At 45.9% G+C, this 57671-nt stretch carries 54 protein-coding genes and 1 pseudogene (2 of these 55 cut by a window edge); 13 read left to right on the forward strand and 42 right to left on the reverse strand.

From position 1 onward, the window contains the following. Together G9G57_RS17785 and G9G57_RS17790 are read right to left on the reverse strand one after the other, a co-directional pair. On the reverse strand, positions 1-873 hold the 5' portion of the coding sequence (locus G9G57_RS17785; RefSeq protein ID WP_016819341.1) for a PTS transporter subunit EIIC. The gene continues 567 nt to the left of window position 1, outside the view; only the first 873 of its 1440 coding nucleotides appear in the window; its start codon is at positions 871-873; its stop codon lies off the left edge, out of view. A 24-nt stretch (positions 874-897) separates the two neighbouring features. After that, positions 898-3090 (reverse strand): alpha-galactosidase, encoded by a 2193-nt coding sequence (locus tag G9G57_RS17790; RefSeq protein WP_164965344.1) that lies wholly within the window; start codon positions 3088-3090, stop codon positions 898-900. Between the two features lie 174 nt (positions 3091-3264). On the opposite strand from G9G57_RS17790, the gene G9G57_RS17795 reads away from it, so the two are divergent. Then, on the forward strand, positions 3265-4086 hold the full coding sequence (locus G9G57_RS17795) for an AraC family transcriptional regulator (protein ID WP_164965345.1): 822 nt from the start codon (positions 3265-3267) through the stop codon (positions 4084-4086). Positions 4087-4189: 103 nt separating this feature from the next. On the opposite strand, the gene mutY is transcribed toward G9G57_RS17795, so the two are convergent. Beyond that, positions 4190-5440, reverse strand: coding sequence for an A/G-specific adenine glycosylase (mutY, locus tag G9G57_RS17800; protein ID WP_107734922.1), 1251 nt, complete (start codon positions 5438-5440; stop codon positions 4190-4192). Between the two features lie 4 nt (positions 5441-5444). Continuing rightward, entirely contained in the window at positions 5445-5849 is a 405-nt protein-coding gene (acpS, locus tag G9G57_RS17805) for a holo-ACP synthase (protein WP_016819345.1), read from the reverse strand. A 182-nt stretch (positions 5850-6031) separates the two neighbouring features. Here acpS and G9G57_RS17810 point away from each other — a divergent pair, with 182 nt between their 5' ends. Next, on the forward strand, positions 6032-6859 hold the full coding sequence (locus tag G9G57_RS17810; protein WP_016819346.1) for an alpha/beta hydrolase family protein: 828 nt from the start codon (positions 6032-6034) through the stop codon (positions 6857-6859). A 91-nt stretch (positions 6860-6950) separates the two neighbouring features. Here G9G57_RS17810 and nadE read toward each other — a convergent pair whose 3' ends face one another. From nadE to G9G57_RS17825, 3 genes are all read right to left on the reverse strand, one after another. Continuing rightward, the gene (nadE, locus tag G9G57_RS17815) at positions 6951-7760 is read right to left on the reverse strand and encodes an ammonia-dependent NAD(+) synthetase (protein WP_016819347.1); all 810 of its coding nucleotides are present in this window, start codon (positions 7758-7760) and stop codon (positions 6951-6953) included. 102 nt (positions 7761-7862) lie between these two features. Next, the gene (locus G9G57_RS17820; RefSeq protein ID WP_016819348.1) at positions 7863-8297 is read right to left on the reverse strand and encodes a BrxA/BrxB family bacilliredoxin; all 435 of its coding nucleotides are present in this window, start codon (positions 8295-8297) and stop codon (positions 7863-7865) included. A 142-nt stretch (positions 8298-8439) separates the two neighbouring features. After that, on the reverse strand, positions 8440-10179 hold the full coding sequence (locus G9G57_RS17825; RefSeq protein WP_090891318.1) for a two-component system sensor histidine kinase NtrB: 1740 nt from the start codon (positions 10177-10179) through the stop codon (positions 8440-8442). A gap of 295 nt (positions 10180-10474) precedes the next feature. Here G9G57_RS17825 and G9G57_RS17830 point away from each other — a divergent pair, with 295 nt between their 5' ends. Further along, positions 10475-11734 (forward strand): NAD(P)/FAD-dependent oxidoreductase, encoded by a 1260-nt coding sequence (locus tag G9G57_RS17830; RefSeq protein ID WP_107734965.1) that lies wholly within the window; start codon positions 10475-10477, stop codon positions 11732-11734. A 159-nt stretch (positions 11735-11893) separates the two neighbouring features. Here the strand turns inward: G9G57_RS17830 and G9G57_RS17835 are convergent. The 6 genes and pseudogenes from G9G57_RS17835 to G9G57_RS17860 all read right to left on the reverse strand — a co-directional run bounded on the left by G9G57_RS17835 (position 11894) and on the right by G9G57_RS17860 (position 19506). Continuing rightward, positions 11894-13565 (reverse strand): annotated as a pseudogene (locus G9G57_RS17835) (ribonuclease J). 171 nt (positions 13566-13736) lie between these two features. Then, positions 13737-15167 (reverse strand): YfcC family protein, encoded by a 1431-nt coding sequence (locus tag G9G57_RS17840; protein WP_017428446.1) that lies wholly within the window; start codon positions 15165-15167, stop codon positions 13737-13739. A 2-nt stretch (positions 15168-15169) separates the two neighbouring features. After that, positions 15170-16753 carry an amidohydrolase gene (locus G9G57_RS17845; RefSeq protein ID WP_107734923.1) on the reverse strand — a complete coding sequence of 528 codons (1584 nt, stop codon included), beginning with the start codon at positions 16751-16753 and terminating at the stop codon, positions 15170-15172. 134 nt (positions 16754-16887) lie between these two features. Next, positions 16888-17601 carry a GntR family transcriptional regulator gene (locus tag G9G57_RS17850; protein ID WP_016819354.1) on the reverse strand — a complete coding sequence of 238 codons (714 nt, stop codon included), beginning with the start codon at positions 17599-17601 and terminating at the stop codon, positions 16888-16890. Positions 17602-17696: 95 nt separating this feature from the next. Next, on the reverse strand, positions 17697-18509 hold the full coding sequence (locus G9G57_RS17855) for a fructoselysine 6-kinase (protein ID WP_107734924.1): 813 nt from the start codon (positions 18507-18509) through the stop codon (positions 17697-17699). 28 nt (positions 18510-18537) lie between these two features. Beyond that, positions 18538-19506: an SIS domain-containing protein gene (locus G9G57_RS17860; RefSeq protein WP_107734925.1), complete on the reverse strand. Its 969-nt coding sequence runs from the start codon at positions 19504-19506 to the stop codon at positions 18538-18540. A gap of 275 nt (positions 19507-19781) precedes the next feature. Here G9G57_RS17860 and G9G57_RS17865 point away from each other — a divergent pair, with 275 nt between their 5' ends. Further along, a complete protein-coding gene (locus G9G57_RS17865; RefSeq protein WP_025364005.1) occupies positions 19782-20414 on the forward strand; it encodes a LysE family transporter in 633 nt (210 codons plus the stop codon). A gap of 20 nt (positions 20415-20434) precedes the next feature. Here the strand turns inward: G9G57_RS17865 and G9G57_RS17870 are convergent, their stop codons facing one another. From G9G57_RS17870 to G9G57_RS17885, 4 genes are all read right to left on the reverse strand, one after another. Beyond that, complete coding sequence (locus G9G57_RS17870; RefSeq protein WP_164965346.1) at positions 20435-21775, reverse strand: amino acid permease; 1341 nt, start codon at positions 21773-21775, stop codon at positions 20435-20437. A gap of 156 nt (positions 21776-21931) precedes the next feature. Beyond that, positions 21932-22231, reverse strand: coding sequence for a spore coat protein (locus tag G9G57_RS17875; protein ID WP_017428451.1), 300 nt, complete (start codon positions 22229-22231; stop codon positions 21932-21934). A gap of 15 nt (positions 22232-22246) precedes the next feature. After that, positions 22247-22432, reverse strand: a complete 186-nt coding sequence (locus G9G57_RS17880) for a spore coat protein (protein ID WP_017428452.1) — start codon at positions 22430-22432, stop codon at positions 22247-22249. Between the two features lie 195 nt (positions 22433-22627). Beyond that, complete coding sequence (locus G9G57_RS17885; RefSeq protein WP_017428453.1) at positions 22628-23050, reverse strand: hypothetical protein; 423 nt, start codon at positions 23048-23050, stop codon at positions 22628-22630. A 286-nt stretch (positions 23051-23336) separates the two neighbouring features. On the opposite strand from G9G57_RS17885, the gene G9G57_RS17890 reads away from it, so the two are divergent. Then, positions 23337-23801 carry a MarR family winged helix-turn-helix transcriptional regulator gene (locus G9G57_RS17890; RefSeq protein ID WP_013369372.1) on the forward strand — a complete coding sequence of 155 codons (465 nt, stop codon included), beginning with the start codon at positions 23337-23339 and terminating at the stop codon, positions 23799-23801. Positions 23802-23968: 167 nt separating this feature from the next. Here G9G57_RS17890 and G9G57_RS17895 read toward each other — a convergent pair whose 3' ends face one another. From G9G57_RS17895 to G9G57_RS17930, 8 genes are all read right to left on the reverse strand, one after another. After that, positions 23969-25561: a glycoside hydrolase family 32 protein gene (locus G9G57_RS17895; RefSeq protein WP_044787878.1), complete on the reverse strand. Its 1593-nt coding sequence runs from the start codon at positions 25559-25561 to the stop codon at positions 23969-23971. 107 nt (positions 25562-25668) lie between these two features. Beyond that, entirely contained in the window at positions 25669-27168 is a 1500-nt protein-coding gene (locus tag G9G57_RS17900) for a glycoside hydrolase family 68 protein (protein WP_019686126.1), read from the reverse strand. A gap of 612 nt (positions 27169-27780) precedes the next feature. Beyond that, positions 27781-29295, reverse strand: a complete 1515-nt coding sequence (locus G9G57_RS17905) for an MDR family MFS transporter (RefSeq protein ID WP_107734929.1) — start codon at positions 29293-29295, stop codon at positions 27781-27783. 173 nt (positions 29296-29468) lie between these two features. Further along, the gene (locus tag G9G57_RS26300) at positions 29469-31028 is read right to left on the reverse strand and encodes an ABC transporter ATP-binding protein (RefSeq protein WP_164965347.1); all 1560 of its coding nucleotides are present in this window, start codon (positions 31026-31028) and stop codon (positions 29469-29471) included. Positions 31029-31082: 54 nt separating this feature from the next. After that, positions 31083-31670, reverse strand: coding sequence for an ECF transporter S component (locus G9G57_RS17915; RefSeq protein ID WP_107734931.1), 588 nt, complete (start codon positions 31668-31670; stop codon positions 31083-31085). A gap of 158 nt (positions 31671-31828) precedes the next feature. Then, positions 31829-32587, reverse strand: coding sequence for an energy-coupling factor transporter transmembrane component T family protein (locus tag G9G57_RS17920; RefSeq protein ID WP_107734932.1), 759 nt, complete (start codon positions 32585-32587; stop codon positions 31829-31831). Beyond that, the gene (locus G9G57_RS17925; protein ID WP_039276759.1) at positions 32571-33167 is read right to left on the reverse strand and encodes a GNAT family N-acetyltransferase; all 597 of its coding nucleotides are present in this window, start codon (positions 33165-33167) and stop codon (positions 32571-32573) included. The genes G9G57_RS17920 and G9G57_RS17925 overlap by 17 nt, the downstream gene beginning before the upstream one ends. 188 nt (positions 33168-33355) lie before the next feature. Beyond that, positions 33356-33661, reverse strand: coding sequence for a hypothetical protein (locus G9G57_RS17930; protein ID WP_016819370.1), 306 nt, complete (start codon positions 33659-33661; stop codon positions 33356-33358). 349 nt (positions 33662-34010) lie between these two features. Between G9G57_RS17930 and G9G57_RS17935 the strand changes: the two genes are divergently transcribed. Both G9G57_RS17935 and G9G57_RS17940 read left to right on the forward strand, forming a co-directional pair. After that, positions 34011-34490, forward strand: a complete 480-nt coding sequence (locus G9G57_RS17935) for a GAF domain-containing protein (RefSeq protein WP_016819371.1) — start codon at positions 34011-34013, stop codon at positions 34488-34490. Positions 34491-34580: 90 nt separating this feature from the next. Further along, the gene (locus tag G9G57_RS17940; RefSeq protein WP_017425717.1) at positions 34581-35057 is read left to right on the forward strand and encodes a hypothetical protein; all 477 of its coding nucleotides are present in this window, start codon (positions 34581-34583) and stop codon (positions 35055-35057) included. A 97-nt stretch (positions 35058-35154) separates the two neighbouring features. On the opposite strand, the gene G9G57_RS17945 is transcribed toward G9G57_RS17940, so the two are convergent. The 3 genes from G9G57_RS17945 to G9G57_RS17955 all read right to left on the reverse strand — a co-directional run bounded on the left by G9G57_RS17945 (position 35155) and on the right by G9G57_RS17955 (position 37519). After that, positions 35155-35919, reverse strand: coding sequence for a MerR family transcriptional regulator (locus G9G57_RS17945; protein WP_164965348.1), 765 nt, complete (start codon positions 35917-35919; stop codon positions 35155-35157). Positions 35920-36160: 241 nt separating this feature from the next. Continuing rightward, a complete protein-coding gene (locus G9G57_RS17950) occupies positions 36161-36532 on the reverse strand; it encodes a MerR family transcriptional regulator (protein ID WP_013369358.1) in 372 nt (123 codons plus the stop codon). Positions 36533-36646: 114 nt separating this feature from the next. Further along, on the reverse strand, positions 36647-37519 hold the full coding sequence (locus tag G9G57_RS17955) for a transcriptional regulator (protein WP_102999224.1): 873 nt from the start codon (positions 37517-37519) through the stop codon (positions 36647-36649). Between the two features lie 249 nt (positions 37520-37768). On the opposite strand from G9G57_RS17955, the gene G9G57_RS17960 reads away from it, so the two are divergent. Further along, entirely contained in the window at positions 37769-38233 is a 465-nt protein-coding gene (locus G9G57_RS17960; RefSeq protein ID WP_016819375.1) for an AbrB/MazE/SpoVT family DNA-binding domain-containing protein, read from the forward strand. A 407-nt stretch (positions 38234-38640) separates the two neighbouring features. Here G9G57_RS17960 and G9G57_RS17965 read toward each other — a convergent pair whose 3' ends face one another. From G9G57_RS17965 to G9G57_RS17995, 9 genes are all read right to left on the reverse strand, one after another. Further along, positions 38641-39201, reverse strand: coding sequence for an NAD(P)H-dependent oxidoreductase (locus G9G57_RS17965; RefSeq protein WP_117290335.1), 561 nt, complete (start codon positions 39199-39201; stop codon positions 38641-38643). A 351-nt stretch (positions 39202-39552) separates the two neighbouring features. Continuing rightward, positions 39553-40971, reverse strand: a complete 1419-nt coding sequence (locus G9G57_RS17970) for an aldehyde dehydrogenase family protein (protein ID WP_016819377.1) — start codon at positions 40969-40971, stop codon at positions 39553-39555. A gap of 42 nt (positions 40972-41013) precedes the next feature. Further along, positions 41014-41442: a universal stress protein gene (locus tag G9G57_RS17975; protein WP_016819378.1), complete on the reverse strand. Its 429-nt coding sequence runs from the start codon at positions 41440-41442 to the stop codon at positions 41014-41016. A gap of 27 nt (positions 41443-41469) precedes the next feature. After that, positions 41470-42681, reverse strand: a complete 1212-nt coding sequence (locus G9G57_RS17980) for an MFS transporter (RefSeq protein WP_016819379.1) — start codon at positions 42679-42681, stop codon at positions 41470-41472. A 40-nt stretch (positions 42682-42721) separates the two neighbouring features. Next, entirely contained in the window at positions 42722-43177 is a 456-nt protein-coding gene (locus G9G57_RS17985; protein ID WP_016819380.1) for a MerR family transcriptional regulator, read from the reverse strand. A 168-nt stretch (positions 43178-43345) separates the two neighbouring features. Continuing rightward, positions 43346-43468: a hypothetical protein gene (locus G9G57_RS26240; RefSeq protein ID WP_016819381.1), complete on the reverse strand. Its 123-nt coding sequence runs from the start codon at positions 43466-43468 to the stop codon at positions 43346-43348. A gap of 65 nt (positions 43469-43533) precedes the next feature. After that, entirely contained in the window at positions 43534-43635 is a 102-nt protein-coding gene (locus G9G57_RS25970) for a hypothetical protein (protein WP_014599460.1), read from the reverse strand. A gap of 105 nt (positions 43636-43740) precedes the next feature. Beyond that, positions 43741-44325 (reverse strand): TetR/AcrR family transcriptional regulator, encoded by a 585-nt coding sequence (locus tag G9G57_RS17990; RefSeq protein WP_102999262.1) that lies wholly within the window; start codon positions 44323-44325, stop codon positions 43741-43743. Positions 44326-44580: 255 nt separating this feature from the next. After that, a complete protein-coding gene (locus tag G9G57_RS17995; RefSeq protein ID WP_113050182.1) occupies positions 44581-45192 on the reverse strand; it encodes a pyridoxamine 5'-phosphate oxidase family protein in 612 nt (203 codons plus the stop codon). Positions 45193-45307: 115 nt separating this feature from the next. Between G9G57_RS17995 and pdxR the strand changes: the two genes are divergently transcribed. Continuing rightward, a complete protein-coding gene (gene pdxR / locus G9G57_RS18000; RefSeq protein WP_164965349.1) occupies positions 45308-46846 on the forward strand; it encodes a MocR-like pyridoxine biosynthesis transcription factor PdxR in 1539 nt (512 codons plus the stop codon). A gap of 122 nt (positions 46847-46968) precedes the next feature. After that, positions 46969-47397, forward strand: a complete 429-nt coding sequence (locus G9G57_RS18005) for a DUF1259 domain-containing protein (protein WP_164965350.1) — start codon at positions 46969-46971, stop codon at positions 47395-47397. 72 nt (positions 47398-47469) lie between these two features. On the opposite strand, the gene G9G57_RS18010 is transcribed toward G9G57_RS18005, so the two are convergent. Further along, positions 47470-48108 carry a pentapeptide repeat-containing protein gene (locus G9G57_RS18010; RefSeq protein ID WP_025363990.1) on the reverse strand — a complete coding sequence of 213 codons (639 nt, stop codon included), beginning with the start codon at positions 48106-48108 and terminating at the stop codon, positions 47470-47472. 150 nt (positions 48109-48258) lie between these two features. On the opposite strand from G9G57_RS18010, the gene G9G57_RS18015 reads away from it, so the two are divergent. Next, entirely contained in the window at positions 48259-51546 is a 3288-nt protein-coding gene (locus tag G9G57_RS18015; protein WP_238799316.1) for a DUF5695 domain-containing protein, read from the forward strand. A 312-nt stretch (positions 51547-51858) separates the two neighbouring features. Here the strand turns inward: G9G57_RS18015 and G9G57_RS18020 are convergent, their stop codons facing one another. Further along, on the reverse strand, positions 51859-52905 hold the full coding sequence (locus G9G57_RS18020; RefSeq protein ID WP_019686102.1) for a hypothetical protein: 1047 nt from the start codon (positions 52903-52905) through the stop codon (positions 51859-51861). A 217-nt stretch (positions 52906-53122) separates the two neighbouring features. Here G9G57_RS18020 and G9G57_RS18025 point away from each other — a divergent pair, with 217 nt between their 5' ends. Continuing rightward, a complete protein-coding gene (locus tag G9G57_RS18025; RefSeq protein WP_038978263.1) occupies positions 53123-53521 on the forward strand; it encodes a hypothetical protein in 399 nt (132 codons plus the stop codon). A gap of 590 nt (positions 53522-54111) precedes the next feature. Then, on the forward strand, positions 54112-55062 hold the full coding sequence (locus G9G57_RS18030; protein WP_102999228.1) for a glycoside hydrolase family 26 protein: 951 nt from the start codon (positions 54112-54114) through the stop codon (positions 55060-55062). A 272-nt stretch (positions 55063-55334) separates the two neighbouring features. On the opposite strand, the gene G9G57_RS18035 is transcribed toward G9G57_RS18030, so the two are convergent. The 3 genes in view from G9G57_RS18035 to G9G57_RS18045 are tightly spaced (at most 38 nt apart) and all read right to left on the reverse strand, a layout consistent with a single transcriptional unit that may run on beyond the window. After that, positions 55335-56162: a carbohydrate ABC transporter permease gene (locus tag G9G57_RS18035; protein ID WP_017425736.1), complete on the reverse strand. Its 828-nt coding sequence runs from the start codon at positions 56160-56162 to the stop codon at positions 55335-55337. Beyond that, positions 56159-57043, reverse strand: a complete 885-nt coding sequence (locus G9G57_RS18040; RefSeq protein WP_016819393.1) for a carbohydrate ABC transporter permease — start codon at positions 57041-57043, stop codon at positions 56159-56161. Before G9G57_RS18040 ends, G9G57_RS18035 begins: the two co-directional genes overlap by 4 nt. A 38-nt stretch (positions 57044-57081) precedes the next feature. After that, positions 57082-57671, reverse strand: the 3' end of a protein-coding gene (locus G9G57_RS18045; RefSeq protein WP_016819394.1) for an ABC transporter substrate-binding protein. 691 nt of this gene lie beyond the right edge of the window; the window shows 590 of its 1281 coding nt (coding positions 692-1281); its start codon lies off the right edge, out of view — the gene reads right to left on this strand; its stop codon occupies positions 57082-57084.

Below are 57671 nucleotides of genomic sequence, written 5' to 3' on the forward strand. Positions count from 1 at the left end.
GGCCAACTCTCTCCCAAGAGGACCGATAATGGTAAACAGAAGCAGGGAAGAAACAAAGACCGTCAGCAAAGGGGCCAAAAATAGTTTAATCATGTCTGGAACCTTTTTGTTAAAAAACTGATCCAACTTGGCTACCACATATCCCATCATTAGAGCAATAATAATACCGCCCTGAAAGCCAACCAACTGTACGGGAAGCCCGAAAAGACTGATCGATTCCGGATTTTGGCTTCCTTTAGCTACCTCAAAAGCATCCGCCAAGGCCGGATGAAGCATAATCGCACCTAGCACAAGCCCTAGAATTGGACGACCACCGTATCTCTTGGTTGCAGAATACACAACAAGCAGCGGGAGGATGGTGAAAATCCCTGTGGAAACGATCTGAACAAAGCGATTGATCCCTTGGAAAATTGGATACATCTCCACAATCGATTTAGGGCCGAATAGCCCCTTTTGTCCTAGAAGACCGGTTATCCCCATTAACAATGCGGCGGCAAGAATTCCAGGCATGATCTCAATGAAGACATCTGACAGCGATTTAATCGCTTTCTGAAAAGGATTTTGCTTTTGTGCGGACTTCGATTTGACATCACTTAATGACATATCTTCCGTTCCAGTCAGTTTGGAGAACACAGCATAGATATTATTGACCAACCCTGCTCCAAAAATGATCTGCAGTTGATCCCCTGCTATGAAAACACCTTTAACCAGATCAATATCTTCAATCTTCTTTAATTCCGCTTTTTCATTGTCCTCAAGGACAATTCTTAGTCTTGTGGCACAATGGGCCACACCGATAATGTTCTCTTCACCACCGATATATTTTAAAATTTCTTGAGATATTTGCTTATAATGCTTTTCTTTTGCTTCCATCTAGTAAAACCTCCTCTAGCTGAATCAGATGTCCTCTTTAACAAATCTCCAGAACATGCCTAAAAAGTCCTGCTTCACCCTGGCAAGCGTTATGCCAACATGCATTAATTCATCACCACCGAACAGCTCACCCGTTTCTATATTTCTGTAAACGTAGTCTGGATTCAGACCTTTGAATTTTAACGTTTTAATCGCAGCAGCCGGTTGGGATAAAACCTTGAAATAGCTGGCCGCCATTTCCGTTTGATCCTCTGACACAAAGCTCCATGCGGCTTCATTTTCATCAAATGGATTAATAATTCTGTAAAACTTTCCAAACTGAATGATCGATCTCATTTCTTTATACAGAGCTATCTGTTGTTTTACCACTTCTTTTTCTTCAACGGTTAATGCCGTCAGATCCAGCTCATATCCTAAATTCCCGGCCATGGCGACATAACCTCTGGTCTCCAATGGAGTTATTCTGCCCACTTGATGGTTAGGTACCGTGGAGACGTGTGCGCCCATCGTAATCGGAGGGTAGACAAGACTTGTTCCCCATTGAATTTTCAGTCGGCAAATGGCATCCGTATTATCACTTGTCCAGGTCTGAGGCATGTAATAGAGCATACCGGCATCAAAACGGCCTCCTCCACTAGAGCAGCTCTCGAATAAGACATGAGGAAACCTCGATGTAAGCTCTTCCATAACACTGTAGAGCCCCAGAATATAACGATGCGCCGTCTCCCTTTGTCTTTCAGGTGGTAAAGCGGCCGAACCCACATCTGTCATGTGACGATTCATGTCCCATTTCACATAAGTAATTGGAACATCCGATAAAATGTCGGAAACCGACTTAACGATGTACTCACACACTTCCTTCCTCGATAGATCCAACATAAGCTGATTTCTGCCCAACGTATACGGACGATCAGGGACATGGATACACCAATCGGGATGCTTTCTGTATAAATCGCTGTCTATGGATACCATTTCAGGTTCAAACCACAAGCCAAACTCCATACCCAGATTTCGAATGCGGTTGGCAAGATCCGGCAAGCCATCTGGAAGTTTGCGACGATCCACCACCCAATCGCCTAATGAAGTATTGTCATCATCACGCTTTCCAAACCATCCATCATCCAATACAAACAGCTCCACTCCTACACTTTGAGCTTCCTTCGCCAACTGCTCAATCTTGTCGGCATCAAAGTCAAAATAGGTGGCTTCCCAGTTATTAATCAGGATCGGCCGCTCCTTGTCACGAAATGGTCCACGACATAATCTGTTCCTGTATAAATCATGATAAATTCTCGACATACCACCCAAGCCATTTTCGGTGTATACCATGACGACTTCTGGCGTTTGGAAGGATTCCTCTGGTTCAAGCAACCATGTAAAATCAAAAGGATTAATCCCCATCGTAACTCTAGTGTTCCGATAGGAATCAACCTGAGTCTGGGCCGTAAAGTTCCCGCTGTACACCAGATTAAAGGCGTACACTTCGCCCTGTTCTTCATCTGTCCCTTCCCTTACAAGTGCCATAAAGGGTGCTTGTTGAGGGCTGCTGGCTCCGCGGCAGCTGTCTACCATTTGAATCCCGGGTAAAATTTTTCGTCTTGCTATATTTTTTTCATTATTATGCGCACCGTACAAGGTAATGAGTTCGTACTCATCATCACGAAAATCCACACTAGCACTTAATGCTCTAAGCAACTTTAGCTGCTGCTGACCTTCATTATCGAAACGGACTGAACGGGTAATGACATCCCCTTTTTGATATAGGCTATAGGATAGTACAACCCTTACATCAATTAATGGGTCTTCAAGGATGATTTCCAGTGTTTCTACTTCGCCATCATCCTCCGCATACGTAGAAGGAAGCCCTTTCAATTTTGGTTTGCCTTGGTAAACCCGATGTTCTTTATACCGAAAATCTGTCACTGTAGAACCATTCTCCAATTGAAGCTGATACGCAGGAATCCTGAAGTCACTATTTCCAAATGACGGGTATTCCTGTGGGATGGTATCCAGTGAAAAGGCTCGATCCGCCCCATCGGGATTAGGTGAAAATCCTCTATCCATGAAGATGATTTTGTTGCTCCCCCGATAGGTCTGAATTCTCTTCCCCCAATACAGATGAGCTAAATAACCATCACGTATAACCTGCATGACATAACTCGTATTGCTGCCTTGTAAATGGAATAAAAGCTTCTCTTTATCAATGTATATAGCCATAGTAACCCCCTTGTAGCGCCAATAGTAATATTTTCAAAAAATATAAATTATGTTGTTTCCTTGTTTCTTACACCCTAATAATAATTGAATAGTTTTAATAATTATATGGAATAATGTAGACTCTATATGAAACGGTGTGATAATATGCAGAGATGAATTAAGAGGTGAAACCAAATGAGTTCGCATTTTTCCAATCATTCCTATAACAACCTGGATCTTAATTTATACACCTGTGGCAAAGAAAGCTGTACCAGCAAACACTCTTATGGTCCAGCCATTCGAAGCGGGTATATGGTGCATTTTATTTTAAAAGGAAAAGGGATCTTTAAAGTCAATGATAAAATCTATCATTTGGAGAAAAACGATGCTTTCTTTATTGAGCCGAAGGTTTTAATTTACTACGAAGCGGATGAAGTCGACCCGTGGGAATATGCCTGGATCGGTTTTAATGGGGTGCAAGCCAAAGAATATCTAAGCCGAACCTGTATCAATAGGGATAATCCCATTTTCCAGTTCGAAGCCGAGGGCAGCCTTGCCCGCTGTATGGAGAGCATCGTCGTTTCTTCTACGCTGAAATCCAACAAAGACCTGCTGCTTGCATCCAAGTTGTATGAATTTCTATATCTGATGTTTGAACTTTATCCTAATCAGGAAGTCAACAATGAGGTAAGACAGCAGCGGTATATTAAAGAAGCGCTTCTCTTTATTCAGCAAAACTATTCACATTTCATTACCGTAAGTGACATTGCCAAGTACATTTCAATTGACCGTTCATATTTGCACCGTTTATTTAAACAGCAACTCAATAAGTCACCGCAGGAATTTTTATTGCACTTGAGGATTGAAAAATCTTGCTCCCTATTAAAAAATACTTCCCTGAAAATCGGAGATATTGCTCGATCAGTAGGGTATAAAGATGTACTCCTATTCTCCAAGATGTTCAAAACGGTCAACAAATTAACTCCATCCGAATACCGAAAACATCACCAAAAATAACACGCTTTGTTCGTAACTAATTTAGGCATTTTCATTCCAGAAACAAAAAAATAGCAGCAGCATGGAGTAACCTCAAGTCCATACTGCCGCTATTTTATTAACATCAGTTCTCTTTTTGCTTCGTATAATACTCGGTGATCAGATCAAGGAACACCTTGGGAAACGCCAAGGTGGACATATCTGCCTCGCTGATCCAACGGTACCCCGCCGGCAGCGCATTGTGCGCGTGCTCTGCGTGCTCTGCGTGCTCTGCCTGCTCAGCCAGTGCAATCAACGCACCTGGCTTCGCCGCGGTGCTGTAGCTGGCCCGCTGCTCGGCAGCCAGCGGCTGTTCGCCCGCCTTCCCGGCAGGGGCGGCGACCTCTTCACACTGGAACACACGCAGGTTCCAGTGAATGTGGCTGAACGTGTGCTCCGCCTCACGTACAAACCGCACCGGGCGCGCATGCACACCCTCTGCCAACAAATGAGCCGCCAGATGATCCATAGCTGGCTCATCCGGCACCGGGCCGTTGTAGCCCTCCGGCCCGGCAAGCTCATGCGGCAGCTCCCACATGCGGGCCAACAGGCCCTTGGCCGGGCGTTGCCGTACAAGCAGGCGACCTGCGTTCGCGCCGCTGCCCTCGATGAGGGCGACGGAACGCGGCTCCAGGCGCGGCGGCTTCGCTTTTGTTTTGACTGGCAGCGTCTCCTCGCGGCCTGCCAGCCTGCCCGAGCAATGCTCCATGACCGGACAGGTCAGGCAATGGGGCGACTTTGGCGTGCAGACTAGCGCTCCCAGCTCCATCAGCGCCTGATTAAAATCAGAGGCTCTCCCTTCGGGAATCAGCTCCCTGACCAGACTTTCCATATGCGACCGCGTGCTACCCTTCATAATATCCTCTTCAATGAGGAAATAACGTGACAGCACACGCATCACATTCCCGTCTACAGCAGGCTCTGGTCGATTAAAGGCAATGCTCATAATGGCCCCCGTCGTATATGGACCTACACCTTTCAGTGCCGCAACAGCCTGCGTATCATCCGGCACCTGCCCACCGTGAAGCTCAACTACCTGTTTCGCTGCCGTTTGCAAATTCCGGGCCCGTGAATAATACCCCAGCCCTTCCCATAGCTTGAGCACCTCCTCCTCGGGCGCTTCCGCCAGCGCTTCAATCGTCGGAAAACGTGAAATAAAGCGATTAAAATACGGAATGACCGTATCGACACGTGTCTGTTGAAGCATAATTTCCGAAATCCAGATATAAAAAGGATTGCGATGGCGGCGCCACGGCAAGTCGCGTTTGTTACGTGTATACCAATTCAACAGTTCAAAGCTAAAATAACGCTTTTGTTCCAATGTATTTGTAGTCATCCCATCACGTCTCCTTATATTCGACAATCACAAAAGCAGAGGCAATGTTAGGCTGATGTGTAATACTCAAGTGAATGCTGTAATTCGAGTCACCCGTATTCGGCAATCTCAGTCGATCCCACGCAGACGAAGACAAATAAACTACGGGCTTCCCCCCAGGTTCAGGTAAAATATCCATATCACTGAACCCGATGATTTGTCCAATTCCACAGCCGAAGGCTTTCGTTACCGCTTCCTTGGCGGCAAAGCGCCCTGCTACGAACTCCGCTAGCCTCCCCTTGCGTTCCACTGCAAGCTCGCGTTCTGCCGGGGTCAATACCCGATTCAAAAATGCATCTGCATATTTACCTGCCAAAATATGAGCCATACGGCTTATTTCCAGCACATCATGTCCAATTCCGTAGATCATTTGGGTATTCCCCGCCCTTTTTTTACTTTACTGGATCTATTGTAACAGTGCGTCCACACCCTGGCGAGTCGCAAAGGCGTAAAAGCGCCACCAAAATATGTTAAAATGAGAGAGGCAATCAGTGAATGCTTGAAATTCGCGGATATGCCGGTTTAAAAACTCCCGTAGAAAGGAAGGATAGGATGTCAGAAACAATTGTGGTTGAAGCAGGTACCGATGCAGGAACAGATGCGGTGATCCGTGCCTCCTGGTTTCCCGCTAAAAATACGGCCAAAAGCCTGCTCATCATCGCTCATGGCTACAAAGGATTTAAGGATTGGGGTATGTTCCCCTTTATAGCAGAAGCATTGAGTATGGATAACCATGTGGTAACCTTCAACTTTTCACATAATGGCATAGGTGAGGATCTGGAGAATTTTACCGAGCTGGAAAAGTTCGCACGCAACACCTATAGCCGCGAACAAGAAGATCTGGTACTATTGCTGTCCAATCTGAGAGCACGCCATGAATTCAGAGAATTGCCGTTGTTTCTGTTAGGACATAGCCGAGGTGCGGGAAGCTGCTTTGTATATGCTCTAGATCATCCCGGCGAGATTGCTGGCGTCATTTCATGGAATGGCGTAACAGATCTTGATCTGTTTACTTTACCGCAAAAAGAAGAAATGCGTGCCAAGGGACGCAGCTATGTGCAAAACGCCAGAACCGGGCAACAGCTTCCGCTGGATGCTGTCATTCTGGACGACCTGGAGCACAATCGCGAGCGTTTTGCCATTGTAGACAGACTTGCCAACAGCCAGCTCCCAGTTGTGCTTATCCAGGGAACCGAAGACTCCAAACGTCTACGGGAAGGCTCTGCCCAACTCACCTCCGTTCGTCCCGATATCGAGTGGGTACAAATTCAAGGCGGCAATCATACTTTTAACACGGTTCACCCATTCCAGGGAGGCAGTCTTCAACTGGATCAGGCGATTACCGAAACCCGCCGCTTCATTGACTGGATCACCAATTAGGCAATAGCCCCTTCAATACAAACGGCGATCCGCCGGGCGGATCGCCGTTTGTATTTAGTTCAGCATTTTACAATTCCAAAATGATTCATGCTTACACTCCTGGAATGCTTGTCCGCTTATGTGCTGTACGTGTAAAAAAGCTTTCCAGCTTTTCGCGGGCTGCGGGGTCAATTTCCTTGCCTTCCAGATAGTCGCTGTTTGCTTCGTAGGAGATCCCCAGTTCCTTTTCATCCGTCTGGCCTTCCCACAATCCTGCTGTAGGCGCTTTGTCCAAAATAGCCTGCGGAACTCCAAGATAGCTGGCTAACAAACGTACCTGACGTTTGTTGAGCGTACTGAGCGGTGTAATATCGACCGCACCATCACCCCATTTGGTATAAAAGCCTGTAATGGCTTCTGAAGCATGATCTGTACCCACGACGAGCAGGTTCAGTTCATTCGCGAGTGCGTACTGAACCACCATACGTGTTCTTGCCTTTACATTCCCTCTCACTTGCGGAGTGATGGAACGTTCCAGACCCATATCCTTTAATGCATGCTCCACTTCCACGGCAACCTCATCCACGGCTTCCTTAATGTTCGTTTCCCCAGCATATTTCAAATTGAACGCTTTAGCCACTGCGTAGCTATGATCGATATCTTCCTGTTGACCATATGGCTGGAATACACCTAGCGTTTTGTATTCTTGCCCTTGCTCCTGCGTCAACTCATCTGTAGCCTGCTTGCACAAGGCGGCAGCTACGGCACTGTCAATTCCGCCACTAATGGCGATCAACAGCCCTTTGCTTCCTGTTTTTGTTACGTACGACTTGAGGAAATCCACACGCTTGCGGACCTCCGCCTCTACGTTGATCGTAGGCTGTACTCCCAATTCAGCAATAATCTGTTCCTGCAAACTCATCAGATAAGCACCTCTTTTTTAGGAATTTCCTTCACAAGCCAACACGCAAAAGCCCCGGCAAGTTTCGCAGGCGAAAAATGCGGGGGCATAGCTTGAGCAGTCTTACCGGCAAAAACGGTCAAATGCACCGGTCAAATCAGCAGCAATCTGATCTGCCGAACGATCTTCGATCTGATGACGCTCGATGAAGTGAACCAGTTCGCCGTCTTTCAGCAGCGCGATCGAAGGGGAAGATGGCGGATACGGTGCGAAAAATTCGCGAGCCTTCGCCGTTGCTTCCTTATCCTGTCCCGCAAAAACCGTATACAGATGATCCGGCGTAATATCATGCTTCAGCGCTTCAGCTATACCCGGGCGGCATTGGCCTGCGGCACAACCGCATACCGAGTTAACAACCACCAGCACTGTACCTTTAGCATCAGGCAGCTTGGCCTCCACATCTTCAGAAGTACGCAATTCCTGAATCCCAAGATTCGTCAGTTCATCGCGCATAGGCTGAACTGAATCTCTCATATATTGATCGAAAGACATAGACATATTCTTTCACTCCTTTTCATTAAATCATGTATACTACGTTTCTAATTTCATCCTGTGCCGTAGTAAAGGCATGGACATCTAAAGCCCATTATACAATCTTTTTCACGTAATTTGCAAAAAATCCGGTTACATCTTTGCACAATTATTTCTGTATCGAATTTATGACAGGAGGCTCAGAATGCTCCCGATAAGTCGGAATGGTTCTGCGCAGACGGACTTTAAACTGTGTGCCCATTCCCTCCACCGAATCTACGGCAATCGTACCGTGATGACGCTCCACTATACTTTGGCATAAGGCCAGACCCAAACCTGTACCTTTCGTTTTGGTTGTGTAAAAAGGCTGGAACAGCTTTTCAAGCTGTTTTGGCGGAATTCCCGGACCGGTATCCCTCACTTCCAGTTCGACAAAATCCCCTTCCTCATGAGTAGAAATGGTCAGCACGCCCTTTTCCCCCATAGCTTCCATCGCATTACGCGATAAATTAAGCAGCAATTGCTTGATCTCCTTAGGATTCAGATGCAGCATCGTTACATGATCCTCCAGCTTTAACTCAATCGTCTGTCCCCTCAGGTTGGCATCTGCCCACAATAGAGGTGTTAGTTCACGAATGATATCATGCAGATGACACTGCTCCTTCTCGACAATCCGATTCTGGGCCAGGGAAAGAAAATCATTAATAATCCCGTTCGCCCGATCCAGCTCCTCCATTACGATGCGGTAGTAGTGGCCTAGAGAATCAGGGCTTTTCTCGCGCATAAGCTGTAAAAACCCGCGCACAACCGCCATCGGATTACGTATTTCATGAGTAATGCCCGCGGCCATCTGCCCGACCAGACTGAGCCTCTCAAAATTGCCCAGCTCACTGCGGAGCGTCTCCAGCTCTGTAATGTCCTGCAAGGCGATAATGACTCCTGTGGTTTGATTCATATGTTTATCCCGAAAAGGGAGGAAACTTGAAAAGAATACTTTGGGAGATACATTTATAAAATCAGCGCCTGCTTCTCCTTCCAATGCTTTCGCAACTCGTTCGTTAACTACAGGCGAAGCGCTAAAACCGTACAACGAGTTTAAGGGACGGCCTACGACCTCAGGCAGCGTAATATAGGGATCGAAGTCCCGGTAGAGCTCCAGCATCGTTTTGTTCATATGTATAACTCGTTCTTCGCTGTCCAAAGTAACAAGAGATAACGGCATCAAATCCATGACTTGACGCAGCTTATCCACTTCGATTAAATATTTGCTCGTAAACTCAGTTACATCTCGCCGCAGCGTCAGTTTCTCAAAGGAATTATGCATCAGACTTACGACCGCAAAACTTGCCAACACACCTACAGCAACATTCCAAAACGTTGTAAGCAGATCAGGAATGTATACTGAAATGTTCTGTTTGCCCCACAATAGCGGTAATAAAGCCTTAAGCAGCATATCAGCCACAACATATGTGAAAATTACGAGCTTTTTGTCCAACAATGTTCCTCTTTGAAAAAACTTGACATGCAGTAGCATAAAAGGAAAAAGGATAAAAGCAGTGCCCACATACATTGGGGACATTTCTATCGACTGCGCTATAATTAGGACACCCGTCAATGCAGAAGCAGCGAGTACAAAGGAAGTGCGACGTGTACCGTACATGACGCCCACAGTAAGGGGAATAATACCGAGATTGGAAGGTAGGCCATATGGAGGCTGGTATTGAAAGAGCGAACATAGCAATATGGCTGGCAAGCAACACAAATAAAGTATTCCTTGATGAGGTCCGGGAAGCAGATGGCCTGCCCAAACCTTTTTCTTGTCTCCATAATCCGTTAATATAGAGAAAAAACCCGCCGATATAACGGCAAGGAGAACTTGGAGCACACTTTCCTTTAACGCAATTAACAAGGACTTCTCCCCCTCATCATCTTTCCTTGACGCCGTTAGTTGAATTAAAGCACAGGCTACAATATATTACAATATATGTGTTAAAATCCCGGTGTAGAACGACAAATTCTGCTAAATACCGGATATATATAAGAGGATCGTTTTTACGTTTTTTTTACTTACTCCTATAAAATAGAAGATATACACAGCTACTGTGCTCAGAGTCTATCTAAAGAGACGGGATTACGATATGATGGAAAATTTGTTACGCGATTCTGAATTTTTTGAAAATTTGTCGACGAAAAGGAAGAGGTTTATGACTTACGACGTAATTGTGATCGGAGGCGGCTCAGCCGGCTTAATGGCCGCGGCGGCTGCTAGTGGCGAGGGCGCCAAGGTGCTTTTAGTGGAAAAGGGAAATAAACTCGGACGAAAGCTGGGGATCTCCGGTGGAGGTCGCTGCAATGTCACGAATGCAAAAGAGCTGGATGAACTCATTCGCCACATTCCCGGCAATGGCCGTTTTCTGCACAGTGCCCTGGCTGCTTTCGGCAATCGGGATATCATCGCCTTCTTTGAACAACTAGGTATAGCCTTAAAGGAAGAAGACAACGGGCGCATGTTCCCAGTGACGGACAAAGCCAAAACGGTCGTCGACGCTTTGATTAATAAGGTACGCTCTCAAGGAGTCGAAATTCGGACAAGCTGTCCTGTTCAAGAAGTGATTTACAAAGCAGGTCATACGGCTGGCGTGCGGCTGCGTTCCGGTGAAATGCTGCGTAGCCGTAACGTCATAGTCGCTGTCGGTGGCAAGTCCGTCCCTCATACAGGCTCGGAAGGTGACGGCTATGCATGGGCAGAGCAAGCAGGGCATACCATTACGGAACTATATCCAACAGAGGTCCCGCTAACGTCAGGCGAGACATTCATCCAGACAAAAGAGCTTCAGGGACTCTCCTTACGAAACATCAGCCTGACCGTATGGAATGCGAAACAAAAGAAGGTTGTCGTTCATGAAGGAGATATGATTTTCACACATTTTGGTTTATCTGGCCCAACTGCTTTGCGTTGCAGTCAGTTTGTCGTCAAGGGACTGAAAAAAGATAAGGTAAACACGGTGTTATTAACTCTCGATTTACAGCCTCATAAACATGCTGATGAAGTCTACCGTGAGACGCTGGAACTGGCATCGGTTGATGCAAAAAAGGCGATCAAAAACGTACTTAAGTCTTATTTACCGGAACGCATGATTCCGTTACTGCTTCAGCAAGCTGAACTGCGTGAAGATTTGACCTATGATCATATTCCCAAGCAGCAATGGCAAGAACTCGCCCAGCGAATCAAGGCGTTTCCCATTCGTGTGAATGGTACGCTCTCTCTGAAAGAAGCATTTGTTACCGGGGGCGGTGTGAACTTGAAGGAAATTAATCCGAAAACAATGGAATCCAAGCTGATGCCTGGATTGTTTTTCTGCGGTGAGATTCTGGATATTCACGGCTACACTGGAGGCTATAATATTACAGCTGCGTTTACGACAGGGCATACAGCAGGGACGCAAGCGGCCGTAAACACTTAAGACGCTGCGCTGCATACCACCACTGCATCCTCGTTTTTTAGGGGAGATAGGAAAAGGAAATTAAAAAGACTTAAATCAGTTGTATCACTGATTTAAGTCTTTTTTTGATTAATCGCGTAAAGAATACGCTCTATCTTGTTTTGACGTTTACCGCTATTCCTAAACCTCAATAATGATAGGTAAAATCATAGGTCTTCTTTTAGTCTGACTGTAAATAAACTGACCCACATTATCTTTTAACATCTGCTTAATCAGGCCCCACTGACTCATTTCGATTTCTGTTAACTCGTTCACTGTGGTCATAATCGTGTCGCGAATCTGATTCATCAATTCTTCGGAATCCTTAACATATACAAAGCCTCTGGATATAACCTCTGGCGCAGCGAGCATTTGCTTCTCGTTTTTGCTCAGAGTCATCACAATAATCAGCATACCGTCTGAGGAAAGTTTTTTACGGTCCCGCAGTACAATATTACCTACATCACCAGTTACCAGCCCGTCTACCAGGCTATTGCCGGATGGTACTTTGGGACCCAGGGATGCCCTTCCCTCTGCGATTTGAATCGTCTCACCGTTTTGGACGATAAATACATTCTCCATCGGAATCCCTACTGACTCTGCTAGCTGACGATGCTGATGCAGCATTCTGAATTCACCATGTATAGGAATCAAATACTGGGGTTTCATTAGGGTCATCATTAATTTTAACTCTTCTTGGCTGCCATGACCGGATACGTGCATCCCCGTGGCGCTGCCTGATCCATAAATCACGTTGGCGCCCAGTACGTACAGGTTATCGATGACTTGGGAAAGATTTCGTTCATTCCCGGGTATAGCTCCTGCAGCGATGATCACAGTATCACCAGGCAAAATTTCGATTTTGGGATGCAGAGAATTGGCAAGTCGGGACAGTGCAGCCATCGGTTCCCCCTGACTTCCTGTACATAATACTGCAATTTCTTCTGCAGGATACCGCTCCGTTTCTCCAGCCTCAATCAACAAGTCCTCCGGCATATGCAAGAATCCTAGTTCCTTAGCTACGGACACCACATTGATCATACTGCGCCCCAGTAAAACAAGTTTTCTGCCTGTCTCCACAGCCGCATCAATGACCTGTTGGACACGGTTAACATTGGAAGCAAATGTAGAAATGAAAACTTGCTGTTTGGCTCTGGCAAAAGCGTCCAAAATATGCCCGCCAACCAAACGCTCCGAAGGAGTAAAGCCTGGTCTTTCGGCATTTGTACTTTCGGAAAGAAGCACTTTAACTCCTTGTTTTCCAATCTCAGCCATGCGATGAAGGTCAGGGAAAGGTCCGCTGACAGGAGACATGTCGAATTTAAAATCCCCGGTATGAACCACATTACCTTCTGGTGTCTTGAAAAAGACGCCCAAGCAATCAGGGATGCTGTGTACAGTGGTGAAAAAGGATGCCTGAATCGAACCCGCCTGAATGGTTGAATCCGCATCTATAAGATGAAGCTCAGCATCACGTAAAAGGTTATGTTCCTTTAGCTTAATTTTAATCAATTCGATAGTGAGTTTTGTGCCATATACGGGGATATTAATCTGCTTCAGTAAATAAGGAATGCCCCCGATGTGATCCTTCATGGCCATGCGTTACAATGAGCGCTCTGACTTTATCCTGATTCTCCTGTAGATAGGTGACATCTGGTACAATGAGGTCAATACCAGGCAAATTTTCATTAGGAAACTTGGAACCACAATCAATGACGACAATATCCTGATCATATTGGATAAGGTACATATTTTTACCAATCTCATTAACACCGCCTAAAGCAGCAATGAGTAATCTGTTATCAGCAAGCATCAAGTTTATTTCCTCCTTAGGAAAATGCTATCCATATTATTTATTTTCCACGTAAACTTATACACCCTATGGGGAAAGAAATGAGTAGCCTTCCTACATAAGAGAGGACTTGTTTCACCAACACAAAAAGAAACCCTTGTCTCTAACAGACAGGGGCCCTCACTTGATTGATTAGATACCCACCGCAGCCGATATAGCAGCAAAAATAGCAGCAATCAGCCATAGGATCGGGAATAGTTTGAAGATTACCTTCAGCCACTGTCCAAAGCTGATCCGGGCAATGGCCAATCCTGCCAGCAACACTCCGCCTGTTGGTGAAATGAGATTGGTTAACCCGTTACCAAATTGGTACGCTGTGACTACAGCTTCACGATTGATGCCTACAAGATCGCCAAGCGGTGCAAGTACAGGCATGGTTAGTGCAGCTTCCCCTGAAGAAGAGGGAACGAGGAAAGTAATGATATTATGCGCAAGCAGCATAATAGTCGTGAATAAATAACTTGGCAATCCTTCCAGGACGCTTGCAAGTGCATTCAATACGGTATCTATAATCATCCCCTGTTCTGCGATAATCAGAATTCCGCGGGCGAGGCCTATGATCACCGCGGCGTAGATAAATTCACCGCATCCTTTTACAAAATTCTCAGCTATTTCCTTCTGACTCATTTTGGTGACAACCCCAACAAAAATACCAAGGGCAAAGAAAAGGGCGCCGATCTCCGTCATATACCAGCCTTTGACCAAAATCCCCCAAACAATTGCTCCAAGCGTTACAATAAATCCACCTATAATTAATTTGTCCCGAAATGTGAAGACGACGTCCTCATCTGTGCTTTCCTTTATAAACTGCTCGCGGTTTATAATATCACTCTGAAACACGATGGATTTCTCTGGATTTCGCTTAACCCGGTGCGCATACCACATCGTAAAAGCAATAGAAATCGCCGTAAATACAAGCCATTCGATAAATCTCAGCCAGAGCTGAGGATTCCCCTCCACTCCTGCGATCCCCTGGGCAATCAACACCGAAAATGGATTGACCGTCGAACCAACATAGCCAATTTGCGTTCCCAGAAATAAAATAAGAATCGCGGTCATAGAGTCAAAACCCAAGGCAAACATTAACGGAATGAAAATCGCATAAAGTGGGATAATTTCTTCACTCATCCCAAAAGTAGAACCTCCGAGACTGAAGATCACCATAGCAATGGGAATAAGCAAAATCCCCTTATTCTTTAGCCGCCTGGCAAGAGCTGTCAGCGCACGATCAATGGCCCCTGTCTGCAGAATAATACCGAAGGAGCCGCCTACGATAAGAACAAAAGAGACGACATCGGCGGCATTGATAATCCCCTCAATCGGGGCGCTAAGGATTTGGGGGATACCCTGTCTTAAATCACCATTCTCTCCCGTTTTGGGTACAGAGTGATAGGTTCCTGAAACGATTGCCGTTTTGGTCACACCGTTCACTGTCACTTCATGACGCTCAAATTGACCGCTGGGTACAATCCATGTCAACGCGGCGACTGTAATAATAATCAAAAATATTAAGGTATAGCTATGGGGCAAGGATAATTTCCATTTCTTATTCGTGATGTTCATGTTTATCCCTCATTCCAAGAATGGTTATACGTAACCTTCCCTCCCATAATGGTCAATATCACTTGGGCATCCCTGATGTCATCAGCGGATGCATTAAGGAGGTCGCGGTCAAAAACGGCGATGTCAGCATATTTTCCAGCCTCCAGCGTACCTGTCACCTCTTCCATATAACAATGTTTGGCTCCATTAATCGTCCATGCCTTTAAAACTTCGGATGGCGGCATTCCTTGGTCAGGATACCAGCCTCCAGCAGGCGAGCCATCCGGGAATAATCGGTGAGAGGCTGCATACAGCGAATCGGGGACACTGGTGATAAATAAAGGCAAATCAGTACCTATGGTGATCGGCACGTTAGCTTCCAGCATGGACTTATAATTATAAAAGCGGTTTTCATTCTGTTTGCCTGCCACTGCAGACATATAAGCCTCTTCGTAAGAGGGATTGAGCAGCAGAATCTGGGCATAGACCTCGGCAAAAATTTCGTTCTCTCCCATTCTGGTCAGATCATCTGGATGAGGATACTCCAGATCACTGATCGAATGTCTGATAAGGTGATTGCCCTGCTGCAAGCGGCATTTTTCAATCATGGATACTGCTTGGCGAATTGCTGCATCGCCTTCTGCAGTTAGGCAGCATTTGATCCCCTGGCTGTCCGCTTCCAGAACAGAGGCTTCAATCTTCTCATAATCAACTGTCCTCAAATTCGTGACCCCAGGCATATCTGCGTAAGGCTCCAACATGTCCCCTGTATGATCTGCTACAACGCCGTCAAGCATCAGCTTGTAACCTTGGAAACGAATAAGGTCTCCATTGTAAAGTGCTTTATATTTGATACCAATGTTTATATCAAACGGTTCAACAACTGGTTCCAGCGAGAAATGAAATCTCAGTGGCAATTCACCTGTTTCTTTCAATTCTTCTAGAATGGGAAGCAGCTCGCTATGCCGGTCAAAGCCAATATCTTTTATAGAAGTAACTCCTCGTGCAGCCAGCATACGGCAAAATTCCATAAACTCTTGTTGGACAAGGCTACGGTCCTGCATCATAACTTGGAGCAGTAAAGCTCGTGCTTCGGCACTGCATTGATCCGGGGAAAACTGATATCTCTCCTCAGCCAATCGGTTCATCCAGCAGTAGCTTTTATTTTGGTTAATGGCGATGACCGACCGATCGGGAAACAATCCATCCAACAAGCTTGAATCAGGCAGCTTCCCCCATCTGTCCTCGCTCCAACCGAAAGCGGTTACATCTTTTCCTGGCGGAAGGTTGTTTGCCTCTTGTAGCAAGAGTTCCATTGCTTCTTCACTGGAGGCCGTATGCGCCAGATCGACGCCCCGATGCATCGACATGTATCCGGTAAAAAATACATGGTTGTCATGAATTCCCGGCATGATAAAGGCATCGCCCAGATCATAGACAACCGTTTCGGCTCCTATCCAGGCTTGTGCCTCTTCCGGACGCCCCACCGCTGCAATACGTTCTCCTCGGACTGCAACAAACCCGGGCGAAGCTTCATCTTCCAATCCATTAAAAATAGCATGGGAGAGTAAAACTTTGTCTGCTAATGCATCGTTCTTCCCTTGCACAGTTTCACCACCTCACGATTGATCCATCTAACAACATGACGTAATATAACGTTATATTAATGCTTCTGCTTCTCCCTATTGGATGGAAGCAGAAGCCACACTTACCTGAACTACCTTGCATAACAGGCAACGGATTATATGGAGAATTGATAACGATCTCCGATGATGTACTGCTTTCCTACATGAACCGGGCTTCCGTGCTGGTCATAGATCATTGTATGCATGTAAAACAACGCCTGTCCGATCGCCGTCTCCAGCAGCTTGGCCTGATTTTCATCCGCCAAAGCAATTTGTAATATCGTCTCTCCCGGCTGGTTAGGATCGATGCTGTATTTTTGCCGCAGCAGCTCGTATACAGACCCTTCCAACTGCTCGTTCATTAGAAATGCAAAACGGTCATAAGGATAAAAATTGTTTTCCAGCATCAGGGGGCGATCATCCGCATATCTTTTACGCTGGATAAATAACACCTTTTCTCCTGGCGATAGCTGCAATTGATGTGCAATTTCCTCATCTGCTTCTACGATTTCACGTTTTGTGACCACACTATGTGAAGAAAGACCATTGGACTTGCAAGCAGCCGTAAAACTGATGACATGTTCAATCTTCCGTCCAATCTTGGGGATATTGACAAAGGTGCCTTTCCCCTGACGTTTGGTCAAATATCCTTCATGAACTAATTCGGCAATTGCTTTTCTTACGGTAATACGACTTACATTATACATCTCGCTTAACTCTGTTTCAGTCGGTATACGGCTTCCCTGCGTAAATGTTCCATTATGAATAGCGGTTTTGACCGCTTTTTGTAACTGAATATATAATGGCTCCGCTTGGTCTGAATTTAACATCATGTACCCTCACTTGTCATATAACGTTATATCACTCTCACTTAGAGTATCAAAGGTTACATATTCTTACAAGTGAAGATATTCGAAAAGGCTCGTCAATAATGAACGCCGTATCCGAAGGAACCTTCTACCAGACAGCTCTGGGCGGCAAGCCTTGAGCCTTCTGCCATAGCATCCTGAATGTTGTCTTTTTCCAAAAAGCTTAGTAAAAAAGCAGTTATATAAGAGTCGCCTGCCCCCATAGTATCCACAGCGTCAACGGAATCAGGCATTTGAAAATAGAACTTCGTACCATCATAGGCGATGGATCGGTCACCGCCACGTGTGGCGACCAGAATTTGTCCCTCTTTTTTTCGATTGGAGCGGATATAATTCTGTGTCTCTTCATCCGTCATATGGCTGCAAGAGAAAAATGCAAAATCGGCATACGTAATATTTTGTTCTACTTGTGTATCTGTAAAATCATCTGAAAAATCAAAAGAAATAGGGATTCCTAGCGTCTCTAATTCAGGCAGCAAGTGACCTGTATGACTGTACAAGCCAGTATGAATCAGATCGAATCCGCCAAGATAGTCCTTGTCATCTTCGCTCAATTCCAATGGATGAAGACGTGTCACTCCCCCCTCATTACTGCCGAGAAATACTCTGTCTCCGTCTTCCAGGGTTACACGTGCGCAGCCGTTCTCACCGCTGTGATATCTGCACCGTGAAATATCAATGTCAAGCTCACGCAGGGTGTGTTCTACATGCCGTGCTTCGTTGTCGTCCCCGAACACGCCTATAAAGGCTGCATCCACTCCCGCTTTTTTGGCAAACACACTAAAATTAAGCGCATTGCCGCCAGGGTACATCATACGCAGATGAACATATTTATCTACCACATTATCGCCAATGCCTAGAACCTTCATGATGGTTTCCTCCTGTTGGTAGGTGCGCTTAGTAAGCTACTTTGCCCATATAACGGCGAGTTTCCAATGGGTGATTGCGTACATTTGCTAGTGCTTCACGATACACACATACAATGCTGTAGAATAACACCGGGTTAAAAAACTCTACTACTTCGTCTGCAATCGTTCCGATGCCAAGCTCCTTTGCATCAATCACTTCCACTTTCTCGGCATACTGATTCAGGAAAGTCTGTGCCCGCTCATCCAGCGCTCGTGTACGTCCTTCGTTGATCATCAGAATAAATGGAGTTTCCTTATCCGTTACTTCAAATGGGCCATGGAAGAATTCACCGGAATGAATAGAAGCTGCATGGAGCCATTGCATTTCCATCAGCGAGCAGATGGCAAATCCGTAAGCATGTCCATAAGACGCTCCGCTAGTCAGGATATAAAAGAGTTCCTCATTGCGGTATCTGTCTGCGAATACTTGGGCACGCGGTTCAACTTGGACTTTGGCCCGGTTAATAATTCCATTGATTGCCTCCAATCCGTTCTGGAAAGCTGGGTAATGCACATAGCCCTCAGCGATTTGCAGCAGTTCAACCGTAAGTTCTAAAATAATGGCCATCGGGTTGTTTTTAACATCGCTCTCATCCCCCCACTCGTAGAGGAAGGAATAATCCGAATAGTTGAGCAGGTTCGCTTCACTGTTGTGGGTTAAGCCGATGGTATAAGCACCTTTCTCTTTGGCTGATTTAGCAGCCGCGACCGATTCTGGAGTATTTCCACCGTGGGAACAAACGATGACCACTGAGTGTGCTCCCAATCGTTTAGGCAATGCATGTACAAACTCATTCGCTGTATACATGCCTGCTACCAGTTTCCTTGCTTCACTATCCAGAAAATATTTTGAAGGATACATATCCACTAGTGAGCCCCCGCAGGCTACTAAATAAACCTCGGAAATCTTCCCATTCGCTTGTTCAAAAATCGTCTGAACCGTCTGTTGTACATTCATTTTTTATCTCTCCTTTTATATAACGTTATATAACGTATTGTTTACGAGATAAATATAAGCGCTTTCATTAAAAGTGTCAAGCCTCTCATTAAAAAAAGCTCTAACCCTTTATATAAGGATTAGAGCTCCTTTGGGATTGGATTCATTGGGTTAGCAAATAACGAGGCTGTGGCTACATATACGCACAAAAATATGGTCTTACACATGGGTTTGTCCGAATAAACTAAATGAGACAAATACATAACGTCCAATAAATAATCAAGGAGGAACCCCCCATTAATACATTTATCGGGTATGTTTTTCTGGGTCTGTCACTTTCAGCTCCCATTGGACCTATCAATGCCGCGCAGTTGGATCGAGGTATTAAAAATGGATTCTGGCACGCCTGGTTTATTGGACTAGGTGCAATCACAGCAGACATTATCTATATGATGCTTGTCTATTTGGGAATGATTCACCTTCTTAATTCCCCATTTGTCAAAGCTTTTTTATGGCTGTTTGGTTTTTTTGTGCTTGTGTATACAGGTCTTGAAAGCATCAAAAATGCTGGTGTGATTTCAGAGTCCGAATTAAGGGGAAATGGAAATACCCTGACTAACTCCTTTGTAGCCGGCTTTCTGATGTCGTTATTTAATCCTCTCTCCATCCTTTTCTGGCTTGGGATTTACGGGTCCATACTGGCCAACGTCGCTAATACATATCCAGTACAACAGCTATTGATTTACAGCGGAGCGATTGTACTAGGCGTTTTGGCCTGGGATGTGACGATGGCAGCCGCTTCAAGCGTTTTCCGTCGATTTCTCAGACCCGGATTGCTTAAAACCATCTCTTGGATGTCAGGTCTGTCTCTTGTAGGCTTTGGCTTTTATTTTGGTGTACAGGCATTTCAATTACTTTTTTTACGCTAACGCTTGTCTTCTTGATAAAGTTAACGAGGTTCCTTGCCGTGCTTTCGACGCACCCATTGTACAATGAAGTCACATATGGCAATTAACAAGACTAACAGCAAACTGACGTAAACCCCAGGGCGGCTAAGCTTATGAAAAAAGGCCCCTACTACAGCCAAAGCGATCAGCAATAATCCAATCCAGCGTTTGATATTGCTTGATGTGCTTGATTCCAGTAACTTACCTGAAGACAGCAAAATAAAGCACCAGTTATATAGCAGCATTAAGCCCGCAGCGGTTGTGATATATTCATACACTTTTCCTGGTAGCAGCAACGATAATACGATTGCTGAGATTAATCCAACAGAGATCAAACTAAGTGCATACAGAGGATATTTGCCCTTCCACTTCCGTGAGAACAGGGTGGGCGCATCTCCTTCCTGGGCAAGAGTAATCATCATCGAAGTCTCTGCATATAGCGATGCTGTCATCGTTGAGAATCCTGCAATAATCAGGACTCCATTAAACAAATGAGGCACAAAGACCAGATGATCGCTACTGAGCGCAAGCACAAAAGGACTTTCCTTCGGATTAAAGGCACTTAATGGTACCATAGACACAGCGAGCCCAATTGATAGCACATACACTACAACCAGCGTAATCAGCATGACTTTTCCTGCTTTGGGTGCTTCCTCCGGGTTTTGAAGTCGGTTAGACATAATTCCAAGCACTTCAATACCTCCGTATGCATAAAAGGCAAAAATAAAAGATGACCATAATCCTATGCCACCGGTTGGAAAAAAGTCTTTGTAGCTGAGGGGAAACTTCGGATTATATTTACTTCCTCCGATCCAGCCTGCCAAAAGCGCCACCGCTAGGACCAAAAACATCACAAGAGCCGCCATCTTAATAATGGCGAGTACATTTTCTACACGATCAAAGCCCTTATTGCCAAAAAAAACAATCACAAGCCCTAAGAGTCCGAAGCCTGCCGCAAAAATCCACATCGGTACCTGAGGAAACCAAAAACGTGAAAATATAGACAGCGCGGTTAGTTGACTCCCATTAATAAGCAATTCTGAGAACCAATATACCCAGCCACTGCCGAAGCCTGCCCAATTACCAAATGCTTTTTGGGCATAAGAACGGAAAGAGCCCTGTTCTGGATGATCTGCCGTCATGCGCGAAAGGGCATCAAACACCACATACGTCCCAACTGCTGCCAAAAAGTAAGCAATCAGTACGGCTGGGCCACCAATGGAAATCGCTAAACTGGACCCGAGAAAATACCCTGTACCGATGGTGCCTGCAACTCCTAACAAGCTCAGCTGCCACCATTTTAGTTTTTGATCTTTTTGTTTGCCCGCTGAAGGCTTGCTCATAAGAAAATCACCCTATTTCTAAATTTGAGACCGATACCTTGTTTTTTTATGATTTCCTTCTTCTCCATATTTCATGTGAAGTTCTTTTAATTTGTAATAAAGAAGCACCAGCAAACTCGATTAAAGTTTGCTGGTGCTTCTTTTTAATTAAACGTTTCACATTTTGGGCAAAGAAAGTGCCTTGTCTGCATTTTGAATATCCATTTGAATTTGCTGATCTGGATCATAGGCGTTGTAGTAACCATTGTTCTTCATATAATTAAAAATTTGCTCATGAAGATTAACAGCTTTGCTCAATTGGTCACACAGAACATTCCGAACTTCCGGGCTAGTGGACTCTGTTAACGCTGCGGCGTAGTTTTTGATCCCACTTTTAGCTGCGATTAACAGATCGGCAGCAATCACCTGATCGGTCATGGGAGTCGTACCAGTCATATTCCCAGTAAAAGAATTCACGTTAATCCTCCTTCATTATACAAGCAGATTTTTAAGCTGTTGAATATCTTGTGTACCGCCACTGATATCCTGCTGTAAAATATTTTTCAAATTTGAATCTGAGACTAAAGGCAGCATAGCTTGAGTTTTTGTGATACAAGTTGTTTTAAACGTAAGCAGCTCATGCAATTCCAATTTTTCGTGAACTCCGAGTTTTTGCAAGATCAAAACCTCCTTTCTGAACTTCTTTTGGTATTTCCTACGATTACTGCCCTTATGCACGATCCAAGAACCTTAGTTTTCACAATGTCCTTTTCAGCTTTTTCTCATCATGAAAAAAGGTTCCTTCAAACCATTAGTCATGGTTTGAAGGAACCTTTTTGTTCCAAAGTGAGCAGCAAGGGTGAACACCATTATTTAGGTATGGACGCTACCTGAAAAACCGTCCACATCGTCTTCCGGTTGTTGATCAGAGCTGACGTTGTGTTCCTGTGTTGTGTTCGTAAACGTTTGGGAAGAGCCGCTTTTATACGCCTCGCTCCAGTCCTCATTAATGATGTGCGCTGGAATAATCCAATCCTCCGGGCTATAACCTGGATTTTGCACACCGATATTACTTTGCTTACCTGGACGATAAGTGAGAACTCCTGTCTCAATTATACTTCCTTCATAAGCTTGGCAAATCTCTAATGCAGACAGCACATCCTGGTTCTCAACGTGAACACTGAGGCCTGTATCACCGTTCGTGCTGGCAGAGTATCCAATTTCCTTTAATGTTTCACAGGCTTGGGCGGCTTGCTGCGGATCACGAAATTGAAAACGGAAAGAACCCGTATCCATGTGCTTCATCTCCTCTGAATTTATCTTATTTTGTTATTTGGGTCCATTAGGTATGTTATTTGTTAATATAACCAATCGGAACGGTATTTTTACATTCGAAACCTTTATTTTTCAAAAATTTACCTTAAAGCTTTGAAATTAAATAATTAAAAAAGCAGCTACTGTGACAAATCGCATGTTTTCCCTACGTAAATCCCTTTATGCTAGTAGTAAGGGTATGGTTGCCCGGTCATCCGAACCGAGCGGTCAAAGGATGCCCAAATCCATACATAAAGGCGGAATGAAGATGATAGATTACCGAACATTGGTGACACAGCAATCTATGCATTTGTATAGCGTGTTTGCCAAGTCATTCAAAAGTGTAAACGAACATGCGGTTGCTGGCATCAAAACGGTGGGCTTCAACCCAACGGCCTTCGCCGTGATGGAAGTTTTATATCACAAGGGAGCACAACCAATTCAACAAATTGGAGCCAAACTGCTTCTGCAAAGCGGAAATGTCACTTATGTTATCGACAAGCTGGAGAGCCGTGGTTATTTGCACCGTCACCCGTGCGACCAAGATCGTCGTATTATATATGCAGAGTTGACGGACGAAGGACAACGCGTCATGGACGAAATTTATCCTGATTATACACGTCAGATTGAACGTGCCTTTAGCGGAATCAGCGAAACCGAAAGAGATCAACTCATCGGCTTGCTCAAAAAATTGGGCCGTAGCGCTGATAATCTGTCACCTTATCACAAATAGAATGAATAGTAATTTTAGCAACTGTTCAATTGTGAATAAAAGAACAATCCTATAGCTGTGCTAACGAAAATTTAGATTTACACAGAAAAGTCCACCCTTATATTATGGGTGGACTTTATATATACCTGAGCGAAATATGCCTAAGCTTACGAGCAGCATAAGACCTGTTATCGACTAAAATGTTTGATCACTACATTATTAAAAATAGCCTTACCGCCATCTGAAAAAAGAGTAATTCCCTGATCCTCTAAGCGTGGAAATATTAAGGAGGAATAAGCTACTTCTCCATCATCTACAAAGACTTCGATGCTGGTTTTATCGACAAGAATCTTCAAGTGGACATTTTTTTTATTGGTATCAAAAGGCGCCTTACTCTCTACATATTTACCACTCTGATCCGGCTGCCCTGTGTTCGCTCTGTTTACATAAGAGTATTGACCCTCCACCGAAACACCCACATCTACATGACGCTTGCCATCCGCAGACTCTCGAAGCCTCAAGCCTGTATTTTTGATCGTTGACCAAGATACATCTGCTTCTAACTGATAGGCATCACCTGCTACCGGAAGCTTGTGAGTCCCCACTACTTGGATCTTCCCCAATGACTCCGTTGCAGTTGGGAATTGCTCCAAAGCTGCTACAGGCTGTGAAACCAAGCGATAGCCGACATCAGTTGTACGCTTCAACCGAATTTGGCGAACAACCGAATCCATGCCATTAAAGCCTTCCTTCAGAGTAGGCGTGTTGTTGGCATAATCCCAATTGTTCATCCAGGCCAGCGCATAACGGTGACTGTATTGGTCTTTGGCTTTGCCGTCCTCGAACGTAACCGCACCATACCAGTCAAAGCCATAATCCAGCCAATCAGGATCATTGCGATCAGGGAGAAATGCTTCTCCATTAAAATCCCCCGTCCAGTAGGCATACGTATTGGGTCCGCCGGTTGGTTTACTATTGGCGCTTGCACCTAGAATCCATTGATAGGTCCCATCATCCGCGCGCATCTGGTAAAGGTCAGGACATTCTACAAGTCCAATATTTTCCGTTTGAAAGCCGCTCGTAAACTGCCAATCCTTTAAATTTTTCGACTTATAAAAGCCAATCTTCGTTCCCTCCGCCATGACCATCACCCATTGATTACGTTGAATATCCCGGATGATCTTGGGATCTCTGAAATCCTTCGTGCCAGGGTTGGACATCACGGGCTTGTTGCGATAAGAAGTAAACGTCTTGCCTTTGTCCTTACTGTACCACAGAAATTGTTCCTGCTTTCCTCCATCTGCGGAGGGCTGTGTGACAATGGCTACAAGTGCGCCTTTTCCAAAACCTGCGGTGCCATTATTGTCGATCACGACCGAACCGGACCAAGGGTCTCCATTCGGATTCGTATATTTAGGAATTGCCACCCCTTCATCTTTCCAATGAACCAGGTCGGTGGATGTGGCATGTCGCCATTCTGTACCGTTCTTATGAGGGTAATCACGATTATATAAATAGTAGTAATGATATTGCCCATCCATATAAATAGGCCGCTGTGGATCATTTTTCCACTTATCCGGGACGGTAAAATGATAGGCGGCCCGATAGGTCGGTGTTGTATGCTTGCTTTGATTGGCTTGGTTTTTTGGAGCTGCTGCAGGTTTTTGAGGTTTGCCTGCATCCTGTTGGTACATACTCCACCCCATAGCTATGAAAATAGTTAAGCCTGTGATAACTACTACGGATCGTATTCCAATGTTCTTGAAAGCTTTTTTTCTCATTATGACGATCCTCCTTACCCTTCATTGCATTGTTATGTATCGTCCGACGGACGACAGATCGGTAATCTACCAAAGCTGTCGCCTTCGGACATGCTGCTTATAACTACTTATTTCTTTCCATACTCATTTTGGTTATCTTTTTTGTCATTTCCTGGATCAATCGTAATTTGACCTTGCTCCAGAATACCGTTCTTCACAACAGAGGTTTTCGAGCCTTTAATATTCAGCAGGAAGCTTGGTGCGAAAGTAGATTTGTGATCTGGGAAGAGTCCACGATTGGTCATATAACTCGAAACGACTACGTTATTGCCTTTGCCTTGCGGGATAGCAAAATGAGCATATGTCCAGGTAATATCATCACGATCCAGATCCTGATGAAGAACGAGACCGGTTCCATTCAGGGGTTTATAAGGCCCTGTCAAGGAAGTAGAAACATAACCCAACATGTAAATATCATCGTCACCGATCGCATCTACAGTCACCTTGGAACCTCTTGTACTCGTAAATAAATACCACAAACCGTTCATTTTGAACACATTTGCCCGTTCAATTTCATCTGTTACCAGATTGGATGCAAGCAAAGGGGGCATTACATTTTTCAATGTATAATCATCATTCAATTCAACGATGCCCAGTGCGCCGTTCGCCAGCTCAGCTCCTTTTTTCTTAGGACTTTGTTGCAAGTTTTGTTGCTCTTCCGTGAAGAATTTTTTATTGCCACCATAATAAGCTGAGTTTTGAAGCGATTCTTCGCCCTGGTAGCCTGTTTCTGTCCCTGTGTTGGCTTCAAATATAATATATTTGTGCCCTTGATCCTCGACATAGTGAGGGTCTCTAAGGGTATGATTATCCATATCCACTCCGACGCTTTGTTGTACATTTTGATAGGTTTTACCATCTCCACCGTCATAGATCGATTTCAAATCCTCGACTCCATCTACTTTCAGTGTCTTATCATCAGGCTGAGAGACATTAATTTGAGCTGTGCTCAAGGTTTGCTTGCCGTATAATTTGTTATTCGGATCATAGGGCTGTCTGCTGGTATAAAATAAACGTACATGTCCATCAGAGGTTAAGGTAGCAGAACCTGACCATTCTTCTGACTGATTTTTGAGAATCGGATCGTTGGAGAGCAGTTTATCATTGTCTTTAAAGACTCTACCAGCATTTTTCCAGCCGCTCAGTGAAGTATCACCCGCTTTTTGATAGAACAGATATATAAATGTATCCTCGCCTCGTTTAGGATCGCCTGCCAGTCCAAATACGATATTATATCCCTTGTAATTAGCTACTGTACCATCGGCATTTTGCAACGGCCAGCTGTCCCAAACATCCAGATCAATCTGCTTGCCTGAGCTATCGTGACCAATAGCAGAAGGAATATTCTTAATTGTAGAGGCATCGAAGGATGGAACCTCATATTTCTCTTTGCCTTGCTGTTTGAAAATATTCAGCATGTCATTACGCGTAATTTGGGTAAATGCATTGTCTGCATTGAAATCAGCCTTATCATTTTCTTTTGCAAAAGCCTGCACGCCGCCTCCTAACAGCAAGGTAGTTGCTACTGTTGCAGTGGCTGCTTTACTGAACCATTTGTTAAACTTCAAGTACTCCATCTCCCTTAATGTAATTATGCTTTCTAGTGTTGAAGCCCAACTTTTTCGTTGGCTAGGGCCATTTTATATGGTATGTCAAACGATTGATATAGACTGAAAAGCCCTATTATGTGAGGGAAGAAAACAGATTCCTCTATGAATTTCATCCTCATATTTTCCTAGTAATTTTCTGAAAATACCTATTTTTTTCATTCCTATTACATTCAGAAAAATTTGTTACTTGATTTTTTTCCGTATCCCATTTTGCTTGGTTGGTTGCTTCATTCACATGCAAAATTGTTCAAAATATACTCATAAAATGCTCGATTTGTAAGCGGGTGCAAAAAAATGGTTCCTTAGTACCCTATAGCTCAATTTAGAAACAGCTTTTTTGTTACAATTTTTTAAGACTTTTTTACCACTTTGTAACCTATATCATATGAATATATCGCAATCTCTAGGGGATTTTTATTTCCTTTTTGTATATTGGGGAATTTATCGGTCCTATACGAAGTGGCTATTTTGCTAAATCAGTAGGAGAAGAGACCTTAGCATAAAGAAACAGCCCGGCCCCTTATTGGTGTACCGGACTGTCTCTTTAATGTGAAAGAAGTATATTATTTTTTATGCGTGTTCTCTTTGTGGTGTCTTCACACGCTGATCTGCCTCTTCTTCCGTACCCGGTGGGCGGTTCCGCAATCCGAGGACAACAAACCAGCTAATCACCGCAATAACGACCATGATCACGAATAGGGAATGCAGACTGTTTTCCAGTACAGACCGGAGTAATCCGGCAACATTGTCACTTAGACTTTGTGAAGCATGCGGGGCAAGCAGACCATTAATATCCTCCTGTGTAACCCCTTGCTGAGTGAGCTGTCCGTCCGCTGTCTGGGCAGCAATACGATAATTCAGCCATGAACCGAAGGCTGCAACCCCAATCGTTTGTCCCAATGTGCGCAGGAACGTATTCAAGGCTGTAGACGCGCCACGCAGCTGGAATCCGACCGAGGACTGAGCAATAATCGTGAACACGGTTATCGAGAAGCCAAATCCCAGTCCATACAATAACGTAGACAGGAACAGAAGCCAGATTGGAGTTGTTAGGTTCATCAAGGTCATGACGAAGGCTCCCAATACAATCAGAGTCAGCCCGATCAAAGAGGTTCGACGCGAGCCCAGCGTCAGCAAAATGCGTCCTCCGATCATGGAGCCAAACAGCCAGCCTACCGACATTGGGGCCAGCGCCAGACCAGATGAAGCGGCATCTCCACCGTGTACGCCCTGAATCCATAGTGGAAGATAACTAGTCAGCCCGATTAGCAGGGTACTGACGAGCAGTGCAGCGGCACAGGAAAAAGCGATATCCCGTATCCGAAACAGCTTCAGAGGGACCATCGGTTCCTGAGCGCGCTTTTCGATAACCAAAAACAAAACCAGGAACAAAATGGCCACGGCAGCCAAGGCCAGCAATTCAGGAGAAGTCCAATCGATATACTGTCCCCCTAGGGCCAATACGAGCAAGAGTGCCGTCATCCCGATGGTAAAGGTAACTGCCCCCGCTACGTCGATACGCGCGGTACGCTTGCTTACCTGCTCCCGCAGGTAACGGGCGATGAAGAACATAGCCAGTAATCCAAAGGGAACGTTAAAACCAAAAATCCATTCCCAGCCAAAATAGGTGACCACGTAACCGCCCAAGAGAGGCCCGACAAGGGAAGAAATCCCCCACACCGAGCTGATCATGCCTTGGACTTTACCACGTTCCTCCATTTTGTATATATCACCGATGATGGTAAAGGTAACAGGAATAACGCCGCCTGCTCCAATCCCTTGAATGGCTCGGTATAAAATAAGCTGCTCCATACTACCAGCCAGCATACAAAGCAAAGAGCCAATCACAAATAACGAGCACCCAATTAGAAAAATGGGTTTTCGGCCAAACAAATCGCTAAGCTTGCCGAAAATAGGCGTAGTTACAGCCATCGTCAACAAATATGCTGTAAAAATCCAGCTGAGCAAATTCACACTGCCCAGTTCACTAACAATTGTCGGTCCCGCCGGACCGATAACCGTTCCTTCAATCGCGGCCAGAAAGGTGGCCAATAGAACACCTGTCAGCACGAGTCCGCGCTTCATAGGTTTATCGTTTCCCAAGCAAATCACAAATCCTTTCCTTATATAAACTGTGCTGTATCTGTACGGTTTTCCTTCCCAGCTTGAATGATTACCCGCACTGTATAATCGTAAACAGGCGGCCTATATAGGCCGCCTGTTATGTACGATGTATATATATTATTGTCTACATATCCTTAATTTTTGTCAACTGTAATCGTATGATTAATCCAGCTATCTTCCGTTTTATAGAGATACCCCTCTTCCATACGAAGAACATGGCTGGCAAAGCGTTCAGCTATCTGCAAATCGTGGGTAATGATCAGAAAAGCCGCTCCTTCAGCGGACTGCTCTGTGCACATCTGGAGCAGGATGTTTGCCCCTTCGTAATCCGTTCCCGCAGTCGGCTCATCCAAAATGTAAAGCTTTTTGGGGAGGATAAACTGTGCCGCAACGCTCAAAAGCCTTTTTTCGCCTCCACTTAGCAGATACGGCGAGACCTCCAGTCGGTGATCCAGCCTGGCGGCTGTCAGCAAGCGATGCGCCCGTTCCTCATAGGCGGCGGGAACCGGATCTCCGATCCGTAAACCAAGCTTGACACGCACACTGTACAAGCACTCTTCCCACACCGTTGCAGCTGCAAACTGATGCTCTGGCTGCTGGAACACATAGCCGATCCCGGCGGCCAGTCGGTGAATGGGCAGCTTCGACATATCCTGCCCTTCCCACCACATGCATCCCTTCGGCGCGGGGAGCAAGCCCATAAGGAGCTTGCCCAGCGTGGTTTTGCCAGAGCCGTTCTCGCCCAGCATTACGGCTCGTTCGCCAGGCGCAAGGGCAAGACTCACGCCCTTGAGCGCCGCGCGCTGGCTGCCGGGGTAGGTGAAGGGCAATCCCTTCACCTCCAGCAACGGCTGCCCAGCGCAATAAGCTGCCGAGCCGGCATTCCCCTCCGGCTCACGCGGCATGTCTTCCCTCCCCGCGGAAGAGGGAAGCAGCCCCCAGGCTGCCAGCTGCGCACCATGCTCGCGCAGCAGCTTTTCGGGCGGGCCTTGCAGCAGCATAGTCCCGCCCTTCAGCACGATGAGGCGCTGCGCTGCACGCGCACCATCGTCTATGCGACCGGACGCAGTGATCACCGTCCGGCCTGCGGCATGGAGCCGCCGACATAGAAGGACGAAGTCCCGTACCGCCGGCGGGTCCAACTGCGCAGCCGCGTCGTCGAACACGACCAGCGGCACTTCCAGCGCCAGCACCGCAGCAATGGCGGTGCGTTGGCGCTGACCTCCCGAGAGGCGCCGCACGGAGGAGCCGCGCTCGGATGCCAGGCCGACGGCCTCCAGTGCAGCGGCCAGGCGCTGCTCTATTTCTGCCGGAGGCACGCGCAGGTTCTCCGGCCCAAAAGCAATTTCGTCTTCGACGATTCCCTGCACTAGCTGGGCATCCGGGTCCTGAAGCACGACGCCGACAGTGGTGGCGACCGTAGCCAATTCAGCGGTGGCGGGGTCCATCCCGTACACGGTCAGCTCGCCAGTCCGTTCGCCCTCGCCGGAACGGGACAACCCGCCATGAAGTAGCTGGCACAGCGTAGACTTTCCACTCCCACTAGCTCCAACAATGGCTATGTGCTCACCCACCGCAATGTCCAGCGTCAGACCATGTAACGCTGGCTCCACCTGGTCGTCATAGCGATAGCCAAAATCCCTTAAGGAGACAGCTATTCTATTTTCTGCATCATGATCACTACGTTCATTCATAGCCGAAATACCCTCGATCCCTATTGTTCAGGCTATAACCATGTATAGCCTTGGTTATGCCCGTGAAGTGCGTCCCAGTTCAAAGCGTTTTAACAGACCCGTACCATTTAAGGCATCGCCCAGTACTTTCGTCAGCAGACCACACAGGACAATGCCGCTCAGGATACGAACGACCAGTGCAATCGTCAGTACCTTCCAGCCCCAATGCATATAGCCAAACATATTGGCTGCCACGATAAACCACAGCGGAACCATGGCTCCGCCCACCAGCATTAGTGAAACTGCATTCCAGCGGCGATACCGCAAAAGAGCAAATACCAGCTCCGCCGCAACCATATAGCAGACAGCTGCCGCAATGATAGATGCAATTCCATAGGCAGAGCCCATAAAAGACTGCACTACCGCGCCAAAGGCATAAGCAATTACCGCCGTACCTGGCTTACGAATAATATAATAGGCCAGCAAACCATATATCATGTACAGCCCGACAATAGCGGAAGTTGCGATCGGCCCTCCCAGACTGTTTAACGTTTTGTTAATCATCGACAAATACACAGTCATGACGCCGTTCAACGTAGCCAGCATGGCCATTAACACGATATCCAGCGTTGTAAACTTGGCAAAAATACGAGATCCCTTCATATGTATTTCTTGACTCCTCTCCATAATCTAGTATACAAGGTCATAGCTCTGGTCCTTGTACAAACTGTTACTGTATAAATGTATTCATCCGCTGTCTTATTGTCAACCTAATTTTATTTTACCAGTTGACAATGAGGACAAAAAAAGGGGCTGCTTCTTTATAATACCCACCCTAAAACAGTCGTAGCGAATACAGCAATCACAGCACATACGTAGCCTAAACGCCCATTTTCCAGTGTACGAAGATACGTCCGTTCTGCATATGCGCCAAAACCTTTGCCCTCCATAGCCAGTGCCGTCTGCTGAACCCGTCTCACAGCATTCACCAACACAGCAGCCGCATACCCGCTCCACCATGATATCCGCTTGCCCCATCCTCGTGGTGGCTCCTGCCCCCGAACACGCCGTGCAGCCATAATGGTTCGCCCCTCTTCTTCCAATAAGGGCAGGAACGTCAGCGCCACTGAAATTCCGAACGCAAATCGATAAGGTACACGCAAGCGCAGATTCAAAGCCTGCACAAAATCTCGGGGATCGGTCGTCGAGAGATAGATATAGGATGCCAAAAACAATACAAAAATCCGCAGCGTTAATGCCCCCGCGATATCCAGTCCCTCCGCTGTAATCACAATGGGTCCCCATGAAGCGACAGTATTCCCTTCTCGAATCGCTAGGATAGACAGTATAAAATACGGAATACCTAAACCAATCAGGAACGACATAGCGCGAAGTTGGCGTGCTAGGGTCAACCGTGCGCCGAAGCCAGCCACAGCGATCAGTACCACCAGAAGTGCCGCTTCCCGTATTGTCGAATCCCATGCCATCGACAGGAGGCTAAAGCATCCCACCCATATAAGCTTACTTAACGGTCCAAGCCTGTGCAGCGGCGACGAACCGCCGTTATACTGAAACAGCATTTCGTTGTGCCTCCAATCTGAGCCATTCTTCATGCAGTAATGAATACATCAGCATATCCTTAAAGCCTGTAGATGTATGCTGTACCTGCCGTAACAGCCCTTCCTGGGTCCAGCCCATCGAGGACAGCAAGGCTTGCGAGCCTGTATTGCGCGGGTCCACCAGCGCTTCGATCCGATTTAATCGAATCGTGTCATATCCGAATGAAAGCACTAAGCGAAGCGCCTCAGTCATATAGCCATTGCGCCAATAAGGCTGGGCCAACTCATAACCAATCTCGGCTTTATAAGCTCCCTCCGTCTGCCAATAATTAAAGCCGCAGCTTCCAATCAGCCTCCCGTTCTCCTTCAGCTCGATCCCCCAGCGCAGCGCATCTTCCGTCTTCGCCAGCTCATTCAACAGCTCAATCATATCCTCTGCATCCTCTCGTCCTGACATACCGGTAAGGTTCATATAACGGTGAACCTCCGGGTCAGACCAGCAAGCGAACATCGTAGCCGCATCCCGGCTTTCCATCCTTCGCAGCCGAAGACGCGGGCTTTCCAGCAGTGGGATATGCCCCTTACATGCATATGCACACATGTTCCATCATCCTTCCAGCATTTCAATGACAACAAATATACGCTACATTTAAGCATACACCTCCAACAAACACAACCTTATTAAAGTGGACAGGCCCTTATAAATCAAATTAGCCCTCCGCTTCCTGGAATCAGGAATGAAGAGGGCTACCTTTTATTGTTATAAGATTTTTTGCGTCTCTTATCCTTTTAAGAAGAGGCACGGGCAGTGACATGCGCTGGATTTTTCACAACATCTTCGTACAATACGCCTAGCATCGACTGAATTTCCTGCAATTCTTCGATCCCTGCGCCGGTAAGGCTGAACATATCATCATGTGGTGTCAGAAAGTTTTCCTGTGTCAGGTTTTCCAGCTCCTGCTTGACTTCACGTTCTCCTACACGGTATCCGCGTTCTTCGAGAACTGGTTGTATATCTCTCACGGTCAAATCGTCCTGATGTGCATAAGAAAGCATCTGTATACGGATAAACAAGTTCTGAACATCTGCATGCATAATTGTAACTCCTCCCTGGCCTAAGCCAACATGTTACATTGTTTTTACCCATAGGGGAGAAGCTGGAAACAGATGAGGGCAACCCTTCATTGAATTACTTTCTATATTATATGTCCCGCTAAAACATAATGCTTTGCCGCCAGCGTTGCTTGTAGAGAAGGGAATTGTGGTGCTAGAGAAAGGAGATTATTCCAAGGCAGTAGTGCTATTTTCTACTTGACTGAATATGTACAATCGTTATATCTTAAATTAATTAACCAATGGTAAAAGTGATTTGCACAATTACCTATTTTTGGTGATATATACAACAGTTAATATGAAAATTTAATGTTAGGAGCGTGGACTCTACATGTTTCAAACTATCCCTTACGAAGGAACACGTCAGGAACAATTCGAATCCGTTCTCGGACAACTCCGGGCACTTGTTCACGATGAATCCAATAGGATTGCCAATTTAGCGAACGCTTCAGCTTTACTGGGTCACTTTCTTCCAGATGTGAACTGGAGTGGCTTCTATCTTTATGATGGGACTGAGCTTGTACTAGGACCTTTCCAGGGTTTACCCGCATGTATACGGATTCCACTGGGACGTGGTGTTTGCGGTACCGCAGCAGCTGAACGGCGAACACTTGTCATAGACGATGTACATGCATTTCCAGGACATATCGCCTGTGACGCTGCTTCCAATAGCGAAATCGTTATCCCTCTAATCAAAAACGATGAGCTGATTGGAGTGCTGGACATTGACAGCCCGCTAAAAAGCCGATTTGATCAGGAAGATCGTGTATTCCTAGAGGAATTTACGGCTATTCTGGTATCCAGCCTGTAACCAAAAATTGTGCATATATATAGTCTTCCTTCGCCACAATATATGAGGGTCCTAAAACCTAAACTATCCGGCGAAGGAGATTGATGATCAATGTTCAACAACATGGCTCCACAACAACAACTTCATCAATGTGAACAAATTATGCAGCAATTGGTACAACAAACACAACAAGGAACTGCTATGTATCAGCAATTGCTGCAACAAGAGCAACAAAACGCATCCAGCCTTGAAAGCCTAGTGCAACGCGAACGTAGCGCAGCTCAAATGATTCAAACCGCAATTCAGCATCACCAGCAAGCGATGCAGCAATACCAGCAAGTCATTCAACTGTGTAGCCAATTGGAAAACTCCATCCGCTCAAGCAGCCAAATGACTCAACCTGGATTTGGCGATAACTATGCTTCTCGCAGTATGCAACCATCCACCTTTAGTGCAGGAAGCCACATGAACCACAGCTTTCCGCAACACATGGGGACGACCGGGCAGCATTTTGCAAGCAGTGGTAGCATGCAGCAGTACGGAAACAGCAGTCAGCAAAGCATGAGAACAGCACCAAGCAGCATGTAAGCTGCTTTACACAACAAAGGGTGAACAGCAGGCCGTCGATGGGTTTGTTGTTCACCCTTTTTCATATTACTTATAGCCCTTTTCATCAGCTGTTGCTCTAGGTTAATTCCCGTTTGGCCAGCTCCTTCATTCCGTCTCGCAAATATTCAGCTAGCCCAGGGCGATAGCCTTCATACATTTTACTGAAGTCCTCATGTTCTACATACAAGTCTCCCAGCCCGCTATAAATTTCTGCTGTAGGGGTATAGAATCGGCTTACCCATTGAAGATGACGGCGGATCAGCGCCTGTACTTCTGCACTGTTATGCTTCAATCCCTTATGCATGGCTTCAGCCAGCTCCCGATGAATCTGATCTGCCTCTGCCTGTGAATCCAAATAATCCTCTTTGCTCCAGTTCGTCGTCGCGGTCTTACTCTCCTGGATCTTTTCTTCGACCTGTGAACCATAACGTTCCGTCAGATCACGTTCATACATTTCCTGTTTTTCCGGGTTAAACCCTTGGTACATTTGCTCTGGTTTCATCGTTTGTTCTCCTTTCAAATGAGCCACCGTTTCGTCAATGGTCTGAAAGAGAGTATGCAAGCGGAAGACCTTAGCCTCAATCTTGGCTCGATGCACCTGCAAAACCTCGGCTTTCTGCTCCTTGGTTTGCTTTAGCACATTGCCAATTTCGGATAAAGGCAAATCCAGTTCCCTGTACACCATGATTTGTTGAAGCCTCAACAGTTGTTCCTGTTCGTAATAGCGATATCCATTATTTCCGGTATGATGTGGTTTCAGCAATCCAATTTCATCATAATAATGCAAAGTTCGAACGCTGATTCCCGACAGATTAGATACTTCCTTAACCGTATAAGCCATTCCGCTTCACCTCCCTTGCTTTCACAGTCTACAGCCTCACGTGGCGTGAGAGTCAATACCCCCACTTCCCCACCTTGGTACTACACTTTTACCCTGTAAGCACATTGTGAACCGCCTAATTGCCAACGATTTTTCATACTTGCGACCTACAGCAGGTATCTTTAGATATCTATGCAAAAAAAAGCCCTACAGCGTATTTCAAATAGGCTGGGGGCTTCATATATTCAATTCGATCTGGCGACTAAGAGAAGCTTTTTCCCATGACCACATGATCGTAGTAAGCTATCTTTTGAATAATTTTCTCCAAATTGTGTTGCGTTTGTGCCATATGTTCTTCCACTTTCTTTTTGTGAGCAACCAGGAAATCTCTTCGCTCTTGGATCGTGGCTTCTCCTTTTACATTTAGCTCAAGGTATGCCTTAATTTCTTCAATGGTCATTCCTGTGTCTTTCATAGCCATAAGGAACCTGATCCAATCCATTTGTTTCTCGGTATATACCCTTCTCCCACCTTCATCCCGACCGACATCAGGTAGAATGCCCTCTTTTTCATAATAACGAAGGGTAGATGCTGGCAATCCGCTCCTGATTTCAACTTCTTTAATGGAGTACATGGTTGATCCCCTCCTCGTTCTTGTATTTTCGCTTCAAGTCAGCAGTAACGATAAGTATAAGTTTTCATAGAAAAGAGTGCAAAATTAGGATTTCCCTATTCACCAACTGAACAGCTAGCTCTCTCCCTGTCCTTCCCCTCGCAATTTCCCAATATAACTCCTTACATTCTCCTCCGGATGGCTCACTTCCCATTGATCCAACAGCCGATTGACCTCCTCATCCTGAGAATTCAACTGGTAATAAAATATGGCCGCTCGTAATTGGTGCTGCTCTTCGACAGGTTCATCATCAGGCCAGTGGTACTCTTGCTTGCCGTTCTCATCGGTAGTCCCTATCGCTCCGTCCAGTAACGGAGAGCGGCCTTCTAGGCCTTCACCACGGGCAATGGCTTTGAGAAAATCGGCATGTCTCCTAGCAACATCAGGCGAACAACGGTACAAATTCTCAAAAATATCAAAGGCATCAATCGGATCGTATTCCAAATTCTCAAGGAAGTGCCTTTGCAGCAGTGCGGCAACCTTCTTATTGCCCGTCAGTCCCGACAGAAAATAAAATGTAGGCATTTGTGCCTCATAACGAAAATCGTCGACATGGCTGATAATATCGTCCACAATCTGCTCGGTCTGAACACCTTCACGGGCTAACCGAGTTAGTATCCTCACTGCCTTATACTGCGTCCAATCGTACACCCCGAACGCCACCTCATACAGCATGGGAATCGCTTTTTCCCTGTAATTGTAGATAATCTCAAAAATCGCATCCTGTTGAATATGCAGCCAGTCGCCCAACCCTTCGTACTTTCCTGCCAAACTCTCAGGCTTCTGCAACTCAGTTCCAAAAAAATAACGCGGGAATAGAGGCAATGCCTCTTCTCCCAGCATAGCAGCAGCCTTCTTCGCCTCGGCGGTAAATTGCTCGGGCTGATCTACTAATCCTCCGACCTTTATAATGACTGCAGGAATAGCAGTGTCCAAATCGATTGCCATATGTAATTCACAGCTCCTTATCGTATATTACTAAAAATTCCTTCACCAACTAGAATATTCATTCTGAATATATATCGGTAATCCCCTATAATTTCTCAACACGTTTTCCGCGATTAAAAAGCATATTTTGGTAATTACTTGTATACTTTTCAACAGTTTACTTAATATATGCGATTGCTTCTCTAAGCCTATTCTTTTTTACTATAATTATTTAGTATTATAAGGATATAAAAAAAAGGAGGTTATCATTTGAAAAGTACAGGTATGACACGTCCCCTAGATGCGTTAGGCCGTATCGTCATTCCCAAAGAAATGCGAATTTCTATGGATTTTAATGTGGGTGACCCCGTTGAGATTTTCGCAGATGAGGAAACCGGTATTCTCGCCTTTCGAAAATATACCGGGGTGACGTGTAAAATGTGTGGTTCAGCAGAACAATTGACTTATTTTAGAGATAGTTTTATTTGTAAAGAATGTATTGAAAGTTTAAAGAAGGGGTTAAATTTTAGCCCTGTCCTAAGACCAGCCAAATCGGCTTTAGCCAACGGACAACGGTCGATTAAAGAGTCCAAGCGTCTACGGAGATCGACACAGCAGATGATTGAAAGCCTCAAAGAATTAATGCAAAAGCAACCCAATGCAGCACAGCACGAATATGCCAAAATGCTTGAGGTTTCCCAAGCCCGTATATCCCAGCTCAAAAAAATGCTATAACTACAGCTTGCTATCCTACATAGGTATACACCAGAGATTTCATCATGTACAGCTAATTTTGAACCGTGATACGCAGCATCATAGCTAACCGACAAAAAGCAGGAAACACATTTGCGAAATCCTCGAACTAGGTACAAAGAACTACTAGATGACTTGCAAGCGACAACGCCTTATTAATAAGACTATGCCAATTAATAGTAACGCCTAAATTAAACGAAATGACCTTCTCTACGTAAAGAAGGTCATTTCGTTTATTTATTCATTTTAATGTTGTTTCAACTCATCCAAAATACTTTTACCTGTAAAGATGTGCATTTTTGGGGACAGTGAGTTTCAAAAAATATCTTATAGGAACTTGGTACACAGTCTTATATTGATGTTACTCAAATCAGCCAGGCTCAAGGCCCTTATCCAAGTATGCCTGCAATCTGGCGAAGCCATTCTTTACGTGTATCTTCATCGGATTGGGGTACCGACTCGAAAAATATATGATACATAACGTCAAGTCCGCAATATTCAAATACGCCTTTGTCGGACGTCAAGTGAAGTGCTTGATCCATGCCATTGCTGGCATATTCCGCATGTGATTTCCCTTGGGTGTTGAGGATGATGACTTTCTTCCCCTTGAGCAGCCCCATCTGCACCCCGTTTACATATTTGTAAGCAAACCCGTAAGAGAATACGCGGTCAATATACCCTTTCATTATGGCTGGCATCCCCGTCCACCATATCGGATAAATAAAGGTGACCACCTCTGCCCATTGCAAAAACTTCTGTTCCCGCACAATATCTTCTCCGATTCCTCCAATAATCTCGCTACTGCTGACTACAGGTTGAAAGCCGATATCATATAGATCACGAACCACCACATCATGCCCTTTTTGCTTTAGTCCCTTCAATGCTGTGGTCAAAATTGCATGGTTAAAGCTTTCATGTGATGGATGCGCGTAAATAATAAGATGTTTCATTTTCTTCTCCTCCATTTACTAATAAAATGAGTGATTGATCAATTACTTAGCTTCATACTTCTTCACCTAACTGAATCTGCATCAATTCATAGTTCCAATAAAGATACGTTCAGTCAACTTGAAGCGTATGCTGCTCATAAATGTCACCTACGTTGATTGTTAATCAATTAGTAATTGATCAATCACTAATTGATTGGTCTCAGTATAGTTTATTCCTTTTTATTTCGCAAGTGCTTTTGGTTCAACTTGCCACTGTTACTATCGCGCAGAAGACGCAAAAAAGCCTATCTGATGAGTAGCATACGCAAAGCGCATTTTCGATGTCCATCAGATAGGCTTTTATATAGCTATTTACCGTTTAATAACGATCAGCTTGGTTTCCAACATTTCTTCCATAGCGTACTTTACACCTTCGCGTCCAGTGCCACTTTGCTTCACACCGCCATACGGCATATGGTCAACACGGAAGCTTGGTATGTCATTGATCATCACGCCCCCTACCTCAAGCTTGTCCGCTGCATCCAGCGCGGTCGTGATATTACGTGTGTAAATTCCCGCCTGTAAGCCATAAATTGAATCATTCACATGGCTCACAGCCTCATCTACAGAGCTAACGGAATGAATCAGCACAAGTGGGGCAAACACTTCGCGACAAGACACCTTGGAAGTCGGGTCCACATTGAGCAATACGGTCGGCTCCAGAATCCCACCTTCGGCATGACCACCCAGAGCGATTCTCGCGCCTGCTTGGACTGCTTCCTCCAGCCACTCACGAACACGCTCGACATCCTTGGCTGAGATGAGCGCCGATACGTCCGTGTCCGGGTCTAGCGGATCTCCGATTTTTAAACGTTGAGTCGCTTCTATAAATCGGGATACGAACGTATCATACAGCTCACCGACAACGTAAATACGTTGAACCGAGATACATACCTGCCCCTGATTGGCAAAGGCTCCACTCACACAACGGTCGATGATCGCGTCCACATCTGTATCACGGTCAATAATAACAGCCGCGTTGGAACCCAGTTCCAGCGTGACCCGCTTCAAGCCAGCCTTGGAGCGAATTTCTGTACCGACTGCCGGGCTACCGGTGAAGGTGATATAGCTGACGCGTGGATCAGTAACAAGTACGTCGCCAATCGTTTTGCCATCGCCGCTGATCACGTTAAGAGCGCCCGCAGGCAACCCGGCCTGCTCCAACAGCTCCGCGATCAAGTAAGCCGACAGTGGTGTCTGCTCCGCAGGCTTCAATACGACCGTATTGCCTGCTGCCAGCGCAGGGCCCACTTTATGAGCGACCAAGTTCATCGGGAAGTTAAATGGTGTAATAGCTCCTACTACCCCGACGGGTTCTTTGAGCGTGTAGGCCATACGGCCCTCGCCGCCTGGTGCAGCATCCAGCGGAATGGTCTCTCCGTGAATGCGCTTGGCTTCTTCGGCTGCAAACTTGTAGGTTTGTACCGTCCGATCAACTTCCGCAAGCGCAGCCTTCCATGGCTTGGACGCTTCACGTGCAATGATACGCGCTGCATCCTCACGCTGCTCTTCCAGCAGGTCAGCCAGCTTCTCCAAAATAGCTGACCGCTGGTGGGCTGGCATGACCCGCATCTCTGCACGTGCATCAGAAGCCGCCTGAATAGCGGTCTTGGCATCCTCAGCAGTGGCCTCTGCTACCTCGGCAATGACTTCCCCGGAATACGGTGATTTCAGCGTCGTATATGATGAAGCTGCTTTCCATTCACCGCCAATAAATAAGTGCTGCTGCATGCTTTTTTCCTCCTTTGCTCTATATCAATGTCTCATTTAATACTATTTCACTGTCAGCACTGGACAAGGTGCGTGCTGAATCACATGATGGCTCACACTACCCAGGATCAGCTCCGAAACAAGTCCCTGTCCCCGTGTTCCCATAATGATCAGATCTACCTTTTCCTGATCTGCAATTTTACAAATGAAACTCGCCGGATCACCATGCCCCGCCAGCATACGGTACGAAATGCCCTCGTCCTTCAAATAGTCGGCTGCAGGCTCCAGAATATGACGACCTTCCTCTTCGATCCGCTCATCCACATCAATCCCAACCGGGGGCTCATTCATGGATAAAGTCGGATTTACATGCAATACGGTCAGATGCAGGTTTCCCTGAAGCTGCTTGGATAACGTTTTGGCTGTCTCCAATGCCTTCATAGCGTGTTCCGAACCATCAATCGCGACCAGAATCTGTTTGAATTCGCTCATACTCTTTTCCTCCCCAGAAGTTCAATGTTAGTGTGCATCTACCTGAATATCCTGCATATGTCGGCGACGTACGATCAGCACAGCTACGCCAATCAGTACCATCAATGCTCCAAAATAAAACGGAGTTTCTGCTGCATACCACTCTGACAGCTTCCCTGCAAGCCATGGTGAGATGGCCCCGCCCAAAAAACGCATAAAGCTGTAAGCCGCAGATGCTGTGGAGCGCTCCACTGGAGCAGCCTGCATAACAGCGGTTGTAATCAATGTATTGTTAATCCCCAGAAAAATACCAGCCACAATGACCGCTACAATGACAGTCGTTGGCGAACCAGCTAAAGTCCCAATCGCCATAACACCTAAATCAATGGCAAACAACGTCAGCATGATACTAATGGAAGATACCACGCTCAAGCGTGCTTGAATCTTTGGAGCTACAAACACCGAGGTAAAGGCCAGCATAATTCCCCAACCAAAAAACACGTAACCCAAACCATGCTCGTCTAAATGCATGACATATGGAGAATACGCCATCAACGTAAAGAATCCAAAGTTATATAACAATGCTACAATGCCGAGCGTGAACAAGGCAGGATAACTTAACGCTTTGAATGGGTCCGCAATGGAACCGCGTTTTTTCGGCTTTGGAATCGAAGGCAGCATAAACGTAATGAACAAAAAGCCAATAACCATCAATCCAGCTACACCGAAAAATGGACCGCGCCAGGAAATGGAACCTAACTCACCGCCTAGCAGCGGGCCGACTGAAATCCCAAGCCCCAAGGCCGCTTCATACAAAATAATCGCTTTAGCTGTTCCAGAAGTGGACAGACCTACAATCGCAGACAACGCTGTTGCGATAAACAAAGCGTTTCCCAGGCCCCAGCCTGCCCGGTAGCCCACAATTCCGCCAACTGTACTAGCCGTGCCGCCCAGTCCGGCAAACACAATAATAAATAATATGCCGGTTAATAACGTCCATTTGACACCCAATCGACTAGATACAACGCCCGTAATCAGCATCGCAACGCCCGTCACCAGATTATAGCTGGTGAACAGCAGCGACACTTGGCTTTTCGTAGCATGAAGCTGATCGGCAATGGCCGGCAGGATCGGATCGACCAATCCCAGACCCATAAATGAAATAACACAGGCAAAGGCGACCGCCCATACCGCTTTAGGTTGAGACAGCAAGCCTGAGCGTTCTTTTAACTCTTCAGGTAATGCATGTTGTGAACTCATAATAGGATGTTACCTCCACATCTGAATGTAAATGTTCTTGTTATGATGGGTCGTGCTCAAGTTCCTCATCCAGAAGAACCTTACGTTCACGCACCCTAACCCGCAGCTCCTCCAGCTCTGTCTGGAGCATACGGATACTGTTGATCTTTCCCTCCATTAAGTCCAACTGTTCGTTCAGCGTACGTTCCATATCCTCCAACATGGTCCGTCGCTCGATTGGCTGCAAATGCTCTGTGCGCTCGCGATATTCCTCCCGCTGCCCCTTGAGCATTTCTGCTGCGGACATGTACCGCTGAAGTTCTTGCAAAGAAAAGCCAAGCACTTCCTTGGCACTCACTATTTTTTTTAGTAAATCCACATCCTCCTGCGTATACAGCCGCATATTTCCTTCACTGCGCTGCGGGGAGGGCAATAAGCCGATTTCCTCATAATAACGAATAGTTCGCTTGGTTAAACCGCTTTGCTTCGCAACCTCATCAATTTTATACGTAACCATGACACCCACCTTATGAAAAAGATTATATATAAATACTACGCCTATATAACGTTAACGTCAACGTAAACTTTTAAACACAAAGAAACCGCCTCTGTTAGAGACGGTTCCTATTTGGGATTGCATAGTCATAGACCCGAAGCATCGGCGCTCAAGCCCATGAATATCACTTTAGATGAAGAAAGTACGTGTGATGATAACCAGCAAAATAAAGAGTACCAAAATGACACCAGTGGAAGTCCACATGCCGTAGCCGCCACCGCCACAGCCACAGCTTCTATCTACTTCACCCATCTCAAATTCCTCCTCCCTCTGTCGATTACAACAAATCGCCCGAAATCAAATTCTTCAACTGAGAATTAGATAACGAATGCTTTGGAAATAATAACGAGCAGAATGAAAAGTACCAGAATCGCTCCTGTAGATGTAAAAGCTCCATAACCAGCGCCTACTCCAGACATGGTGATTCCTCCCTTCATGGTTTACAAAGCATCTTATGCTTATGCCACCGTCCATGATAGGGACAAATGCCGCGCCTGCTGCCCAAATATGGGTTTGGGGTCCAGTTATTCTTCGAATGCGAGCATTCCGTGATACAGGAGATTTCTTGCCTGCTTGGCAAGTACAGACGGGCTTTCACGTCCAGGCAGCAATTTCGTTAACGTCAGCCGTTCTATCAAACCGATCACACATTCTGCTGTCAGTTCAGGGTCAAGTTCTTCACGGCAGGAACCCCATCGTTGTGCCGCCAGCAGATGCTTCTTGATATGTTCCGCCATTTCCGCCTTGATGTGTACCGAGTCTGCCGCCTGGTAAAAACCGACACGAGTGATCGCCGGATTATTAGACAACATGCGAAAAATAGCTTCCAGAAAAGCTTGTCCCCGTCTCAAAACTTCAGCTTCGCTTAGGTCCGGGTCAATCTTCATACTTTGTACCGTCTCATTCACCAAAGTACGGAAGCTCTCCACAAGCTCCTCATACATTTGTTCTTTGCTTTCAAAATGAATATAAAAATCCGGCTGCGTCAATCCTGCACGTGCCGCAATCGAACTTACCTTAGTTTGGTAAAACCCCGTCTGAGCGAACTCTTCAGCCCCCGCTTCCAGTAACAACCGCCGACTTTCCCGACTTCTGACTCCTGCTCTCATCACGGTTTTGCCCCCTTACACCACAAATCTATCGTATTATAAAGTTCCTTTGCAGTAAGAACAACGGGCTTGAGGATGATATATACCTTTCCTTCAAAAGTCCTAATATAGAAGGACTGAATGTTATGGAAAATCAAGGGTATCCCCCTTCAAGGTATAATTAACCAATTAGATAGATGAGCGAGCAGGAATTATTACGCCGAATTTAAATTTTTATACTTGAGAATTTTGTGAAATCCTGACTTTCGATATATCTCAGTGATGAGGACCATATTTGCGCATCATTTCAATCGTTATCAGATCATCATCCAGCCCCCGTTGTTGCAAGCCGTTGATAATTTGCTGACGCTCCTGATCTTTAACATTTTGTCCGAATTTAAACTTGGCGGTCCATTCCTCGGGTACAATTTTGATCAGAGCGACCCCTTTCAAACGTGAGGCATACCGAGAATCGCTGGCATCAATCGTGTCATATCCGCCTTCCGGTTGCAGCTTACTCATAAAAATGGAAAATGCTGATGCTTTTTCTTCCAAATCCACTACAGGCTCCGCATGACCACGCACGGTAATACTTTTAAAAAATGAGGTCGCAGGACATGCCATATGTTCATCCGTGAAATAAGATGGAATGAGCGCATATTCTTTGGCAGCTGAAAAAGTAACCCGATTATCCTCTTTCATCCGTTCCATCTTTTCTCCAGCACGGCTACCATGAATATAAAAAACGCCATTTCCATAAGCGAAATTCAAGGGAACCACACGCGGAAAACCATCCTCGCTGTTCATGCCTAAAAATCCGAAACTGACCTCGCTTAGAAACTGCTCTATTTCCTCTAGTTCTTCTACCGTAAATTCCTTTCTTCTCATAGGGGACTCTCCTTCCATCTATTGACCAATGATACATTTCAGATTATGTTGAAAATGGATTATTAAAAAGATCCAATATGAACGGAAATGACTGGTCCAATATAAGGAGAAAAGTATGGACATTACGATTGCTTATCAGCGCGCAATTCAAAAATATCATTTGAAATACTTGGCATTGTATCACGCTCTTCGAGAGGGAATTCTCACTGGCTCCCTTGCCAGCGGTACGCGCCTGCCTTCCAGTCGTGATCTGGCTGTGATGTATGGCATTTCGCGCGGAAGTGTTAAAGAAGCATACGATATGCTGTTGGCAGAAGGATATGTGAATTCGGTAGTAGGCAGAGGAACCTTTGTTATGGAACAGACTGCAATGCTGCCAGACGAATCTCTAATCGATCAGCAGAACCAAACCCCGCCTATTGCAAAACAAAAAGCCCCTGCTCTGTCAGCATGGGGACAACGAATAATGCAGCTCGAAAGAGAACGGGCCTTATACTCGGCTCCTGTGTCTGCTACGGATAGAGACGGTGCACAGCAGCCTTTGATTTCTTTTCAAGCAGAAGAAGATGTATTGGAGGGCAGCTCACAGATCGCATGGAAAAGTGCATTGGCTGCCGCTGGCAAGGACCTGCAAAAGCCTTCGGATGACTCGACGCCTGCACCAGTGAACGGTGATAAAGGACTGCGTGAAGCGATTTGCCATCATGTTGGCAGAACACGTGGAATTACGGCTACCCCGGATCAAGTCGTATTATGCAGTGGTTCCATGGAAGTGATCACGTTATTAAGTCAGCTGCTTATTCATGAACAAGATAACATTGTACTGGAGAATCCCTGTTATTCCGGCATCTACCGTGCAGTTACTGCCTCAGGCGGACAGATACACGCTGCTGAGCTGGATCAGCATGGAATTATTCCACAGGATTGGGATGCCAAGCTCCTGTTTGTTACGCCTGGACGACAGTTTCCAACCGGTGCTGTATTGCCATTAACGCGCCGTCAACATATTCTGCAATGGGCAGCGTCTAAGGGGGCGTGGATCATTGAGGATGATTATGACAGTGAATTCCGCTGGGCAGGACGCCCCATTGAACCATTAAAAGCACTGGATCGCGCGGAATGTGTCATCTATGTCGGTTCCTTTTCCAAAAGCATGTTCAGCAGCCTTCGACTCGGGTTTGCCATCCTGCCTGTGGCATTAGCTCAAGCGCTGACTGCTGCCAAACGACTATACGATCCCCTGCCGCCTGCCCGCTTGGAACAGCGTGCACTGGCACGTTTTATGATGCGCGGAGACTACATTCGTCATTTGCGGCGGATGACTCGAATATACAGATCACGCTACGACGTATTCCAGCATGAAATACAGCCGTTGAGTGAGCTGTTTCACTGGCAGCAGAACGATTGCGGTCTACACGCCTATGCCATCTGGAAGCATGGACCTGCCCAGTATCATCATTTGATGCAGACAGCACGATTTTATGGAGTCACATGGCGTGATGCTGCTGATTACCAACTGACACCGGGGCCTCCTTCAGCCTGCTTTAACTTTGCTCACTTAACGGAGCAGCAGATTATCGAAGGTATTATGCGTCTGCGCCAGGCCTGGGACAGTATCAAACATCAGTATCACGGAGCAACGCTAAGGCAATAAAAGGGTACTCTATTCGTACTTTGTATATAGCAAATTAGACTAACGATAAAGAAGACTTGCCCTTTCCATTCCCTCACTCTTTCATATGATGCTAGTAACTTAAAAGAATTGGAGTGAGAGAAATGGCAGTTAGTCCACTTTGTAAACGGTTTGCCGATATATTAAAAGCAACACCTCAAATCATTAACGGAGTTTGTACTGCATCTACAGTCAGAAATAACATCAAGCCGATCATTTTGGGGAAAAGGGCCAGATCCTTTCTTGCCATCCCCCAAGCTTTTTCTTTCGAAAGCATTGGCCGTAACGGAAAAGGTTTATGTCTTGGCGAAACTGTGATTCTGACCGCAAAAATTAATCCGTTTATTTCTCGACTTCGTAACCATGATATCAAAGTGACGGCACTCCACAATCACTGGCTATTCGATAACCCTAACCTTTGGTACATCCACTTTGAAAAAGTAGAAAAGCCGCTTGTTTTCGCCACAGAAGTACGTGACGCGCTTAATGTCTTGACAACGAAGCCTGTACGTCCGGTGATTAAAAAGAAATAAGCTATCAATAAATGCAAGAGATCCGCTTAGGCGGATCTTTTCTTTGTTATGGCTACCTTTGCCCTGAACCCCTTATTTAATCACTAGCCCCAAAAGGCCAACAAAGGATGAAGCCTGATGCGGTGAGATGATGCAACCATTCAAGTCTTCTATCTCCACTTGTAATCCGTCAAATTCGCAATCACTGAGATCAATTCCCTTGAGCTTGGCCCCCGACAGGATGGCTTGATCCAGATTGCAACGGGCAAAAGAGGTTTTTTGTAGTGTTGCATGATAAAGATCTGCACTTATCAAAGAACAATCCTCAAAACCAACTTGCTTGAAATTAGCAAAACGGAACATCGAATAATCCCCTAGGCAATCCAGAAAACGAACGTTTTGGAGCCTACTTCTCGAAAAATCCGTTCCGAGCAATTTACAATTTCTGAACTCTACCCGATGGATAAAGGAGCCGGAAAAATTAATATTAGACAGATCGCATTTATCAAAAATGATGTCTGTCCATTCACTTTCCGGCAATGATGATTCCATGATGGTGACATTTTTGAAGACCATCTTCTCTAATGAAACCTTAACTGCTTCCATATTGTCCAAAATAATATCCTCTACAGACCCTGTACTAAGTTCGTCTTTGGATCGTATGGAGCGTATTTCTTCATTTAATACGGGTAAGTCCGCAGGAATCTTCGGTGACTCCATTTTATTTTTCATTATAGCTCTACCTCCACTATGAATAGATTTCTAGGATATCTATATGAATCTATTTTCTATTAATTCTCACGTATAGGGTAGCAAAAGTATTTTTGACACATATATTAACATGTGAGCACACTCACGAACCTTTGTTAGGAGGTTGATAGCATGGCAGTACAGCTATCTAATCAAATATTCTCCATCTCAATCGGGAATTATGGGGATATCTCTTCCTTACGTCTGACAGGAGACACCTTCAATACGAATTATGTCATGAACGGCTCTAACGCACCTAAACAAAATACGTCAGATCATCAGTGGCTGGGTGAACTCATGTTCACCTATCGTCTCGGTAACGGGGCGTGGACTCGGGCATGGACAAGCAATTCTGCTGATGTGCGCCAGATCATCTCTTCTGGTAACAGCGTCCAGGTATCCTATCAAAATTCCTCCAACCCTCAGGGAATACGCAACTTCACTTTACAAGAAACCTATTCGTTGGTTAACGACTATTTACATTGGCAAATGAAAGTAACGAATACTTCTAATCAAGCACTGGAAATCGGAGATTGGGGGCTGCCGCTTCCTTTTAACGAATACTGGTCCGGTGGCAATAATGAACAAATCTATGAAACCAGGGTACTCTCTCACTCCTTTGTAGGTCATCACAGTTCCTTTATTACAGCTGGACGACCTAGCGGCATCGGACCGTATATCCTGCTGCTACCTGATGCCGCAACGGGTGCTGGTCTCGAATATCAGGACCACTGGAGAGTCGAGGAGCATCCTGGCAGTACATGGGCTATGGAGCAAGGCGGCTGGTCTGAGGGACTGAATGTGTTCTATATCCACTCCAATGTCATCAAAAGCACCAACCGTGGTTATATCGGAAGCACCAGTCTGTCGCTGGCCCCTGGTGAAAGCAAAACGTATGCCTTTAAATTCTACAAGGTAACGGACGAGCAGGCTGTAAAGGACAGGCTATACAGCGAGGGGCATGTAGATGTGACCGTGGTTCCGGGTATGATTGTCCCGACCAATCTCAAAGCTAAATTCGATCTGCATACCCGTAAATCCATTACCTCTGTCACAGCGCAGTATCCCTCCGAAACGACCATCAGCTATTTGGAAAATGCCCCTACAAATCACAAAATATATGAGCTTACACTGGGACGATTGGGTCACAACAATATTACAGTAAATTACGGTAACGGCGAAAAAACCGTTCTCCAGTTCTATGCCATTGAGCCGGTTGACACTGCACTTCAGCGTCACTCCACCTTCATGGTTAACAGCACCCAATGGAACATACCGGGAGACCTGCGGGACAAGGTGTTTGACGACTGGATGATGCAATATAAGGCCAAACGCAACAGCTTTAATGGCTACTGGGGCTGGGGTGATGATTGGGGATTAACTCACGGCCAGTTTCTAGCGGAGAAAAATGTCCAGAAGCCCGTGGCGTCTGAGATCAAGGCTGTCGATGATTATCTGGAGGTGGCTATCTGGACGAATCTGATGGAAGGCCATCATACCGATTATTTGGTCCCTGATTTCCTGATGCCACAACCTAATACGACACCAACATACCGGGGCTATGCCTATCCGCATATTTACAATACGTTTTTCAGCATGTATAAACTTGCCAAGTTGTATCCCAGCCTGGTCAGCTATCGCAATAGCAAAAACACATATTTGCTACGTGCTTATCGTATTTTTAAAGCGTTGTATGAAGGTCCTGTTGCTTATAACTGGAACACAGGGCTTATGGGTGAGCTGACCACACCTGATATGATTAAGGCGCTTCAGGAAGAAGGATTGACTACTGAGGCTAACGACATGATTGCCAAAATGGCTACCAAGTACAACAATTTCAAAAACACCACCTATCCCTATGGCTCTGAGTACAACTATGACAATACAGGCGAAGAGGCGGTATATACACTTGCCAAAATGAACGGCAATACGACAATGATGAGCAAAATCAATGCCAAAACACGTGCTGCACGCGGTCATATGCCTGTCTGGTACTATTACACCGATCCGGTCACAATTACCGGAGAGAATTGGTGGAACTTCCAGTACACCACTTCGCTGGCGGGCTATGCGATGGATGACTGGACACGTCGTTATTCGTCCAAGCCTGAAGTGGACCAGCGCCTATCCTATGCCGCCAAACTGGCGAACATCGGGGCGATTAATTCGGGACAGATCAGCCCGGACCCTGCCAATATCGGGGCAGTATCGTGGACATATCAGGCAGGTAAGGGCAATTACGGCGCCCTTGGTCTGGACGGCGGCCCTCTCTTTAACGGATGGCGCGGCATGTCCGGAGAAGCCGATCTGGGGCTGTTTGGAGCCATTAAAATCCTAAGTTCGGATGTTGCTGTCGATCCCATATTCGGATTGTTCGGTTATGGCTGTGACGTTACAGAAAGCAATAACAGCTATACGGTTACTCCAAAAGACGGCGTATTCCAACGTCTGCATCTGATTACCCAGAAGCTGAGTCTGGAGTTGAACCGGGACCAATATACCTTGGCCGTCGTGTCCAAATCCAAGAACAACATCCGTCTGATGTTGAAAAATACGACACCAGGCACAGCTCATACTACTACTGTGACAATAACCGGACTCGCGACAGGTACGTATGACGTACTGGTAGACGGCACAAAAACCGGCTCAGTCACTGCTGTTAACAGTGCTGCGACTACAACCAGCCTGAACATCGGTACGGCAGCCAACTACGATATCCGCATTCAGTCCAGTACAGGCAATCCAGCTCCCGCTGGGGACATTATAGCCCATTATGAATTTAACGAAACGGCCGGATCAACCGCAGCCGATTCGTCAGGTTATGGGCAGCAGGCCAGTGTAATTGGCGGCTCGTGGAGCGCGGGGCGGAATGGCAATGCCCTGCGCCTTAACGGTATTGGCGCCTATGCCAGCCTGCCCGGCGGAATAGTTAGCAGTTTAAATGACTTTACGATTGCAGCATGGGTACGAGTGAACACGCATAATGGCTGGGCTCGTCTGTTTGATTTTGGAGCAGGAACAGATCGGTATATGTTTTTGACCCCGAAGGCCGAAGGGACAGGTATGCGTTTTGCCATCACTGTCTTGGGGAACGGAGAGGAACAGCAGCTGAACGCCCCGGAACTGGCGACAGGGGTGTGGAAGCATGTCGCAGTGACTCTGTCAGGCACTACGGGAATTATGTATGTGGACGGTATAGAGGCGACACGTAACACGGGTATGACGCTGAGACCTTCCAACCTTGGACTGACAGATTGGAACTACATTGGGAAATCCCAGTTTGATGATCCTTATCTTAACGGTGCAGTAGATGAGCTGATCATTTACAACAGAGCTCTGACTGCTCAGGAAATCAGGGGCTTGCCCTCGGCAAGCAGCACCATTACAGCCCATGGATTTGAGAGTCCAAGCATATGCTGAAGGGGCCGATTAGAATGTAATTATAAATTTAATTTAATGCATTCCTTTCATGCCATTAACGTTTTAGATTGTGAATGATTTGTATTATGAATGATTCGTACCGTGAATCATTGGCGTCGTAAATGATTGGTATCGTGAATTATTTTTGCGGGTGCTTCCCATCGCCTCCGCCCCGGATTTCTTATCTTAATTCTGCAATCAGGGGAGAAATCCGGGGAGATGATGCTTCCGAAGCGAGCCTTCCTATGGAAAGCTGGTAAATCGACCACTTTACCGAGGGGTCTAGCCGTAGCTCTTCCATCTGCAGAGCAATTAGCTTCGTCTAATACGTGTCGTTCTTGGTCTTAAGCGAACGAGCTCCTCACTGGTGAGTTGTCTAGTATAGGAACGAGGGGAAGATCCTGTATCTACCCTGAGTACCCTGCCTGCCCCGCTGGGGCGGGCTACTCGTGTGTTGAATACCTGCATGACCCACTGCACTGGAAAGGCTATGGATAAGCGACCATCTGCCGTGCCTGCATAGTTGACCGCGGCTGCATAATTATCGGACTGTCTGAGCCATACAGAGCCGGAATCCCCGGGTAGTGATACAGGAGTCGTACCTCTAATAACCGTCTGATCTTCGAAGGTCAGCAGGCCCAACTCACCACCATAATTGATTTGCAAGTCCGTATAGACGGACTCTACCGTGCCATTAACCCGCCCGCTCGTACGCCCTACCTTCTTCAATCTTTCTCCTATGCGATAGGCGGTAACATGACCCGGAATCGCTCCCACTGTAGCATAACGGGGATTGAGCAGGTTGTTGCGGGTCGGAAGCGAAAGCGCTGCATCAATCAGGTTCGTTCCAGTGGGATTTAAGCGTACGTAACGATACAGTCGTCCTATACGATCCTGGGCAACCGTCCCCCCATCGGCTCCGCCTGGCTGAATTGTAGCCTCCCGATTGTCTGTATTGGAGGGATTGAGCACATGGTTATTGCTTAAAAGATAACGTGTAGCCGGCGCTCCAGTTGGGGCAACGATAAGTCCGGTTGTACCGGAGCCTTCAATCGTCCCGACACTGTAGCCGGCGATGACCGGGCGGATGCGCACTTTGTAGTCCGTAGCATTAGCCCTTATTTTTCCAGTCTTTACAATTCGGACAGGAACGTTCGATTTCTTCCCTAAGGCAGTGGCCGACAAGAGTCCAGTAGAGGCCGACGCTAGACGGTCCGTGTACACAATGACAGCGGCTCCCCTTTTGGGATGGGCAGGGTCCCTGTAGCCTACGCCAATGCCGTGAACACCGGACATTTTTAAGACTCGCTTGGCCATCCGCTTTTTCACCTGAAGCGCGGCCGAGAAGGTAGCCAACATAATCATCTCCTTTTACATTCAGATGAAATATTGTATGGCTAAGGCCGCTCTGCGTTCCATTTGATCTTACGATCGCTGTTGCTTCTCTAGAGCCAAACGGACCGCTGCGCTACCGAACTCCGTATCGAACTATATATGAAGATATTACAAAATATGGTATAATCACTCGCGAAATTGGCATTCGATCATTTGATTCTAATGTTCGAGGAGGTATTTCATGTTTTCAATGATATTGACATACAGCATACAGGCAATTGTGATTTTACTGATTATCTTCACAGTGTTGAGAAACAACAGAAAGAAAATAGGCCGGGGATCACTTTCACTGCTGCTATCTCTTCTTGGCATGGCTGTTTCTTTTGAATTTGGCGATTACATATTCGGAGACCAGTTGCTTTCCTTTTTAGGAATGTCAGCATGGTCCAATCCTGTTAATAATACTGGGTTCCACTACACTATTTTTGTATCGAGTATTTTTTTTATTCCTAGCTTAATCATTGGATATAAAAATCCTGAAGATTTTGGAGCTCTTATTGGAAGACGAGTTTCTAGTATTTATCTATTTATAATCATCATTTCGCTTTTATTTTTCATAATAAGCTGTTTGTCGAAGTGAAAGTTGGATGTGTGGTCATTCCAAAATAAGAGGCCTTTCTATAATTGAACTGATCTCTGTTAAGTAGACCGTAATAAAAAAGCAGCCTTAAACAGCCTAAGTCCGATATTCATACGGTCTTAGGCTGTTTAATTTCTGTTAAAAACAATGAAGGTGTTAGAAATAGATGTAACGTCAAGTGTGCGAGTATGAATTCTCTATATAGTACAAGAATAACAATAATTTCAATCAAAATTCATAAGAGTGAATTAAAAGTTCATAAAAATGAACCGGAAATATTTTCTTTTTCACACACTTAGCCTCTACCACTGTTTGCAGAAATTGATAGTTTATTGTTATATGAAATAATTTTTACTTCAATAGAACTATTTTAGTTTTTTTCCTTGCAGTCGATATAATTGAGGGTTCGCTAAAAAGCCCTTTCCTATAGGAAGATAGGATCAACTCGCTAAAAACAATGTTCGTTGTGATTGATAGTAAATGTCAACCAGCCGATCCAAGGAGGTAGTGTACTAGAACATTTTTCACTTAACACATCTTATCTTGCGTTAACCGATAGCAAGATATAAAACATTAGGAGGATAACCAATATGAATTCATTCAAGAAAACGAAGAGCTTGATCACCGCCCTGACCGGGGCTGCGTTATTATTCGCGCTACCCATGACGGCAGGCGCGGAGAGTAATATCAATTATACTGGCATGTTCCTGGGCTATGACGGAAGTGTAGACACCAGTCCTGTCCAGACCTACAACCCTGACATCGTCTCTTATGATCTGCTGAACTGGAACTACGGGGGGAGCGATGCAGCCTCCATTACCTCTCATAGCGCCTCAGCCATCCAAGGCTTAGGTAAAATCGTTACCATTTCTACCCACATGCCCAATCCCCAGGGTGGAAATGTAAACGCCCCGATGTCTGATTCCGATTTTAAGATCTTGGCCAATACAGACATTTCATCCATCAATTCATCCAGCTCCGTATGGCTGCAAAATTATAAGGCTCAGATTGACAATGTTGTGACTAGCCTGCAAAAGTTTGACTCATCCCCCGTCTACTACAGACCCTTCCATGAAATGAACGGAGGCTGGTTCTGGTGGGGAAACAAGAACACGACAGACTATAAGAACCTGTACATCAATCTGTACAATTACATCGTGACGACCCATGGCATGTCCAACGTCAATTTTGTCTATGCTCCAAATAAAGGAGCCAACGCGGCCGCTTATTATCCCGGCTCCAGCTATGTCACTTGGATTGGCATCGACGCCTACAGCGACGATCCATCCAATGACAATGAAATCAAGATGGCTTACAATGACATCAAAGGACTTGGCAAAACTTATGGCTTCTGCGAGATTGGACCAGCCGTGGGCGGCGACCATGTGGATCGCAACAATAATCAGCTCAAGGAATTCGATTATTCGCTTTGGAGCAATGCCCTGAATGAGATCTATACTGGAGCAAGCTTCTTTATCACCTGGGACGGTGCCTATGCTCCGCAGAACAATACGAATAGCAGCACGCTGTTTGCGAAGTAGAGCTCATAGTAAGCGTCCGGCTCCCGGTTCGGCAGCAAGGCATCATACGTGTTATTCCAAGAAGACAGCAAGGTCCTGGAAGATTAGGACGTCATCAAGCACGACAAAAAAGCATGCCCTTATGAACTGAAGTTTCCCTATCAAGCAGCCAATTATTAATAAGCCCTATTTAAACAGCCTGAGTCCCATATTCGTAGGGACTCAGGCTGTTTAGTCTCTTTTGAAAACGTTCGTGGTTAAGAAAGGATTTTTTTGGCAATGAGAAGCACAGCTTATCCCTTAACTGCTCCCTCCGCAATGCCTTCCATAATGAATTTTTGAAAAAAGGCATAGATCAGAATAACCGGGATGGAGGTCAGCACGAGCGCGGCCAGAATGAGCGACCAATCCTTGTTGTATTCTCCAAACAACATATTGGTCGAGAGAATCAGGGTGTAATGGTTCACATCCGTCAACATCAAAAGTGGAAGTAAAAAGTCATTCCAAATCCACAGGAAATCCAAAATGGCAATTGTGACGGTGATCGGTAGCAGCAAGGGAAATATAATGCGAAAGAACGTTTGGAATTCATTGCAGCCGTCCATTTGCGCGGATTCTTCCAGCTCACGCGGGATGGATTTGACGAATCCATGATACAAAAAGATGGCCATGTTCACGCCCAAACCGATATAGATCAAAGCCAAGCCGTACGTACTGCCTTGAACAGACAAATCTTTTGCCATTCGTGTAAGCGGTATCATTATAGAGTGAAAAGGCACCAGCATGGACGCAACAAACAGAAAGAAAATCGCACTGCTCAGTTTTCCACTTGTACGAGACAGCTTGTAGCCTGCCAGTGCCGAACAGACCACGATCCCGCCAATGCCGATAAAAGAAATAATCGTAGAATTCAGAGCGCTGTTCAGCAAATGGGTCTGATGAAAGGCCTGGCTGTAATTTTCAAAGTGAAGCTTCGTCGGCAGCGCCGTAAAGGATGCAAACATCTCACCCTGTGTTTTAAACGAATTAATGACCGCCATGTAGATTGGGAAGAAGGACACGACTGCGCCCACGCACAGCATCAGCGTGATCAGCAAGGAATTAGCTTTTTTCAGCCTCATGCCTCCACCTCCCTCTTCTTCATGACACGTAGCTGGATCAGAGTGAAGATGAGCACAATGGCGAACAAAATAACGGATTTAGCGCTCGCATAACCATAACGGAAGTTGTTGGAGAACGCCTCCTCATAAATGTTCATTGTAATGACTTGTGTACTGCGTCCCGGTCCCCCGCCAGTCAGCCCATACACGACCTCGTACACCTTGAAGGCACCGTTAAGTGTCAGGAAGAAACAGATCGTAATCGCGTGGGTAATCATCGGCAGCGTCACACTTCGCAATGTCTGAAATGCGTTCGCTCCATCAATAATAGCAGCCTCCTTCAAGCTTTGTGGTACACCCTGAAGTGCAGCCAGATAGATGATCATCATATATCCCACACCATTCCAGAGCGAGACAATAATGATGGAAAAGAACGATACTTTCGGATCGCCCAGCCATGATTGACCTAAAAAGGCGATGGCCGTCTTTTCAGCAATCTGCGGCAGCACGGAGGAAAAAACGAATGTCCACATAAATGCGCTAATAATAGTACTGATCATATTGGGCATAAAAAATATCGTCCGAAAAAATCCTTTGCTACGTGTGCGTGATTCAATCAACACTGCCAGTACTAGCGCAAGTACATTTTGTAGCACGATCATGACCAACACGTATTTAAGTGTAAACCAAAGGGAATTGAGAAAATCGGGGTCTTCCTTCAAGGATTCCACAAAGTTCCCCAAGCCGATAAAGTTGTAATTGGGATTCAATCCATTCCAGTCTGTAAAGCTGTAGTACATGCCGCTGATCGTTGGAATAAGCAGGAAGATGGCGTAAAAGATCAGTGCCGGGGCAGTAAACGCCAGCAGCATGACGTATTTTTTGTAGATTTTAAAAGGCATGGAGTCTCTCCCTCCCGATGTCATTCTGTAGGTTCCCGCTACTTGTTCACTTTGTTATACGATTTCCATGCCTTATCCAGCGCCTTAATGACGTCATCCTGCGAGAGCTGACCAGCATAATAGGATTGGAGCGACTTACCTGCCTCGTCCTTGACCGCCTGCGGGATGGATGGATCTTGGTACGACTTGCCTGCTTTCACATATTCGGTAGCGTCATTAACCCAAGGATAGCTTTTGAACGTATGGACTTTGGAGATAGGGTTAAATTTCAATGCTTCATAGAACGCGCTGGAATCCTTGTCGTCCAACACATAGTTAACAAAATCGAGTGCAACCTCCTTATTCTTGCTTGTAGAGGATACAGCCAGCGAAGTCGAAGTGGACAGATTGATCAAGGTCGCATTCGGATCGTCATTAATCGGTAGCGGGGCTACTCCAAAGTCCATCTTCGGATCCGATTTTAAAATCGTTTCCGCAAACCACGGCCCCTGAATCCACATCGCCGCTTTACCTGAGGCAAAGGCCGCCGACCCATCATCCCCGCCAATTTCCAGCGCCTTATCTGTACCGTTGCTGTTCACTAGATCAATAATATCGAACATGCTCTTCATTTCGGAGAAAGAGCCTT

This window comes from Paenibacillus sp. EKM211P, from assembly GCF_011066175.1.
GTDB lineage: Bacteria > Bacillota > Bacilli > Paenibacillales > Paenibacillaceae > Paenibacillus > Paenibacillus polymyxa.

Coding starts and splice junctions, on each gene's coding strand:
- G9G57_RS17790 (WP_164965344.1), bottom strand. CDS start 3,090: ATGGCTATATACATTGATAAAGAGAAGCTTTTATTCCATTTACAAGGC.
- G9G57_RS17795 (WP_164965345.1), top strand. CDS start 3,265: ATGAGTTCGCATTTTTCCAATCATTCCTATAACAACCTGGATCTTAAT.
- mutY (WP_107734922.1), bottom strand. CDS start 5,440: ATGACTACAAATACATTGGAACAAAAGCGTTATTTTAGCTTTGAACTG.
- acpS (WP_016819345.1), bottom strand. CDS start 5,849: ATGATCTACGGAATTGGACATGATGTGCTGGAAATAAGCCGTATGGCT.
- G9G57_RS17810 (WP_016819346.1), top strand. CDS start 6,032: ATGTCAGAAACAATTGTGGTTGAAGCAGGTACCGATGCAGGAACAGAT.
- nadE (WP_016819347.1), bottom strand. CDS start 7,760: ATGAGTTTGCAGGAACAGATTATTGCTGAATTGGGAGTACAGCCTACG.
- G9G57_RS17820 (WP_016819348.1), bottom strand. CDS start 8,297: ATGTCTATGTCTTTCGATCAATATATGAGAGATTCAGTTCAGCCTATG.
- G9G57_RS17830 (WP_107734965.1), top strand. CDS start 10,475: ATGACTTACGACGTAATTGTGATCGGAGGCGGCTCAGCCGGCTTAATG.
- G9G57_RS17840 (WP_017428446.1), bottom strand. CDS start 15,167: ATGAACATCACGAATAAGAAATGGAAATTATCCTTGCCCCATAGCTAT.
- G9G57_RS17850 (WP_016819354.1), bottom strand. CDS start 17,601: ATGTTAAATTCAGACCAAGCGGAGCCATTATATATTCAGTTACAAAAA.
- G9G57_RS17855 (WP_107734924.1), bottom strand. CDS start 18,509: ATGAAGGTTCTAGGCATTGGCGATAATGTGGTAGATAAATATGTTCAT.
- G9G57_RS17860 (WP_107734925.1), bottom strand. CDS start 19,506: ATGAATGTACAACAGACGGTTCAGACGATTTTTGAACAAGCGAATGGG.
- G9G57_RS17870 (WP_164965346.1), bottom strand. CDS start 21,775: ATGAGCAAGCCTTCAGCGGGCAAACAAAAAGATCAAAAACTAAAATGG.
- G9G57_RS17885 (WP_017428453.1), bottom strand. CDS start 23,050: ATGGATACGGGTTCTTTCCGTTTTCAATTTCGTGATCCGCAGCAAGCC.
- G9G57_RS17890 (WP_013369372.1), top strand. CDS start 23,337: ATGATAGATTACCGAACATTGGTGACACAGCAATCTATGCATTTGTAT.
- G9G57_RS17895 (WP_044787878.1), bottom strand. CDS start 25,561: ATGAGAAAAAAAGCTTTCAAGAACATTGGAATACGATCCGTAGTAGTT.
- G9G57_RS17905 (WP_107734929.1), bottom strand. CDS start 29,295: ATGAAGCGCGGACTCGTGCTGACAGGTGTTCTATTGGCCACCTTTCTG.
- G9G57_RS26300 (WP_164965347.1), bottom strand. CDS start 31,028: ATGAATGAACGTAGTGATCATGATGCAGAAAATAGAATAGCTGTCTCC.
- G9G57_RS17915 (WP_107734931.1), bottom strand. CDS start 31,670: ATGAAGGGATCTCGTATTTTTGCCAAGTTTACAACGCTGGATATCGTG.
- G9G57_RS17920 (WP_107734932.1), bottom strand. CDS start 32,587: ATGCTGTTTCAGTATAACGGCGGTTCGTCGCCGCTGCACAGGCTTGGA.
- G9G57_RS17925 (WP_039276759.1), bottom strand. CDS start 33,167: ATGTGTGCATATGCATGTAAGGGGCATATCCCACTGCTGGAAAGCCCG.
- G9G57_RS17930 (WP_016819370.1), bottom strand. CDS start 33,661: ATGCATGCAGATGTTCAGAACTTGTTTATCCGTATACAGATGCTTTCT.
- G9G57_RS17935 (WP_016819371.1), top strand. CDS start 34,011: ATGTTTCAAACTATCCCTTACGAAGGAACACGTCAGGAACAATTCGAA.
- G9G57_RS17940 (WP_017425717.1), top strand. CDS start 34,581: ATGTTCAACAACATGGCTCCACAACAACAACTTCATCAATGTGAACAA.
- G9G57_RS17945 (WP_164965348.1), bottom strand. CDS start 35,919: ATGGCTTATACGGTTAAGGAAGTATCTAATCTGTCGGGAATCAGCGTT.
- G9G57_RS17950 (WP_013369358.1), bottom strand. CDS start 36,532: ATGTACTCCATTAAAGAAGTTGAAATCAGGAGCGGATTGCCAGCATCT.
- G9G57_RS17955 (WP_102999224.1), bottom strand. CDS start 37,519: ATGGCAATCGATTTGGACACTGCTATTCCTGCAGTCATTATAAAGGTC.
- G9G57_RS17965 (WP_117290335.1), bottom strand. CDS start 39,201: ATGAAACATCTTATTATTTACGCGCATCCATCACATGAAAGCTTTAAC.
- G9G57_RS17970 (WP_016819377.1), bottom strand. CDS start 40,971: ATGCAGCAGCACTTATTTATTGGCGGTGAATGGAAAGCAGCTTCATCA.
- G9G57_RS17975 (WP_016819378.1), bottom strand. CDS start 41,442: ATGAGCGAATTCAAACAGATTCTGGTCGCGATTGATGGTTCGGAACAC.
- G9G57_RS17980 (WP_016819379.1), bottom strand. CDS start 42,681: ATGAGTTCACAACATGCATTACCTGAAGAGTTAAAAGAACGCTCAGGC.
- G9G57_RS17985 (WP_016819380.1), bottom strand. CDS start 43,177: ATGGTTACGTATAAAATTGATGAGGTTGCGAAGCAAAGCGGTTTAACC.
- G9G57_RS26240 (WP_016819381.1), bottom strand. CDS start 43,468: ATGGGTGAAGTAGATAGAAGCTGTGGCTGTGGCGGTGGCGGCTACGGC.
- G9G57_RS25970 (WP_014599460.1), bottom strand. CDS start 43,635: ATGTCTGGAGTAGGCGCTGGTTATGGAGCTTTTACATCTACAGGAGCG.
- G9G57_RS17990 (WP_102999262.1), bottom strand. CDS start 44,325: ATGAGAGCAGGAGTCAGAAGTCGGGAAAGTCGGCGGTTGTTACTGGAA.
- G9G57_RS17995 (WP_113050182.1), bottom strand. CDS start 45,192: ATGAGAAGAAAGGAATTTACGGTAGAAGAACTAGAGGAAATAGAGCAG.
- pdxR (WP_164965349.1), top strand. CDS start 45,308: ATGGACATTACGATTGCTTATCAGCGCGCAATTCAAAAATATCATTTG.
- G9G57_RS18005 (WP_164965350.1), top strand. CDS start 46,969: ATGGCAGTTAGTCCACTTTGTAAACGGTTTGCCGATATATTAAAAGCA.
- G9G57_RS18010 (WP_025363990.1), bottom strand. CDS start 48,108: ATGAAAAATAAAATGGAGTCACCGAAGATTCCTGCGGACTTACCCGTA.
- G9G57_RS18015 (WP_238799316.1), top strand. CDS start 48,259: ATGGCAGTACAGCTATCTAATCAAATATTCTCCATCTCAATCGGGAAT.
- G9G57_RS18020 (WP_019686102.1), bottom strand. CDS start 52,905: ATGTTGGCTACCTTCTCGGCCGCGCTTCAGGTGAAAAAGCGGATGGCC.
- G9G57_RS18025 (WP_038978263.1), top strand. CDS start 53,123: ATGTTTTCAATGATATTGACATACAGCATACAGGCAATTGTGATTTTA.
- G9G57_RS18030 (WP_102999228.1), top strand. CDS start 54,112: ATGAATTCATTCAAGAAAACGAAGAGCTTGATCACCGCCCTGACCGGG.
- G9G57_RS18035 (WP_017425736.1), bottom strand. CDS start 56,162: ATGAGGCTGAAAAAAGCTAATTCCTTGCTGATCACGCTGATGCTGTGC.
- G9G57_RS18040 (WP_016819393.1), bottom strand. CDS start 57,043: ATGCCTTTTAAAATCTACAAAAAATACGTCATGCTGCTGGCGTTTACT.